Below are 57671 nucleotides of genomic sequence, written 5' to 3'. Positions count from 1 at the left end.
GGCGCGTCAGGGCCTGGAGAAGCGCGACAAAATCCTCGCGCACGGGAGCGGTCAGGACCGGAATCCGGCCCGCCGGGGTCGGCTGGAGCTCCAGGCGAAGGCGGTCCGGGGCGACCAGCTGGAGGCCGCCTTCGAACAGGCCGTCGGGCCCGAGGGCGGCCAGGTCTCCCCGACGGGTGGCCGCCCGGTACACCTCGGTGTCTCCGATCCCCGCGCGAACGGGAAACCGGAGCTGGACGATGGCCTGCTGGAGCACCGCGAACACATCGCCTGCCTCGGCCTCGGCGAGGTAGCCCTCCCAGGCCGACACGAACGGCTCGTCGTCGAGGGTCTGCGGGCCGGAGAAGGTGAAAGGGCTGTCGGTGTAGGCCAGGAGCGTATCGAGGTCGGCCTCCGCCGCGCCCAGGCGGCGGAGGCGGTCCGTCCGGTGCGCGAGGTCGGCAGGGGGGCTGGGGAGCATCATGGCGGGAGTGGAACGAAGCCGGCCCCCGAACAGGTCAGGGGCCGGCCAGGGTCGATGGGACGGCGGGGCAGGCGGCCTACCAGCCACCTCCGGCGCCGCCACCGCCGAAGTCGCCGCCGCCGCCGGACGCGCCGCCGCCGAGGTCGGGCTCCGTGCAGCCGCCGACGATGCCGGTGTCGCCACCGCCCGTGACGCCACCCGCGGCGGCCTCGAGGGCCTCGTCGGACAGTTCGGTCTCGGAGGCGGCGGTGTTCGTGGGGTCGTTGCTCATGATCGTGTAGGTATAAGGGAAGAAGCGGGGTGGGGGTCCTCTTCGTCGCCTCGCCGGAAGAGGTCGGCGGGGGCGAAGTCAGTCGCCCGCGGGAGTGCTGGTGGAGCGGATCGGAACCTCGGCGTGAGTCGCGGCCATGTCCCCCGTACTGTGGTACTGGAACTGGCCGCCCCGGATGACCGCCGTCACGAGGCGCTTGCCCACGACATCCCCCTTGTCGTCGAAGCCAAAGGGGCCGGTGATGCCGCTGAGCTGGCCGCCGTCGCGGAGCGCCGCCGCGACGGCGTCCGGCGCGGCCGAGCCCGCCGCCTCCATGGCCTGCGCGAGCACACGGACGGCCTCGTAGCCACGGGCAGCCCACGAGTCGGGCGCGGTCCCGTACCGGGCCTCGAAGGCCACGCGGAAGGCCTGCGACTCGGGGCGCGGGTCGTCCGGGTGGAACACGCTCGCCACGTAGACGCCCTCGGCCGCGCCCTCGGCCGACTCGACCAGTTCGACCGTGTCGAGCGCGTCGCCGCCGAAGATGGGCGCGCCCACGCCGCCGCGCCTCAGCGCCGCGATGACCGAACCCGCCTCGGGCGGCACGCCAGCCAGGAAGACCGCGTCCACGCCGCGCGCGCCGCGCGTCTGGCGGACATCGCCGACGAGCGCGTCGAGGCCGGAGCCGTCGGCACCGTAGGCCGCGCGGCCCACGACGGCGACGCGGCTGTCGGTGGCGGCCGCCTCGAACGCCGTCGCGAGCCCCTCGCCATAGGACGTCCGGACGTAGACCACGTAGACGCGGCGCCAGCCGTTCTCGGCCGCGAGGGCCACCATCTGGCGGCCCACGTCCTCGTCGTCGTGGACGCTGCGGAAGATGCGGCGGTGTCCGCGGCGCGTCAGCTCGGGCGCCGTGGACGCGGGCGTGAGCATCAGCAGGCCGCCGCGCTCGTAGATGTCAGCCGCCGGGATCGTGACGTGCGAGTTGAGGTGGCCGATGACGGCGACCACGTCCGGGTCATCGGCGAAGCGCTGGGCGACCAGCCGACCGCCGTCGACCGACTCGTCGTCGTCGCCGCGGACGAGCCGGAGCGGGCGCCCGAGCACGCCGCCGTTGGCGTTGACCTCCTCGACGGCCATGTCGAGGCCCTCGGCGTAGAGCCCGGCGGTCCGCGCCTCCCAGGGCCAGGCGACGCCGACCACGAGGTCGCCCTCGGCCTGGGCCGCCCGTTCGGCACGGAGCGTGGCGGGGTCGTCCGGCCCACAGGCCGAGGTAAAGAGCGCGAGGGCGAGGAGGGCCGCCGCGCTAGCGGGAAAAGAGAGTCGTGCGGGACGCATGGCTTCCTCTGAGGTGGATGGTGGAGAGAAATGAGTCGATGTCAGGCGAGCTGGCGGGCGGCGAGGTCGGCGAAGAGGCCGGGCACCGCGAGCAGCTCGTCGTATGTGCCTTCCTGGACCACGCGACCACGGTCGATCACGTAAATCCGGTCGGCGTTCTGGATCGTCGAGAGCCGGTGGGCGACGACGATGCGGGTGGCCTCCAGGGCCTCCAGGCTGCGGGAGACCGTCGCCTGGGTGTGGTTGTCGAGGGCGGAGGTCGCCTCGTCGAAGAAGAGGAGGCGGGGCTTGCCGACGATGGCGCGGGCGATCATGAGGCGCTGCCGCTGGCCGCCCGAGAGCGTGGTGCCGCCCTCGCTGACGACGGTGTGCATGCCCATCGGCATCTTCTGCACGTCGCGGTCGAAGCCCGCCATGCGGGCGGCCTCCCAGGCGTCGTCGTGGGTGGCGCCGCTAGAGCCGACGATGTTGGTGAACAGGTCGCCCTGCATGAGGCCGCCGCTCTGGAGCACCACGCCGAGCTGGCGGCGGACGGCCTGCACGTCGATCTCGGCCAAGTCGTGGTCGTCGTAGAGGACGGCGCCTGCCTCGGGCGTCTCGAAGCCCAGCAGCAGCCGCAGCACGGTGCTCTTGCCCGACCCCGACGGCCCGACCAGCGCCACGAACTCGCCTGGCTCAGCGCGGATGGTCACGTCCTGCAGGATCGGCGAGCCCTCGGGGTCGTAGCGGAACGTGGCGTGCTCGACGCCGAGGCGGCCGGTCAGCTCGCCGGGGTCGGCCTTGGTGGCGTCCACCTCAGGCAGCGCCGTCAGGATGGGCTCGGCCTGCTCGTAGAGCGGGATCGCCATCAGCACGGACGTAAAGGCGCCCGAGAGCGACAGCACGGCCGCCGTGAACGATGCGTAGGCGGCATGGAAGGCCACGAACGTGCCGATGGGCAGCAGCGGCCCTTCGTCGCCCGAGGCGACAACGGCGAACAGCACCAGCGACGACACGATGGGGAACGCCGCATTGAACGTGCCCAGCCCGTTGGCCGAGCGCTTGGCGCGGACCTGCAGCGCCCGCTGGCGGCCAAAGTCGCGCGCCCAGTGCGAGAACGCCTTCGCCTCGGCACCCGCCACGCGCAGCTTGGTGAGGCCGGTCAGGAACTGGAGCACGCGGCCCTGCAGGCGCGACTGTACTTCGGACACCTCGCGCTGGTGCCGCAACTGGACCCACGACGCGACGAGCGTACAGGTGAGGGCGATGCCCGTCAGGCCGATCGCCCACAGCGACAGCGTGACGCTGTACCACAGCATCAGCCCGACGTACGTCACCGAGAACACGGCGCTCAGCAGCGACGTGATGGTCGCGCCCGAGAGAAGTTGGCGGATGGAACTGATGGCGCCCGCGCGGCTGGCCAGTTCGCCCGCCGTGAACCGGCGGAAGAAGCCCGTCGGCAGCTTGAGCAGCCGGTCCCAGACGGCGGCCTGGACGGTCACGTCCATGCGGCTCTCCAGCCGCAGCAGCGCCAGCCCGCGCGTGGCGTGGAACGCCGCCGTGCCCAGGGCCGACGCCACCAGCGCGCCGATCAGCTGGAACAGGAGCCCGCGGTCGGCCTCGGGGATGGCCGTCTGGAACAGCTCGCCGGTGACGTACGGCGTCAGCAGGCCCAGCAGGCCGACGACCAGCCCCACGGCCAGGATGGCGCCGAGGTCGCGGGACCCGCCCGCCAGCCCGAACCGCGCCACGTCCAGCGCCGAGAGCGCGCGGTCCGGAAACGGCCGGTAGAACGTGAACGCGACCGGGTGCACGCGGTCGGCGACGGCCTCGGTCACGACGGTCTGGTCCGCGCCGTCGAGCAGGACCGTCTTGCCCTTCCGCCGGAGGAGCGCGACCGGGCGCGGCGCCTGACCGGCGCCCTCGGGCATCGCCATGCCCAGCACCGGGCCCACGTCGGCGCGCCACCAGTCACCCGAGAGAACCACCTTGCGGACGCGCAGCCGCGACGCCCGCGCGATCTCGCCGACGCGGTCGCGGCGGGCCGCCAGGTCGCGCGCCGGCGGCGCCTCGATCTCGACGCCGAGTGCGCGCCCGACGCGCATGGCGGCCGTCATCAGGGCGTCAGCCGCCTCGGCCTCCACGGCGTCGGCGTTGGGCAGGAGGATGGACGCGAGGTGGCTCGATCCCTCGGCGAGGGCCGCGCGGGCGCCCTCGGCGCGGCGTGCGGCACGGGCGCCCTCGGCCGCCAGGCCCCGGTCCTCGTCGGCCGCCAGCGCGTTGAGGACCAAGCCGTGGAAGGCGTCCAGGTCGGCGTCCAGGCCCGCCTCGGCGAGCCGCTCGGCGGTGCTGGCGACGTGCGCGACCGTGGGCGCCGTGGTCACGAGCCAGGGACGCGCGCCGACGGGCACGGCGCGGCCGTTCGTGGACAGCTCGGGCCGCCCGCCCAGCGTCGCCCCGCCCTCTTCGAACCGGACCCACACGAGCTGGTCGCGGCTCCGGAGCGCCGCCCCCGCCTCGACCTCCAGCACCTCACCCGGCACCGGCCGCACCGACTCCTTGGGTGGCGTCCCATCAAACACGCCCTCGCCGAGGGCCGTCACCCAGGACTCCACGAGCGCCGCCACGTCGACCACCATCCGATCGACGGGCACCATCTCGGCGCCGGACGACGGCACGGCCAGCAGCGCGATGCGCCCGCTCGGCACGGGAAAGAAGGCCTCGCCCGCGGCCCGTCGGCAGACATGACGGCGGCGGCCGACGGGCGTCCCAGCCGAGTCGGTCCGCACGGCGAACACGTCCACATGCCCCGACGCGACGCGGGTGGCGTCGGCGATGCCGGTGAGCGAGAAGGGGGCGGAGAGCGTCGGGGCAGTCATGGGGAGAGGAGTCGGGGCGCGTACGGCGTGGGGATCAGCGTCCGTTCATATGGAATGCGGAGGAGAAGAGAGTTGGGCCTCGGTCTAGTGCCCTCCTTCTCTTCTCGTGACGAGGCAGTTCACTGGGCGCGCATCAATAGGTCGAGATGAGATCGGCGTAGGGCCCATCCGAGGCGGCCATCTGGTCGTGGGTGCCGCGCTGGACCACCTTGCCACCGTCGAGGACCACGATCTCGTCGCAGTCGCGGATGGTGCTCAGGCGGTGAGCGACGATGAGGCAGGTGCAGCCGCGACGTCGGATGGCGTCGTCGATGACCGCCTCGGTGGCCGGGTCGAGGGCGCTGGTGGCTTCGTCGAGGACGAGCAGCGAGGGGTCGCCGACGAGCGCGCGGGCGATCTCGACGCGCTGGCGCTGGCCGCCCGAGAAGTTGCGCCCCCCCTCCTCGACGTGGCCGTGGTAGCCCCCCGGCCGCTCGGCGATGGCATCGTGGATGCAGGCGTCGCGGGCCGCGCGGACGACCGCCGCGTCCTCGACCGCCGTGTCCCACAGCGTCAGGTTGTCGTGGACGGTCCCCTCGAAGAGGAAGATGTCCTGGTCGACGAAGGCGAACGAGTTGACGAGCGCGCCGACGGGCACCTGGGCACGGGGCACGCCATCGAGGAGGATGTCGCCGGACCACGGCTGGTAGAGACCACAGACCAGCTTTGCGACGGTGCTCTTGCCGCTGCCCGAGCCGCCGACGAGCGCGACCCGCTGGCCGGGCTCGAGCGCCAGGTCGAGGCCCTCGATGAGCGGCGCCTCCAGCGGGCTGTAGCCGAACGTGATGCCACGCAGCTCCAGCCGCCCGTCCAGCTTCGGGCGGACGACCACGGGCGGGGCGGGCAAGCCCACGGCCGTGCCGTCACCGCTCCCGGCCACCTCGGTAGTGTGTCCGGCGGGGTCGGCCGGGCGTTCGGGCGCCGCGCGCAGGACGTCGTCGAGGCGGCCGAGGTCGCCTTCCACCTCCTGCAGCGTGCCGCCCAGCCCGACAAGCTGGTTGACGGGCGCGATGAACGAGGCCGTCAGCGCCTGAAAGGCGACCAGCATGCCCATCGTCATTTCGCCGTCCATGACCCGGAGGGCGCCGAGGCCGAGCACGATGGCCGTGTTGAGCGCCACCAGCACCGGCGGCACGATGGCGAGCACCTGGCTGTACAGCCCCAGTTCCTGCTGCGCGTTGGACGCCTTGGCGTGATAGCCCGCCCAGCGCGCGAAGAAGTCGCCCTCGGCCCCCGACGCCTTGAGCGTCTCGATGGTCTGGAGCCCGCCCATGGCTGCGCCGAGCACCTTGCCCCGCTCGGAGAGCATCCGCTGGTTGGCCTCCTTGCGCCGCCGCGAGACCACCTTGAGCGCGAACAGGTTGAGCGCAGAGACGGCCACGCCCGCCAGCGTCAGGACCAGGTCGTACTGGATCATGAGCGCGGCGTAGAAGATGGCCGTGACCACGCTCAGCGCCGTCGTCGCCAACTCGCCCGAGAGGATCCGCGCCACCTTGTCGTTGATCGCCACGCGTGAGCCGATCTCGCCGGCGAAGCGCTGGGTGAAGAACGAGAACGGCAGCCGCAGGATGTGCCAGAAGAACTGGCCCGAGGTGGAGGCGGCCAGCTTCGTCTCCAGCCGCAGCAGCGCCGAGCGCTGGAGCCACGTCAGGCCTGCCGCGACGGCCGCTGTCGTGCCCATGAACAGCAGGAGCGGCCGCAGCCAGTCCATGTTGCCACCGACCAGGACCGAGTCCACGAAGACCTTCGAGAAGATGGCCGCCACCAGGCCCGGCACCACGAGCAGCAGGCCCGCCACGATGACGTAGAGCAGCGACATCTCACTGCCGCGCAGGCGGGGCCCCAGCGACGCCGCGAGCGTCCGCTTCCGGCCGCCGGGCTCGAAGTCGGGGCCGGGCTCGAAGGTGAGCACGACGCCTGTGAACGCCTCGTCGAACTCCGCCTCGGTGACCACGCGCGGCCCCATGCCCGGGTCGTTGAGGTAGACGTTGCCGCCCTTGAATCCCTCCAGCACCAGGAAGTGGTTGAAGTTCCAGTGCAGGATGGCGGGCCCCTGGACCGTCTTCAGCGCCTCGGGCTCGCGCTTGTAGCCCTTCGCGACGAGGCCGTAGCCGCGGGCGGCCTTGAGCACGTTGCTGGCCTTGGAGCCGTCGCGCGAGACGCCGCACGCCTGGCGAACCTCTTCCAGCGGGACGATCTTGCCGAAGTAGGCCAGCACCTTGGCGAGGGCGGCGGCGCCACACTCGACGGCCTCCATCTGGAGCACGGTCGGCACGCGGACGCGCTTGGCGGGGCGCGGGCCCTCGGGCAGGCCGAGGGGTCCGGGCAGGCGGCGGCGGAGCCGGTCGATGGCCTCGCGCGCCGGGGCGGCGTCGCGGGAGCGCGGGCGGAGACGGACAGCGGCGGTGGCGCGCATGGGAGGCGAGTGCTAGGAGCGGTCGGAGGCGGTGACGGAGCGGATCAGCCGCCGACGCCGGTCCAGCGGCGGAGCGCAGGGATCACGAGGGCGAGCGGGCGCTGCTGCTCGACGGCGACGGTGGCCGCGGCGACGGTGCCGCTCTGGAGCGTCGCGTCGGGTCCGCCGGATGAGGACCAGGCGTAGCCGGTCGGCGTGTCGGGGTCGAGTTCGAGGCTGGCATAGACCTCGTAGGGGGCCGCGCCGCCGGAGAGCGCCTGGACGAGGTTGGCGTTGGCGAGCGTCCGCATCATGCCCTCCTGGGTGGCGGGGAAGTCCGAGACCGAGGTCACGCGGGCGCGGACGGTGCCGAACTCCTCGCGCTTGAAGGTGGTGGGGGCCAGCTGGACCGGCATGCCGGGGCGGAGGCGCTTGCCGTCCTGGGCGGGCACGTAGAGGACGGCCTCCAGCGACTGCACGTCGCGGCCCTCGCGGTCCAGCCGCGCCAGCGAGGCGCCCGGCCCGACGAGGTCGCCCGCGTTGACGACGACCTCCAGCACGCGGCCCGTGTAGGGCGCCGTGACCTCGATGGCGCGCTCGTACTGGGCCTCCAACCGCTCCACGTCGCGCTCGGCGGCGAGCACCTGGAGGCGGAGCTGGGTCGCCTCGCGGGCGCGCTGGCTCTGGTCGGTGAGCGCCTGCGCGCCGACGCCGTCGCGCTCGGTCTCGAGGCGCTCGATCTGCTCCAGCGTCACCTGGAGCTCGCGGCGGGTGGCCTGGACGGTCTGGTCGGTGACCAGGCCCTGGGCGAGGAGCTCCTGCTGGGACGCGATCCGCTCGCGGAGCCAGCCGCTCCGCTCGCGGGCGCTGCGCAGTTCGACGGCGGCGGCGGCGCGCTGCTGGCTGCGGAGCGCGTTCGAGGCCCCCGCCTCCTGGGAGGCGAGCGCCAGCGCCTGCGCCTCCTGGTGGCGGAGATCCGCGACGCGGTCGCGGGCCTGGGCGACGGCGTCGGCGAGGTCGGCCTGCTCGATGCGGGCGACGACCTGGCCCTCGCGGACGTGCGTGCCGGGGCGCACCGACACGTCGGTGACGCGGCCGCCAACGGTCGTGGACACGTCGAACACGCCCCCGGTGCGGATCAGGACGCCGGTGCCGTGGACGCGCGTCTGGAGCGTCCCGAAGGCGCCCCACACGAGGGCGACCGCGATGAGGGCGCCGAAGGCCGTCAGCCCGATCCATGCCCGCGCGGAGGTGAGGCGGAGGAGCTGGTCGAGCTGCTCGGGCGAGGAGAGCCGGTCGATCGAGACCTTGCGAAAGATGTTGGCGTTCATGGGGACGGAGGCGAGAAGCGAGAGGCGGGGGCCGTCAGGGGCGAGGCGTCAGGGGGCCGCAGGGAGGGTGCAGAGGTCGGCGGCGGGGCCGAGGGCGCCGACGGCGGCGTGGAGGCGGACGAGCGCCTGCGCGTAGCGCACCTCCGCCTGGACGGCCGACGTGCGGGCGTTGGCGAGGCGTTCCTCGACGATCTGCACGTCGAAGAGCGTCCCCATGCCGAGGCGGAGGCGGAGGCGCTCGTTCTCGACGGCCTCCTGGTAGAGGGCGACGGCCTCGCGGGTCTGGGACACCTCGGCGGCGCCGCTGCGGAGGCTGGCGATGGCCCCCGCCACGTCGGCGCGAATGCGGCGGGCGAGGTCGTCGCGGGCGATGCGGAGGCGCTCGCGGGTGGCGCGCTGGCGCTCGGTGGTGGCGCGGGTGATGCCGCTGCCGAGCCGGTTGACGCGAAGCGACACGCCGACGCGACCGCCACGCGAGGCGCCGCCGACAGGGAGGAACTGCGCCGCGGCGCCCTCGCTGAGCGTCGTGTAGCCGGCGTCGAGGACCACGTCGACGGAGGGACGGAGGTCGGCGGTGGCGGCGGCGGTCTCGCGGTCGAGGGCGCGGACGCGGAGGTCGGCGCCGAGGAGGTCGGCGCGGGCGTCGAGGGCGCGGGCGACGAGCGCGGCCTCGTCCACCTCGACGGTCGCAGGCACCTCGGGAAGGGCGTCGGCGGCCGGGCCGAGGGCGTCGGCGTCGGCGGCGGTGCCGCCCATAGCGAGGCCGAGGCGCTGGCGGGCGTCGTAGACGGACTGGTCGGCGGAGAGGCGGGCGGCGCGGCGGCGGGAGAGGTCGGCGCGGAGGGCGACGAGGTCGGCGGCGGGGCGCTCGTCGGCGGCGACCAGGGCCTCGGTGTCGGCGAGGAGGCGGGCGGCGCGGGCCTCGGCGACCTGGAGCGCCTCCTGGATGCGGACCGCGCCGACGTAGTCCCAGTAGGCGACGGCGGCGGCGGCGGCGGCGGTCTCGGCGGCGCGGTCGAGGTCGGCGCGGGCGGCGGAGATGCGTTGCCCGGCGGCGTCCTCGGCGGCGAGGGCCGTGTTGCGCTCCCGCCCGCCGAGGACCGGGTAGGCGAGCGAGACCCCGGCGGTGGTTTCGAGCAAGGCCGAGGTGCCGTCGGCGGCGGTGCGCGTCATCTGGACGAGCGGGGTCAGCGCGAGCCCGGAGCGGTACTGGCGCTGCACGCCGACCTCGACCTGCTGGTAGCCGCTCCCGGCGGTCGCGAGGACGGGCGTGGTGCCCTGGAAGGAGCGGTTCGGGGTGGCGGCCTGCCCGCCACCGACGCTGCCGTAGAGCTGGGGGTCGAAGGCGCTCGCGGCGGCGCGGAGGTTGGCGCGCTCCCCGGCGATGGCCTCGCCCGCCAGGGCGACCTCCGGGCTCTGCTGGCGGGCCGCGCCGAGGGCGTCGGCGAGGGACACGGGCGCCTGGGCGGACGCGCGGGCCGAGACGGCGAGGGCGAGCAGGACGAGGAGGCGGACGAACATCGCGGGGGAGGTCGGGGCGATGGTCCTCCTTCCAAGGCTCGTGCCTCGGGTGGGCGGGGGCCTCTGCGGGCCTGAGCGGGGTCTGGCGGGCGCGCCGGTAGCGCGTCGGCGCGAGTCGGTAGGGCTTGGGCTCTATCGGTCCCGTCTAGCGCGGCGGGGTCCCGGTGCCCAGGTCTCCTAGACGGAATGACCAGGGCCGGACGGATTCGCGCCTCTGGTCTCCCCCTGCGCGACGCGGCCGGAGGCTCGACACAGAACGGGCCCCTCCGCAGCTACGGCGCGCTGCAAAGGGGCCCTGGGGTCGCGTTCTTTCATCGGGGCCCGGCGTGACTACGGCGTCTCGGGGTCGTCGGGGCCGGGGTCACCGGGGCCGCGGCCCCGGTCGATGATGGTGCGGGCGTTGCGGTAGTCGGCGGCGAAGGCGGGTGCGTCTGGGGCGAGGAAGGCGACGGTGGGGTCCATCTCGCTCCGCAGGAGGGCCTGCGCCTGCCGGGTGGCGACGGCGATGGCGCGGGTGGCGCCGCTGCGCGCGACGATGGCTTCGCGCGGGTTGGAGAGTTCGGCGGCGAACTCGTCGTCGAGAGCGTCGAGGGCGTCTACGAAGGCGGCGGTGACACCGTAGGCGCCGAGGCCGGTGGTGGGGTCGGCCTCGGGAGTTGGGAGGTGGAGGCGTGCTTCGGCGACGACGACCTCGGAGTAGTCGGCGAGGGCCGCGTCGCGGAGGGCGGCAAACTCGCGGGCGGAGAGCGTGACGGCGGCGACCACGTCGGGACGGTCGTTGGCGCGGGCCCAGGCGGCGACGGCCTGGGCGAGGCGCCAGGAGCGGTCGGCGACGGCGTCGCGGAGGTCGGCCTTGACGGCTGTCGCGCCCTCGGAGGTGCGGGTCTGGGCCTGGGCGGCACTTCGGGTCTGAGCGATGAGGTCGGCGAGGCGGTCGCGGAGGTCCTGCATGGCCGGGACGGCGGTCCAGGCATCAGCGTGGGTGTCCAGGACGCCGAGGACGGCCCGGTGCATGTCGTATCGGTTGGTCTGGAGGTCGGTCATGGGACATGGGGGCTTGTGGGTCTTCTTAGACCCGCATTCCCCTGCGATCTAACCTCGGAATGAGGTTTTGAGCTGGTCGAGTCGGTCTCGGGTGCAGTGTCTCTGGGCCTGGTGGGCGTCGGGACGGCGCTCCAGGTGGTGGGAGACCCGCTCTCCCTCGCAAGAGTGGCGCTCGAGCGCGTGAGAACGAGGCTCCAGGCCGTGAGAACGGTGCTTCAGGACGTGAGAATGGTGCTCTAGGACGTGAGAACGGTGCTTCAGGACGTGAGAACGGTGCTTCAGGACGTGAGAACGCCTCTCTAGGCTGTGAGAACGAGGCTCCAGGCCGTGCACCCAAGGCTGCAGCGTGCGGGACGCAGGCTGGTGATCGTCGGGCGCGGCGAGGGCTGGGTCGCCGGGGTGCGGCTCGGTCCGCCTCGGGGTCGAGGTGAGGCTAGGTGCGGGGCAGACCCTTGAAGACCTGCTTCTGATGCCACACGGTTGCGGGCTCCGAGACGCGGTACTCGGTGCGGACAGGCTCTGAGAGGGGCTGGCCGTGGTAGGCAAGCATCCACTGCTGGAACCCTTCGTTACCGCGCGCCCGCTCAGACACCTCGACGACCCGCTCTCGGGAGCCCGATGCGGTGACAGTGAAGGCGCCGCGGTCGAGAAGGCGGTGGTGGAGGGCACAGAGCGCGAGTCCGTTGGGGACCTCATCTGGCCCGCCGTACTGGTGCCACTTCACATGGGCGGCGTCGAGGCCGATGTGAGCGTCGCCGACCATGGCGCTGAAGCCACAGACGGCGCAGCGGTGTTCGTAGGCATCGAGCACACGCTTGCGGAACGTGGGGTCACGTCGTCGCCGTCGTGTGAGGATCACATCGGAGGGCGGGTCGCGGTCGAAGCCGATGGCCGTCCGGACCTCGTCGTCGTAGGCCTCGCTGGGAAATTCGTCGGCGAGGATCCCATCCATCAGCTCACCGACGAGGCTGGGATCCGTACGGAGCGCGTCGGCGACCTCGTCCGTGAAGCGTCCGACGGGGTCGAGTTCACGGAGGGCGACGAGGCTCCTGGGGTCGCCGGAGGCGTTTTCCTCGACGGCGTCCGCATTCTCGACGACCCAGAGGCCGTCGTTCTGGAGGCGCCAGAAGGGATAAGAGACGTGGTACGGGCCGTCTGCCGGCCCGAAGTCGATGAGCAATCGCTTGACGGCGTCCTCGATCTCCGTAAAGCGCAGCCGTTCATCGCCATCGGCAAACCGGGCGAGGGCATGGAGAAGCAGGAGCGGCTTGTTCAGCGCTCGGCCTCCACCACGCGTCCGTCCGCGCTTGATGCTTTCAAAGAGGGCGAGGACTTGTTCGCGCGTCATGGTCTGCCTCGGTACCGAGGCGGGCGGGGTTGGAGCGCCGCGCCCGGTAGAGATCCTTCGACTCGCTGCGCTCGCTCAGGATGACAACAAGAGAGCATCGGGGACATTCGCTAGAGGAAGCAGATCAGGCAGCCTTCGCGCTCCTCCTCGGCCACGTCCATGCCGCCCAGGGTCTCGACGAGACGGGTGGCGCGACGGGGAGCGTTGGCCTTGGCCTCGGCCTTGGCCTTGATCTCGGCCATCCGCTCGGGCTTCTCCAGTTCCGAGAGCGGCTCGGTGCGGCACCAGTAGAAGGCCTCGCCGTTCTGAATACTCGACTCCTCGTAGCGCTTGGCTTTGTCGAACAGGTCGGGGTGGGCCTCTTTGAGGCGCACCCACTCGACCTTCTGCTGGTAGAAGCAGAAGTAGCAGCCGGACCGGGAGCGGCCCCAGTCGAGATAGGGCGGCATCCCGAGGCCGGACTCTTCGAGAAGCTGAACGATGTCTTCCTTGACGAGCCCGTCGTCCTGGAAGGGGTAGACGGCGGTGATGTTGGGCTTGGTGGAGATGTAGCCCTCGCGCAGCCGCTCGTCGGCGCGGAGGCCGACGTAGTTGACGACGGGGTCGTCGCCGACGTAGTCCTCGAACGGCTTGAGCTTCATCATCTTGGTACACCACCGGCGGTGGTTGGACGGCAGCATGCCGCCGTAGATGGTGAGCCAGTGCTCGAAGGGATCGGCGAGGTTGTCGGTCGTGCGGATGATGGGCTGGCCGAGCAACGCCTCCAAGCGGGCCAGGTAGTCGTACGTCTCGGGCAGTTCGTGGCCAGTGTCGTGGAAGACGTATTCCATCTCCGGGACGCGGTCGCGGAGGTACACGGCCAGCGCGGCGGAGTCCTTGCCGCCGGAGAGGGAGAGGATGTGGCGGGGCTCAGGCACGGGGCCACCTCGGGGGGAGGGAGTCGGGAGGGACACACCGGCGGTGTGTCCGTACGGGAAGGTCGACGGTGGACCGGCCAGAGGCTAGGTCTCGTCGGGGGCGTCGTCCGATAGAATGCGGCCGAGGGCGCGGACGGCGGCGAGCAGTTCGAGGCGGCTCTTGCCGCGGTAGTCGGCCTCGACCTGGTCCACGAGCGCGTCGAGGCGAGCGGCCTCGCCGTCGCGGACGACCAGCACGCGCATCGTCTCGCGCCCGTCGGCCTCGGTGACGCCGAAGCGGACGGCGGCGACGCCGGACGGGGCGCCGTCGCCGGAGCCGTCGAGGGTGGCGAAGACGGCGGCCTCGGTGCGCAGGAAGCGCGCGGCGCGGCGGGCGAGGTCGGCGCCGAAGCGGGCCTCGTCGTCGTCGGTCCAGCGCGCGAGCGGCTTGGCGGCGACGAGCGCCGCGACGGAGTCGATCCAGCGGTCGAGGCTCAGTCCGGCGTCCGCGAGGCGGCCGGCGAAGGCCTTGAGGTCGCGGTCCTGCACGGCCCCGAGGACGGCGGCGGCGCGGGCCCCGAGGGCGACGCGGGTGGCCTCGTCCATCGTGTCGCCGAGGTCGAACGCCTGGGCGACACGGGCGCCGACGCGGGCGCGGAGTTCGGGCGTCGCCGCGCGCAAGGCGTCGAGGGCGTCGCGCAGGACGGCGACGAACGCGGCCGGATCGTCGGGCGAAACCTCGCAGGCGGCGGGCAGGTCGGCGAAGAGCAGGGTCGCGGGCTCGCGCGCGTCCAGCAGCGTCTCGCGGACGGCGCGGGCGATGGGCGGGACGGTCGCCGTCTGGAGCGCGTACTCGGGAAGCTCGGCGGCGAACACGCACAACGGCGTCACCACGCCGAGCACGTCGAGGTCGCCGCCCGTCGGCCCGTCGGCACCGACGACGTCGAGCAGCGTCCCGAACACGTCGGCGCGGACGCCCTCGACGGCGCAGAACTGGAGCGCGAACCGCTCGGGCGCCTTATCGAGCCGCTGGAACTGCTCGGGCGTGGCGCGGCGCGAGAAAACCCCGTCCTCGTAGAGCGCCACGTCGCGCTCGTAGATGCGGACGAATACGGCCAGCAGCAGGTGCAGCAGGCCCTCGCGGACCCCGAACGGCGGCGCGGCGAGCGCGGCGAACAGGTCGAGGACGGGCACCTTGGCGAGGTCGTCGGCCAGGAGCCGGTCGCGAAGGTGGAGGAGCGCGGGGCGGAGGTGCGCGGGGTCGTCCGCCTCGGTGGGCAGGTGGAAGCCCCACGCCCCGTCGACTTCCCGGTGGAGGCGCCCGGCACGCAGAATGGAGAGGTACATCGCCTTCTCCGGGGGGAAGGCCGTCTCGGACAGGCCGAGCATCGGCCGGTGCGCGCGGTCGAGGACGCCCTCGACGAGTCGGATCCGCGCCGACTTGGCGGCCGAGCTAGGCGCGGCCCGGTTGATGAGTTCGTTGGCGACGCGCGGGGCGTCGGGGTAGACGGCCTCGCACACGTCGGACAGGAACGCGAGTGCGGCGCGGCTCCCGGCCACGTTCGCCGGCTCCCCGAGGTGGAGCCAGTCGGCGCCGACGGCGCCGCGGCCCGTCGTCACGCCGAGCACGTCGTCGAGGCGGCGGGCGAGCGCGGTCGCGGCGGCCTCGACCTGCCGGGAGGCCTCCTCGGCGGCGTAGGCGTCGGTGCCGAGGGCGGGCGTGTGGGTGGTCACCCAGCGCCACGCGGCCTCCTCCTCGATCACGTCGCGCAACCCGGCGAGCGGGCGCGGGACGAGCACGACGACGGCGGGGTCGGTGATCTCGCGCGCCGCAGCCAGCGCCTTCGTCCGCTCCTGCTCCGTGTCGCACAGGGCGACGAGCAGGACGGCGTCGGAGTCGCTCGGTCGGGCCGCGGCATCGGCCAATCCGGCGACGGTCGTCGGGCGGACCTCGACGTGACGCAGCGTGCCGGTCTCGATGTAGTGCCGCCGGGCGACGATGGGCGGCGGGCTCAGGGTCGCGGCGAGGTGGGCGGCGACCGAGCGGACCGGCCCGAGCGCCTCGCGCGCCGATCGGAACGCAGCCTCCAGGTCGACGCTGGAGTGCGGCCACAGGCTGAACCCGCCCCGCGCGCCTCGGTCGAACAGGACGCCCTGCGTCCGGAGCGCCGCGAGCGTCCCCGCAACGTCTACCTCGGTGCCGACGAAGGCCGCCTCCAGCGCCTCGGGCGTCGCGAGCAGGCGGTCGGTGTTGAGCAGGTTGAGCAACCCGACGGCCTTGAGCACGGCGAGGTCGTCGGCGCTCCCGGGGAACGACTCGACGAGCGCGGAGATGGCAGACCAGTGGCTCCGCGCGCTCCGGGCCGCGATGCGGTGGCCGTAGGCCGTCGCCACGTAGTCATAGAGCGCGTCCAGCCCGAAGAACGTGCCGAGGTCGGCCGCCTCGGCGGCTTCGCGGAGCCCGGCGGGCTCGGCGGAGAGCAGGAAGCTGAACAGCGACCGCTCGTTCTGGCCGTAGAGGCGCGTCGCGCGGGCCAGGACCGGGAGCGCGGTCGGGTGGAGCGGGTAGAGCGCGGGGGCCGTGTCCCGAAGCGCGTCGGCGGAGGCGCCGGGGCCGTACCAGCCGAGGGCGACGGCCGCGGTCATCGCCTGGCGCGCCGCGTCGGCCGTGGCGTCGGGGACGGCGGACGGGTCGGTGCCGAGGGCGCGGGCGGCGAGGTCGGCGACCTGTTCGAGGGGCTGGTCGAACAGGACCTCCGCGAACCGCCCGGCGACCTTTTCCCACTCCTGCTGCGCGCTCCGCGTCAGTGCCTCGGCGTAGGCGCCGAAGCCCTGGTGCAGCATCCCGACCACCACGAGCGGCGCGTCGCCGCTGCGGTCGGCCGCCTCGGCGAGTTGCTGGAGCAGGTGGACGTCGACGCGGTCGGGGTGGAGCGCGGCGTGTTCGAGGAACTTGCCCAGCTCGTCGATCACGAGCAGCACGCCGTCCCAGGCGTCGTGCGCGGCCGCCGCGTCGACGGTCTCCTGAAGCAGACCGAGCACGTCGGCGTCGGTCCCGTCGAACAGGTCGAGGGTGCCCGGTGCCACACCGAGGCGGCTGCGGGCGGCGGTCAGCGCACCGGCGAGGGCGGGGGCCATCCCCTCGCGCGAGCCGGTCAGCAGGACGGGCAACAGGCGGGGCGCGGGCGCTCCGTCGAGCGCGCCTCGAACTGCCTGGCGGAGGTCCGGCAGGTCGTCGCCGTCGGCCGACAGGACGTGGGCGAGCGCGAGCCCGAACGAGGACTTGCCGGTCCCGTAGTCGCCCGTCACGCGCCACGCGCGGCTTCCGTCGGCCCCGAGCCCGGCGCCGATCCGAGCGGCCACGTCGCGGACGTGCGGCGTGGGGACGTAGCCGTCGAGCGCGCCGGCGGTGCCGAAGTCGCGTTCGAGGTGGGCGGTCCGCAGGAAGCGGGCGGGCGGGGCGAGGAGGGCGGAGGCGCTCACGCGACGAGGGCGGGTGCGTAGACCCGCTGCAGCAGATCGAGGACGAGGGCGGGGTCAGTCACGTCGGTCGAGGCGGGCCGGGTGGCCTGCGCGAGCGCGGCCGACTCCTGGTAGCCGAAGACCCCGTCGGTGTCGGCGGCGACGGATTCGAGGCGGTCGCGAACGTCCGCCTCGGGGAGCTTGAGGATCTGGCCGGGGCTGCCCGGCGCGATGGCCACGTCGCGGAACGACAGCGTCCGGTCCGAGGGCGCGCGCGTCCGCCAGAAGTCGGCGAGGCATAGGGCGAACAGGGCGGGCGGGATCTCGGGCCGCGCCTCGCGACGGAAGGCGTAGACCGGCTCGCGCTTCGCGCCGACGGTCCGCTCGCCGACGGTCTCGATCAAGCCGAGCTCGACGAGCGGGCTGTCGAGGTGGTCCTCCCCCGCCCCGGCGCGCGTCCGGCCGACGGGCGTGTAGACCTGCATGAACACGTCGAAGTGCTGCCTTAGGGTCGTCTCGGAATACTGCCGCGCGCCGCTGTTGGCCTCCCGGATGAACTCGGGCAGGACGACGCTGCGCACGATCTCGGGCCGGTGCCAGCGGTTGAGCAGGAAGTCCCACGCGAACAGCGGGTCCTCGGTCGTGGCGACGCGCCAGTGCAACAGCCACAGCGTCCGGATGTCCTCCAGGAACGGGTCGAGGCCGCCGTCGCCAAAGACGGCCTCGCCGAACGGCGTCACCGCGTGGCCCTCGTCGGTCGCCTCGATGACGCCCATCGCGGTCGCCCAGAAGACGAGCGCGCGGACCATGTTCTTGCCGATGCCGAGCCGCTCGACGGCGCCCTCCGTGTCGCGCAGCGCGCCCGAATCGTCGGCCAGCGCGCGGACGGCCTTGGGCAGCCAGGCGTACCGGCAGGGGAACCACTCGTGACCACTGTATCGCATGCCCGAAGGTACCGGCGGCCGGACGCCAGGAGGCGTGTCCCCCCGCCTCGGCCGCGCTCCGGAACTCCCCGACGGCACCCCCGACGGCACCGAGGCGAACGTGCCCGACGCCGCGCGCTCAGCCCAGCCGCGCGAGCAGGGCGGAGCGCGCTGGGGCGTCGAGGCTGCGCCGGTACTGGATCACGATGCGCAGGCTGCGGCGTCCGTGGTCGTCGGCGTGGGGGAGCACGCGGTCGACGGCGGCGAGGGGCGCCATGCCGTGGGCCACGAGCGACTTCCAGATCGCGCCGACGCCGCCCGGGTAGAGGGCGAGGAGCCGGTCGGTGTGCGTCTCGAACCAGTCGGGCGCGAGGTCGACGAGGGCCAGGAGGACGTCTCGGTTCGCCCCGCTCAGGGCCTCGGCGCAGGCCGCCTCGACGACCGCCGGGGGCGTCTCGCCTCCGTAGCGCCAGACGCACGCGGCGTGCACGAGGGCGCCGTACAGGGTGCCGCCCCTCTCCGACCGTGGGTCGGGTGCCTCCCGGCCCGTACCGGCCAGGGCGAGGTCTGCGAACACGTCGCCCCCGGAGGCCGTCGGGCACGACGAGAAGAACCGCAGGGTCAGGGTGATCGCTCCGAGATCGCCGGACCTCGCGTGGTGCCCGATGGCGTCGGAGAGGCCGTCTCGGAGCTCCGGCGACGCGCCGAGTTGCTGCCACGCGCGGATGAGCCCGTCGACGGGGGAACGGTCGTCGCGCTGCAAGCGGGTGACCTCCAGCCCGCGAGCGGCCCGGGCGACGAGCGACGCGAAGCCGACCCGCGACCAGTCGACGCCCTCAATCAGCTGAGGCGGGGTCGGGCGTCGGCGTGGCGAGGGAGCGTCGGGGGCTTCGTCGGGTGCGAAGAGGGTCACGCCCTCGGTCGACAGGTCGGTGACGAACCAGGCCCTCCCGCCGACCTCGACGCGCGAGCGCAGCCAGACGGTCACCTCGTCGCCATCGGGCAGGATGAGGCGAGCGCTGAGGCCACCCTGCCGAGCGCCGGAGTCGTCCGGCGTCCGCTCCCGGATGTCGCCGCAGCGAACGCGGGCGGTCCCCACCCTCGCCGCGGCGTCGTTCTGGAGTCGGATCTCGGGCACGCCGGAGACTACGCACCGGCCCGCCTCGGTGCCGAGGCGGAGCGGGTCAGAGGCCGAACCAGTAGGTCGCCTTGAGGAGGAACACGTTCTCGACTGGCGCGCGGAAGACCTCGCCGATCTCCTCGCCGATCCCGAAGCCGTCGTAGCGCGCCTCCTGGGTGCGCTGCTGCTGCCAGACGGCGAACAGCGTCGAGCCCGGGCGCCACTCCCAGCGCAGGACGGCGTTGCCGCGCAGCGAGCGGAAGTTGAAGTCGCGGTTGTCGAGCCGGAACGCCGCGCCACCGTCGCCGGGGTCCACGTCGAAGGCCACCACGGCGCCGTCCTCGATCACCTCGTCCACGGTGCCGCGCGCGACGCCGTACACGTCGAAGTCGAACGAGCCGGGCGTGCGGAACTCCTTGAGGTTGGCGAACTGGCCCGTGGTCACGAACGGCTGGGCGAAGAGCTGGAGCGTCAGGTCGGGCGTGAACGTCCAGTCGGCGCGGAGGCCGAGGTTGAACGACAGCTGGCGGATGTCGGCGAAGACGTAGCGCGTGCCGAAGGTGGACGCGGCGGCGGGGTCTGCGATGCGGTCGACGAACTGGTCGTTGTCGAGCTCCCAGCCCATCTCCGGCTCCAGCGAGATCGAGAGCGCGTTGCTGGGGCGGACCGTCACCTCGGCGCCGACGTAGCGGTCGTACTCGGCCGGGGCGCCGTCGTAGTCGTTGGCGAACTCGGAGCGGAGGCTCCCGAAGACCCCGCCGGAGACGACCCGGCTCTGGTCCGTCGACAGGCTCACGTTGATGCCGGCGTCGGTCGGTCGGGCGGCGATCGGGCCGCCGCGCGTGAGGCGGTCGTTCTTCTGCGGCCCCGTCGCGTTCACGTTCAGGTTCAGCGACCACTGGTTCTGGAACTGCGCGTAGGCGCCGCCGCCGTAGTAGTGGCCGATCAGGTCGCCGTCGAAGTTGCTGACGTAGCCGCCGTAGTGGAATACGCTGTAGCGGCGGAGCGGGGCGGCCTCGGACTGGCGACGCCCCACGAAGTAGTTGACCGACGCCACGTCGGCGCGGTTCTGGAAGCCCAGGTCGTTGACGTCGAAGCCGGGCGTGGTGGCCGCGGCCGTCAGCGAGGCGTCCCAGCTGTTCTCAACGCTGCGCTGGACGGACAGCTCGGTGTGGCCGCCTGCGAGGCTCGTCCGGGTCGGGTCGACGGAGAGGTGGTCGGCGTCGGCGCGCTGGAAGTAGCGCTGGGGGGCCTGCTGGAGGCGCGTGATGAAGGCCTCGCTGCCGTTGACCACGCTCGTCGCGGCGACGCCGCTGACGGACCACGTCCGGTCGGCGAAGCGGTGCTCGAAGTCGAGCCCGGCGAGCGTGGCGCTGGACGCCGTGATGGCGTCGAAGAAGCCGTCCGCCCCCATCCGCCGGGAGGCGTTCGTGACGATGCCGCCGACGACCGTGTTGCCGCCCCGGAAGTCGCGGCGGACGCGGCCGACGAGGTAGTTCGAGAGCGGCTCGACGGGCGTCCGGAGGGTCTCGCCGCCGACGGTGATGTAGCGGGCCTCCTCCTCCAGCGTGACCGCGTTCAGGAGGCCGACCGACCACGGGCCGATCTTGCCGCTGACCTTGGCCGCCGTCGCGATGGGCGTCTGGTCCGGCGTGTCGACGTAGGCGATGTCGCCGCCGCCGAGGCGCCGCGTAGGCGCGCGGCCGATGCGGCGCGAGTAGAAGAAGGTCGGCCGGAAGGAGACGTTGTTGGTGCGTGTGCCGCCGTACTCGAAGATGTCGACGCCCTCGACGAAGAACGGCCGCCGCTCCTCGAAGAAGTTCTCGAACTGGCTCAGGTTGACGACGGCGGGGTCGGCCTCGATCTGCCCGAAGTCGGGGTTGACGGTGGCCGTGAGCGTCAGGTTGGAGGACAGGCCCACGCGCGCGTCGAAGCCGACATTGGGGCCGAAGGAGTTCTCCTCGTAGAAGGGGTTCGCGGCGTCGCCCGGAGCCTGGGTGAGCTGGGCGAGGGCGTAGGGGACGATCTCGATCTGGCGCGGCGCGCGCTGCACGTCGAGGCCGTCGAGGCGACCGAACTGGGAGACGAAGCCGTTGGCGTCGGGCAGGATGGGCGCCCAGAAGACGTCCTCGCCGGTCGTCGGCATGCGGCGCTGGAACTGGATGCCCCAGACCTCGGGTCCGTCGCCGGTGCGGTAGCGGAGCTGGGAGAACGGGATCCGCATCTCGACGGTGTAGCCGGCGCCGTCGGGCCCGTCGAACCGCGCCGCGGCGCCCTCCCAGACGGCGTCCCAGCTGGAGTCCTCGTCGCCGTCGTTGAACATCAGAATGTCCTGCTCGACGTTGCCCGCCGTGACGCCGAAGTAGAAGGCCGTCCGGTCGTCGTCGTACGAGTCGAAGGCGACGGCGACGCGGTCGGAGCCCACGAACTCGTCGCGGCGGGCCAGCCGGGCGACCAGCGTGCCGGGGTCGCGGACGTAGCACCAGAAGGCGACGTAGAGCGCGTCGTCGCCGTAGAGGACGGCCGCCTCGGTGCGCTCGGTGGCCGGGTCGCCGGGCGCCGGGATGCGCTGCACGAAGTCGCCCGCGCGGGGCGCCGTGGCCCAGACGGGCTCGTCGGGGACGCCGTCGATGCGGGGCGCGGGCGCGTCGGCGAGGGGGAGGGTCCGGAGGGTCGGCAGGACGCGGAGCGCGGGCGCGGCGGCGGACTGGGCGAGGGCAGCGGGGGCGAGACAGGCCAGGAGCAGGCCGAGGCGGAGCGAACGGAGCACAGAGGCGACGGGGGTGGCGTTGTGCAAAGGACGGACGCCGCGGCCGGGGGTTACGCGAGATGCGAAATTTTTCGCACCCCGTCGGGAGGTCGGCAGCCCGAGCGCTCGCTACACGAGTGCGAGCCCGTCATCGAGGCGGGCCTGGTTCAGGTCGTCGAGCGCGGCGGCGTACACCCGGTAGTCGAACCGCAGCGTCACGTCTGCCGCCTGGGCCTCGCCGTCGAGGACGGGCCTCATCACATGGTAGTTGGTGAGCGCGAGATCCGGCCCGACGAGGAAGGCGGTCCCGCGGACGCGGCGACCGTCGGTGAAGGGCACCTCCACGCGGCAGACGCGCCCCTCGATGGCTATCAGCTTCTGGCGCCACACGGTCACGTCGATGAGGCTGTTGGTGGAATCGACGATCCGCTGGAGGCCCGTCGCGGGCGTCTCGGTGGCCGCGGGGGCCGGGAGCGCCGTCAGGCCGAGCGACTGGGCGAGCGCGTGGAAGGCGTCGCGGTCGGGCCGCTCGTTGAGCGCTTCGAGGATGAGTTCGTCGGCCCAGCACTCGGCGAGCGCATGCTTGACCAGTTCGAAGTACATCAGCCGGGTGCCCCCACTGCCGACGTACGTGTAGAGGCTCTTCCCGACCGCGTCTGGAGGAACACGTCCATGGTCCCCGGCATCGGGAACGAGGCCACGAGCGCATCGAGCAGCGCGTTGTATCGGGAGTTGGCGAGGTCGATGCAGGCCATCGGAGGGCGGGAGGTCAGTCGGCGGTGAGGAGAGCCCGGAGGCGAGGCGAGCGGGCTGGAGAGCGGAGGTCGGCGCGGACCTGCGCCACGCGGGGGTCTGCCCCCTGGTCAGACTCGAACGGCGACGCCGGGGCGGGCGCCACGAGGGCTGCCTTGAGGCGGTCGTAGTCGCGGGGCCGCGTGATGAGGTGGAAGAGGAGTTCGTCCCCGACGTCCTCCAGCGCGACCGGGACCGCCTCGGGCGCGACGCCGAGGAGGGCGGCGAGCGTGGGCGCGAGGCGGTCGGAGGCCTGAGCCTCGAACGGCCCGGCGGGCGCCGAAGGCGCGAGGTCGAACAAGCCCGCGGCCTCGGCCATCGGGTCGGCCTCGGGGGGGACCTCGTCGAGCGACTCGGCGGCCTCGAACGGGCTCGCAGGGGCCGGAAGGGGCTGCGTGAGAAGCCGCTCGGCATTCGCGATCCCGGCGCCGAACAACGAGCTGAGGTCGGCGGCCGGGTCGGCGGTCGCCGTGAGGAGGTGGCGGAAGACGCCCGGCAGGCGGCCCGGCCCGTAGCGGTCCAGGAGCGCCGCGCGCCCGTGGTACGAGAGCCACAGCGAGGCGAGCCCCGCCACGTGCGCCACCGCATACGAGGTGCCCGATCCCCGGCCGACGACGTGGGTCACTCCGTCGGGGGCAGGCTCGGTGCGGGCCCGCCACACCGACTCGCCGGGCGCCGACACTGTGACCGTCTGCCCGCGTGACGACCCCACCCAGGGGCCTCGCTCGACGTTGCACGCCGCGCACGCCACGACCTCCTCGTAGCGAGCCGGCCAGACCACCATCCGGACCTGATTGCCCGCCGCGGCGCACACGATCACTCCCTGCGTCTCGGCGTAGCGGACCGCCTCGCGAAGCCGCCGGGACCGCACACCGCCCATGCTGATCGAGATCACGTGGGCGCCGCGGTCCACGGCGTACTCGATGGCACGGGCGAGGCGGCGGGTACTCAGCAGGGCGACCGTCCGCGCGGTGCGGATGGGGATGAGCCGGGCGCCCGGGGCGACGCCGGAGACGGCGCGCTTACGCGGGTCGTCGGCGCCGAAGTCGGCCTGGGGGCCGTCTTTGCTGATGATGACGCTCGACGTCGAGACCCCGTGGCTGGGGTTCGTACCGACCCCGTCGTCGAGTTCGTCCTCGGCGTCGCGGTCGCCCCGGACGAAGTCGTACCCGAGGTCGACGAGGAGGTTGGCGTCGATCTCCGGATGGCGACGGTAGCCGGTGTCCGGGTGCCCCACCACGATGCCCGCCCCCGGCGGGGTCCCGTCGTCGAAGAGGGCCCACGCCTGACGCACGCGGAGCTGGTCGAGGGCCCAGTCAGGGTCGTCGCTGCCCGGGAGGTGAGGCCGCTCGCCCTCGGCCGCCTCGAAGGGGCTCGAAGGCTGGAGGGCCTCAGGGTCCTCGTACACCGAGACCACGAAGAGCGGCTCCGCGTAGGCGACGCCGGGCGTCGCGCGGAGGGCGTAGGTGCGCTCCCAGGCCTCGGCCTCGGCGAGCGGCGTGGCCGGACGCGTCAGCTCGAAGTGGCGGCCGTCGTCGCGGTAGGGCTCGGCGACCCAGTCGGGGCCGAGCGCGGGCGCCACGAGGGCAGCGACGGCGGCGGGGTCGGTCGGGGCGGCGGTCTCGATGGCAAAGGCCTCGAAGAGGGGCGCGAGCCCGGCCGGGGGCTCGGCACCGTCGGCCGGAGGAAGGCGGCCAGGGTCGACGGGCCCGAGGGCGCGGGCGGTCGCGAGCGGAAGCACGTGGTCGTCGCGGAGGGCGTCGAGCGAGCGCTCTTCAGAGGCGAGGTCGGCCTCGAACGCGTGCGAGGTCCGCTTCAGGGCCTCTCCGCCGAGGGCGCCGACCAGAGACTCGAAGTAGGCCAGTTCCTCCTGGAGCCGGGTCGCGACGCGGCGGCGGTCGGGCCAGGTCAGGTCGGGGGAGCCCGCAGCGGCGAAGATGGCCTGCTTCATGCGGGTGCGCCCGAGCGCGGGATCGCCCGCCTGGAACGCCTCCGCGGCCTCCCGGAACGGCTTGTCGATGGCCGCGAGCCCACTCCACGAACTCCGCTCCTCGCGCCGCTCGATCCGAAAGAGCATGTAGGTGAAGCCGTCGAGCGGGCGGCTCTGAGCGGCCGACGGCCCGCGGCGGAGCCGATCCTCGGCGACCCAGAGTTCGCTCGGGTCGAGCGTGCCCTCGTCGGCGAGCACGACCGCGACGTAACCCGCGCGGAGCCCATTGGCGCCGCCCCCACCGTCCGCGACGAACGTCTGGTGGAGGCCGAGGTGGAGGGCGCCGTCGGTGGCACCGAGGAGGTCCTCGACGGCGCTGGCGAGCGGGGCTGCCACGTCGAGGGCGGTCGACAGCTGGGGCACCTGCAGGAGATCGGCGAAGCGTCCCAGCGCGCCGATCAGCACGGCGATGTCGTTTCGGCCCTTCATGGCCAGCAGGCCCGCGGCGACTTCTAGTGAGCCGCCGTTGAACGGCACCAGCGGCGTCAGCGCGTGGTTGAGGTGGAGCACCCGGCCGACGTTGGCCTCGGCCATGTCGGGCAGCTTCAGGGGGCCTGCGATGTAGGGCAGCTCGACCTCGCCATCGCCGTACTGGAACCGCGTCAGGGCGTGAACGGCCGGGTGCCACTCGCTGAACCACGCCCGGTCCTTCTTCAGGAACATCTCGGTCAGCCACAGACGCACGTAGTCCTCGCGCGGCCGGATGGGGAGGTCCGGGTCGGGCGCGGCGAGCGTTCTCGCTGCGGGGATGGGCGCATAGACGAGGTGGCGCGCATCGCGATCGACGCGTCCTTTGAGCCAGTTCAGGAGACCCATGGTCGGAGGGAGAGAACGAGAACACAGAGCAGGTCCGATCGAGAGAGCGGGGTCCGCCCCACGTCCCGACTGTCGCAGAGGCGAACCTCTCCGATCATCGGTATGGTAGTGAAAGAGGAGCACATGTCCTTCCACCCTCTCGCACCCGGCGCCCTGTGAGCCTTGGTTTCTCACCGACGAGGACGGACCGGGGACCTCGGGGACCCGATGGCCGAGGACGGGCTCCAGCCTGCCCAGAGAACTGTCTGCGCCGGGGCCCGTTGCCTGCGCCCCTCTCCCCGTCCCGATGAGCGCGTTCGTCCGCCTCCAGAAGATTCTCCCTCAGCACCTGCTCTCCCGGGCGGCCGGGCGGCTGGCCGCCAGCGAGGGCTGGGTCCGCGGGCCCCTCATCCGCGCGTTCGCGCGGGCGTACGACGTGGACATGGCGGAGGCCGAACGGCCCGACCTGGCGGACTACCGGTCGTTCAACGACTTCTTTACCCGGTCGCTCGGCCCCGACGCGCGCCCCATCGACCCGGCGCCGGGCGCCGTCGTCAGCCCGGCGGACGGGGTGGTCAGCCAGACCGGCGTCGTCCAGGACGGGCAGGTGCTGCAGGCGAAGGGCATCCGCTACTCGTTCGAGGCGCTCGCGGGCGCCTGCGCCGACCCGGCGTTCGAGGGCGGGCCGTTCGCGACCGTCTACCTCTCCCCCAGCGACTACCACCGCGTCCACCTCCCACTGGCGGGGCGGCTGGTGCGGACGGTGGCCATTCCCGGCAAGCTCTTCTCGGTCAACGCGACGACTGAGGCGGGCGTGGAGGGGCTGTTCGCGGTCAACGAGCGGCTGGTCTGCGCCTTCGAGACGGACGCCGGGCGGATGCTGCTCGTGATGGTGGGCGCGATGATCGTGGCGAGCATCGAGACCGTCTGGGACGGCCCGGCGTCGCCGTACCGCGAGACGGTGGTGACCGAGCACGACCAGTCGTTCGAGGCCGGGGCGGAGATCGGGCGCTTCCTGCTGGGCAGCAGCGTCGTGCTGGCCTTCGAGCCGGGGCGCGTGCGCCTCGACGACACGCTCGCAGCGGGATCGGTGCTGCGGATGGGACAGCGCATCGGGCATGCGGAAACACCCGGTTCGGGCGACGCGCGGGTGTAGGCCGGAGCACGGGCCGACCTCTCGCGTTCCCGGGCTTTAGCACTCGCCCGCTGTCTGCTGGCCGACGCCCGAGACCCGTTCCGTGTCCTCTCGCTCCCGTACGACGCGGGTCCGGAGGACGTGCGCCGGGCTTTCCGACGGCTCGCGCGCCAGACGCACCCCGACCGCGGGGGCTCGGCGGAGGCGTTCCACCCGGTCCGCGTGGCCTACGGCGCGCTGGCCGCCGACCTCGACGGGGAGCGCCGCCGGTGGCAGGCAGCCCCGGTGGCTTCGAGCCGGGCGCCACGCTCTGCGGGAGGCCTGGACCCGCGGACGTTCCCGACGTGCACGGTCCGCTTCACGCGCTCGCGAGATGGCGTCCGGCGCTCGACGTATGCCACGGAGCGCCGACCCGAGGGCTGGCGACCGGGGGCGGCCCCGCCACCGGGCGGGACGTGCGTCGCACAGGTCGAGGCGTCGGGATCGGCGCCCGCCTTCGGCGTGTGGCGGGTGCCGCTGGACGAGCGGCGCTTCCGGTGCGTATTCGGTCCGCTGCCCGCGGGCGGGTGAGGCGGGACTACGCCGCCATCGCCACCCACGACTTGCACCAGCCACCCGGCGCGACCGGGCCAGGAAAGAGCTGGCAGCCGCCGCAGTCGGCCCCGGCGGCGGGCGCGTTGTAGAAGCGGCAGTTGGAGCACAGCTGCCCCGGCGTGGCCGACTTGTCGACGTACTCCAGGCTCGCCCGCTGCTGGAGCGCCGCGGCGTCGAGCGCGGCGTAGCCCTCACAGGAGGCCGCCGTCACGTCTCCGCCCCCTCCACACGCGGCGAGCATGGGCCCGACGCCCAGGACGGCACCGGCAGAGACGAGAAAACGACGACGGGAGACAGAGTCGGACATGACGACGGAGGAGAGTGACAGGAGCGAAGTCTACGGACGAGCGCGCGAGGCCGTGGTCAGGGCGCCCCTAAAAACCGGCCCCTGCAGACTCCCACAACTCGACACGGCTACCCGCGTCGGGTCGGCTGGGGAGCACGGCGCCGAGGGCGATGCGTGCTCCAGCGCGGCGGGAATGCGGGTTGGCAGGGAGGCCCGGCCCCGTCCGGCCTCCCCCCTTCCCCATCACTCGGAGGCCTTCGAGAACTGCTGGTCGAAGACGATGTCCGACGGCGGGAAGTCGACGCGCTTGACGAAGGCGGCCGCCTCGGCAGCGCCGTGCTCGCGGTCCATCTTCATGTCCTCCCACTCGACCGACAACGGGCCGGTGTAGCCGATGTCGTTGAGCGCGCGGATGATGTCCTCGAAGTCGATCTTGCCGCGCCCCAGGCTGCGGAAGTCCCACGAGCGGCGCGGGTCGCCGAACTCGGTGTGGCCGCCGAGCGTGCCCGCCTCGGTGCGCACGTCGGACCACCAGACGTCCTTCATGTGGACGTGGAAGATGCGCTCGCCGTGGTCGCGGATGAACCGCACGTAGTCGGCGTTCTGGTAGCCGAAGTGGCTCGGGTCGAAGTTGATGCCGAACATCGGGTGGTGGCCCATCGCGTCCAGCGCGCGCGCCCAGCTCGGCCCGTCGAAGGCGATCTCGGAGGGGTGGACTTCGAGGGCGAACCGCACGCCCAGCTCCTGCATCCGGTCGAGGATGGGCGTCCAGCGCCGCGCGGTCTCCTGGAAGCCTGCCTCGATGTCCTCGGGCAGGTTCGGCGGCCACGAGTAGAAGAGGTGCCAGATGGGCGAGCCGGTGAAGCCCGTGATCACGTCGAGGCCGAGCTTCGCGGCGGCCTCGGCCGTCTTGATGACCTCCTCGGCCGCGCGCTGGCGGACGCCCTCGGGCTCGCCGTCGCCCCAGACGTGGGGAGGCACGATGGCCTTGTGGCGGCCGTCGATCATCGCGTCCGCCACGGCCTGCCCGACGAGGTGGCACGAGATGGCGTAGAGGCTCAGCCCGTTGTCGGCGAGGAGCTGCGTCTGGGACTCCGCGTAGCCGTCCTCGTCGAGCACGCGGTGGATGTCCATGTGGTCGCCCCAGGTGGCGAGTTCGAGGCCGTCGTAGCCCCAGGACGCGGCCTTGGGCGCCAGTTCGGCGATGGGCATGTCGGCCCACTGGCCGGTGAAGAGGGTGACGGGGCGGGACATGGCGAGGAGAGAAATAGAGGGAGGAGGAATACGGGGTCTCGGCCTGTCAGCCCGCAGGGGCGCCCGCTCGGTCGGCCTCGGTGCCGAGACCGGCGGGGTCAGCCGGGCAGAAGACCGAGGCGGATGAGGTCGGCGCGAAGCGCCTCGGGGCCGGTGAAGTGGAGGCCGGTGAAGCCGAGCGCCTCCGCCCCGGCGACGTTGGCGGGCTTGTCGTCGATGAACACCGCCGTGGCCGGGTCCACGCCGAAGTCGGCGGTGAGGTGCCGGTAGATGGCCGGATCAGGCTTGGTGACGCCCTTCTGGCCCGACACCACGATGCCCTCGAACCAGTTCAGGAAGTCGAACCGCTCGCGGGCGATGGGGAACGTCTCGGCGGACCAGTCGGTGATCGCGTAGAGCGGCGTCCCGGCGTCCCGCAGCTCGCGGAGACTGTCGACGGTCCCGTGGATGGGGCCGCCCAGCATGTCGGGCCAATGGCTCCACCACGCATCGAGCCAGTCGGCGTGCTCGGGGAAGCGCGCCTTGCGCTCGGCGATGCCGTCGGCGAACGGCCGCCCGGCGTCGAACTGGCGGTTCCAGTCCGACGTGGCGACGTGGGCCAGGAAGTGCTCGATCTCGGCCTCGGTGCCACCGAGGTCGCGGTACGCGTAGCGCGGGTCCCAGTCGATCAGGACCGCGCCGAGGTCGAAGACGACGGTCGTAGGGTGCGGCATCGTGGCGCGGGCGGCTCGCCGCCTCGGTGGAGCCGTGAGGCGACCGAGGCAGGCGGGGTCAGGCAGTGGGCGGCGTGTAGCTCGCGTCCACCCAGGCCTCCTGGCGGCCGCTCTCCAGCGCCGTCAGGATGAAGTGAACGCCCCGGGCGCCGTCCTCGACGGTCGGGAAGTCGAGGTCGAGCGGGTCGGGCTCCTCCCCCGCCTTCCGGGCGGCGATGGTGCGGAGCGCGTTCGAGTAGACGTTGGCGAACGCCTCGTTGAACGCCTCGGGGTGGCCGGGCGGGAGCCGACTGGCGTGCGTGGCGGCCGGGTAGAGGTCGTCGTGCCCGCGACGGAAGACGCGCTCCTGCCCCTCCAGTGGATTGAAGACGAGCGCGTTGGGCTCCTCCTGGTTCCACGTCAGCGAGCCCTTGGTGCCGGAGACGCGCAGGCTGAGGTCGTTCTCGCGCCCGGCGGCGATCTGGGAGCAGTGGACGATGCCGCCCGCGCCGCCGTCGTAGCGGACCAGGATGTTGGCGTCGTCGTCGACGGCGCGGCCCTCCACGAAGGTGCGCACGTCGGCGCACATGCGGTCGAGGTGGAGTCCGGTCACGTAGGCGGCGAGGTTCTCGGCATGGCTGCCGATGTCGCCGAGGGCGCCCGCGCCCGCCTTCTTGGGATCGGTGCGCCAGGCGGCCTGCTTGCTGCCCTCGCGCTCGACGGGCGTCGCGAGCCAGCCCTGGCTGTACTCCGCGACCACCTTGCGGACGTCGCCGAGGTCGCCCGCTTCGATCATCGCGCGGGCCTGCTTGACCATCGGATAGCCTGTGTAGTTGTGCGTCAGCGCGAACGTGACACCGTGCGCGTGGACGGCGCGGACGAGCGCCTCGGCGTCCTCCAGCGTCGTCGTCATCGGCTTGTCACACACCACGTGGATGCCACGCTCGATGAAGGCCATCGCCGCCGGGAAGTGGAGCCAGTTGGGCGTCACGATCGACACCACGTCGATGCCGTCCTCGCGCTGGGCCTCCGCCTCGGCCATCTCCTCGAAGGAGCCGTAGGCGCGCTCGACGCCCAGCGTGGCCGCGTGCGCGCGGCTCTTGGCGGGGTCAGAGGAGAAGACGCCCGCGACGAGCGTCGCGAGGCCGTCCATGCGCATCGCGCGGCGGTGGACGTCGCCGATGAAGGCGCCGGGGCCGCCGCCGACCATGCCGGCGCGGAGGGGTCGAGAGAGAGACACGAGATCCGGGAAAGAGGGAACCCAGAGGGTACGGACGCCGACCCGCGCCCGTCCAGACTCAGGCCGCGTGGCGCGCGAGTTGGTCCTGCTTCGGTGTCGTGCCGACGTGCTCGCGGTAGACACGGATGAAGTGACTCACCGACCCGAAACCCACCGAGGCGGCCACATCCGTCACGCTCCGCTCGGGGTCGGCGAGGAGTTGCTTCGCGCGGTCGATGCGGAGGCGGGTCAGGTAGGCCACCGGCGTGATGCCGAACTCGTTGCGCCACGCCCGATAGAAGGTCGGCTCGGACATGCAGGCCGCCTCGGCGAGGTCGGCCACGCGGAGGGGCTCGTGCATCCGCCGTTTCGCGACCTCGGCCGCCGCCGCCAGGCCGTGCCGCGCCGCCTGCCGCTCGCTCTCCTCCAGCAGCAGCCGCCGCGCCTCTACGCGCAGCATCCGCACCACCAGCTCCTGCACCCCGAGGTCGATCAGCAGGTCCTTGTCGGGCGCGTCCTCCACGAACAGCCCGACGAGCTGGCGGACGGTGTGCTCGATGCCGGGCGTGTTCATGAAGTGGCACACCGCGTCGTCGTCGTAGCGCCAGTCGCCGGATTCTTTGGTTCGCGGCGCGGACTCGTTGAGGCGGGCGGCGACGGCGCGCACGCGGGCGCGGTCGATCTCGATGGTGAGGCACTTCGTCGGCGCGTCGTCGCTGGCGCCGGGGAAGTCGATCTCGATGGTCTGGCCGGTCGGCACGACGAGCGACTCCAGGGGCAGGAATGGGATCGCGAGTCCGGCGGCCGTGTGGACCACCTTCTTGCCCGTCACCATGCCGCAGTAGAGCGGGTTGTCGGCCGCGAGCGGCACGCGCTCGGCGGGGCGGACGGTGTCGTAGACGGAGAACGCGGCGTGCTCGGCGCCGAACGTGACGCGGTTCTCGACGAGGTCGGTCGGGGCGTGCTCGCGGCCGATGCGGTCCAGACGAGCGAAAAACGTCGATTCCATGGGCACGGTCTCCAGGCTTGACAGGATACCGGCACTTTACGAGAGGAGAGCCCGAGAAGTCCCCGGAAGCGCTCCCGAAATTCGAAGGCGACGCAAAGGGCTGTGCCCGACCGGCGGGCCGCCCCTCTCTCTGTTCCTCTCCTCCTCCCTCCCTCGCCATGGTTTACGACCGTCCGCAATTCAAAGAGCGCTACCTCAACTTCATCGGCGGCGAGTACGTCGAGCCGGTCGAGGGGCGCTACTTCGACAACCCCTCCCCCATCGACGGTCAGACCTTCTGCCAGGTCGCCCGCTCGTCCGACGCCGACGTGGACAACGCCGTCGCGGCGGCGCAGAAGGCGTTCGACGAGACGTGGAAGCACACCTCGGTCACCGACCGGGCCAACATGCTCCTCAAGATCGCGCAGATCACCGAGGACAACCTGGAGCACCTCGCGCTGGTCGACACCGTCGACAACGGCAAGCCGATCCGCGAGACGCTCGCGGCCGACATGCCGCTCGTGGTGGACCACTACCGCTACTTCGCGTCGGTCATCCGCGCCCAGGAGGGTGGCATCTCGGAACTCGACGAGACGACCGTCAGCATCCAGCTCCACGAGCCGCTGGGCGTCGTCGGGCAGATCATCCCGTGGAACTTCCCGCTGCTGATGGCGGCCTGGAAGCTGGCCCCCGCGCTGGCGGCGGGCAACTGCGTGGTCATCAAGCCCGCCGAGCAGACGCCGGTGAGCATCATGGAGTGGATGGACCTGATCAAGGACGTGGTCCCGGCCGGCGTGATCAACATCGTCCACGGCTTCGGGCCCGAGGCGGGCAAGCCGCTCGCCCAGCACGACGGCATCAAGAAGATCGCCTTCACCGGCGAGACGACGACCGGGCGCCTGATCATGCAGTACGCCTCGGAGAACCTCATCCCGATGACGCTGGAACTCGGCGGCAAGTCGCCGAACGTGTTCTTCGAGTCGGTGATGGACGAGGACGACGCCTTCTTCGACAAGTGCCTGGAGGGCGCGGCGATGTTCGCGCTCAACCAGGGCGAGGTCTGCACGTGCCCCTCCCGCATCCTGGTGCAGGAGTCCATCGCGGACAAGTTCATCGAGCGCCTCGTCGAGCGCGTCAACGCGATCACCGTCGGCAACCCGCTCGACTCGGACACGATGGTCGGCGCGCAGGCGTCGAACGACCAGTACGAGAAGATCCAGAGCTACTTCCGGATCGGCAAGGAGGAGGGCGCGCAGGTGCTGGCCGGCGGGGACGTCGCCCGGGCCGGCGAACCGACCCTGAGCGTCGCGGAGGGCGGCGGCACGGCCACGGCCACGGGCACCGCCGTCGGTGGCGACGGCGCCTCGGGCGACGGCATGGCGGGCGTCCCGGAGGGCGGCTACTACATCCAGCCGACCGTCTTCCGCGGCGACAACTCGATGCGCGTCTTCCAGGAGGAGATCTTCGGGCCGGTCGTCTCGGTGACCACGTTCAAGGACGAGGCAGAGGCCATCGAGATCGCCAACGACACGCTCTACGGCCTCGGAGCCGGGGTCTGGACGCGCGACGCGCACCAGCTCTTCCAGGTGCCGCGCGCCATCGAGTCCGGCCGCGTGTGGGTGAACTGCTACCACCTCTACCCGGCCCACGCTGCGTTCGGCGGCTACAAGAAGTCCGGCATCGGGCGCGAGAACCACAAGATGATGCTCGCGCACTACCAGCAGACCAAGAACATGCTGGTGTCGTACTCGAAGGACGCCCTCGGCTTCTTCTAGGACGGAGCGCGTGGAACGTGGGGACCACCCGACGCTCCACGCACGACGCCCCATCGCACCCTCGCCGGGGCCGCGCTCAGCGTAGCGCGGCCCCGGTCCATTTCCTCTTGCTCTATATGTCCACCCCCCGTGTCCTGATCACCGACGAGGCCGCCGCGGTCATCGACCAGCTCCGCGAGACCCACGGCCCGCTCATGTTCCACCAGTCGGGCGGCTGCTGCGACGGGTCCAGCCCGATGTGCTACGCCGAGGGCGACTTCCGCCTCGGGCGCTCGGACGTCAAGCTGGGCGAGGTCCACGGCGTGCCGTTCTACATGGAGAAGAGCCAGTTCGAGTACTGGAAGCACACCCAGTTGACGGTCGGCGTGAAGCCGGGGCGCGGGTCGAGCTTCTCGATCGAGATCCCGCTGGGCCTGCGCTTCCTGATCGACAGCCGCCTCTACACCGAGGAGGAGGCCGAGGCGCTGGCGCCGGTCGAGCGCGTGGACGCCTGAGGGCGCTACAGGAAGAAGTCGGCGAGGGCCGCCGCGACGGCACCGAAGAAGAGCGCGTAGCCCAGCGTCCGGCTCCAGGCAGGGCCGCCCCGGAAGACCCAGAACAGGAGCGCATTCGCAGCGGCGAACATCAGCTCCCAGGTCGCGGCCGCCGAGTCAGGCGGCTCGCCCGTCAGGTCCCGCACCCCGACGACGAGGAAGAACAGGGCGAGGACGGCGTACGTGCCGCCACCGAAGGAGGGACGAGGGGTGGCGTCGGGCATCGGAGAGGGAATGGCGACGGGTCAGCGCCCGCAGGACAGGGCCGCGGCCCAGCAGACGGCCCCGGCGAGGTGCGTGCGGAAGGCCGCCTCGGCGTAGCTCTCGGCCGTGTGGCCGAGCGCCGTGTAGACCGCCCGCCCGTCGCCAACGGCGTGAGCCCACGCGATCGGGTGGTCGTCGCCCATCGTGCCGCCCTCGTAGGTGGACTCGTCGAGGCGGAGGAGCACGTCGACGCCGATGGGCGCGGCGCGGAAGCTGTACCACTCGTCGGTGCGCGTCCAGCGAGCCGGGAGCCCGCGCGTGGCCGGATGGTCGGGGTCGACCACGTCGAGGGTCGCCTCCTGGATGGCCGGGTGGTTGTCGAAGTAGGCGCCCACGATCCGCCCGTAGCCCGGCCACTCGTACTCGGTGTCGCTCGCCGCGTGGACGCCCACGTAGCCGCCGCCGCCCTCGACGTAGGCCTCGAAGGCCGCCTCCTGGGCCGGACCGAGCACGTCGCCGGAGGTGCTCAGAAACACCACGGCCGCGTAGGTCGCCAGTCGCTCGGGCGTGAAGGCCAGGCTGTCGTCGGTGGCCTCGACGGTAAACCCGTGGGACGCGCCCAACTCGGTGAGCGCGGCCACACCATCGGGAATGGAGGCGTGGACGTAGCCGTTCGCGTTCGTGTAGACGAGCACGCGAGGGGCGTTGGTCGGGGGCGTCGCCGCGCAGCCACCGAGGGCCAGGGCGAGAGCGAGCAGGCGGAGCATAGGTACGGGACGGGACGAGTCCAGACTACCACCGACCGCGGCTCATCCGCGTCGAACCGCCAGCGCCAGCGGAACGGGTCGGTTTGTACTGCCACACAACACCGAGGGTGCTGTAGCCTGTTGCACGCGCCCCCGACCTCTCGATGCTCTTTCAGAACTCGTTCCGTGCCTGCGTGCTCGGTCTCGCTGTCCTCCTCCTCGCCGTCGCCCCGGTCACGGCCCAGCCGGATGGCTCGGTCGTCGCGTGGGGCAACAACGTCTACGGGCAGACGGATATCCCGACGGGTCTATCCGGCGTCACCGCCATCGCGGCCGGGCGCTTCCACACGGTGGCGCTCAAGGACAACGGCACCGTCGTCGCGTGGGGCCTGAATTCGCAGGGCCAGCTCAACATCCCAGCAGGACTCTCCGGCGTGACGGCCATCGCCGCCGGCCGGTACCAGACGATCGCTCTCAAGGACGACGGCACGATCGTCGCGTGGGGGAGCACCTCTCCCTCCCCGCCAGGCCTGTCCGGCGTCACCGCCATCGCGGCCGGCCGCTCCCACACGGTCGCCCTGAAGGACGACGGCACCGTCGTCGCCTGGGGAGGCAACGACTACGGGCAAGCGACGGTCCCGGCCGGCCTGTCCGGCGTCGTCGCCATCGCGGCCGACTGGCAGCACACGGTGGCGCTCAAAGCCGACGGCACCGTCGTCGCCTGGGGAGACGACACCTTTGGACAGGCCACGGTCCCGGCCGGCCTCTCCGGCGTCAGGGCCATCGCCGCGGGCAGCGCCCACACGGCCGCCCTCAAAGCAGACGGCACCGTCGTCGCCTGGGGTGGGACGTACGCCGGGCAGACCTCTGTCCCGTCAGACCTCTCTGATGTCGTCGGCATCGCAGCGGGCTCGGGCTTCACAGTCGCGCTGAAGAGCGACGGCTCCGTGGTCGCGTGGGGGGCCGACAACGAGGGGCAGGCGACACCTCCCAGCGGACTCCCGAGCGTCGCCGCCATCGCGGCTGGCTTCGAGCACACCGTCGTGATCCTGGGCTCCGCCACCGTCCCACCGCTGGCGGACGCTGGGCCCGACCAGACCGTCGTCGTGGGCCAGACGGTCGCGCTCGACGGCTCCGCCTCGACCGGCAGCGGCCCGCTCACGTTCGCATGGACGCTCTCGGGCGCGACGCTCGCCGACGCCGACACCGCGACGCCGTCCTTCTGTGCCGCCGCGCCGGGTACCTACACGGCCGTGCTGACCGTCGACGACGGCGCCGCAGTAGGTGGCCCGGACGACGCCGTCGTCACCGCCCTCTCCGCCGCCGACGCCCTCGACGCGCTCCGGACCAACCTCACGGCGCTGTTCTCCGACGGCACGCTCACCCGATCCCAGGCCCGCAACCTGATCCGCGCGCTCACACGGGCCCGCGCCATCCTCGTCCGCAACCAGACCGATCAGGTGCTCACCGCCCTCGGGTTCGTCGCCGACGAGGTGACCGCGCTCCGAGACCAGGGCGTGCTGACGGAGACGCAGGCGACGGCGCTGCTGGCACAGTCCGACGGGCTCACCGACGCGCTCATGGCTCCCTGTACCATTCCCGGGCCGACCGTCGGCCGCCGCGTGCTGGTCACCTCGTCTGAGGGTCTCCTCCAGGCCCCCCAGCCCAACCCGATGCGGGACCGGGCGACGGTGACCTTCACCCTGGCCGACGCTGGCGAGGTCCGGCTGGCCGTCTACGACGCGCTCGGCCGCGCGGTCGCCGTCCTGGCCGACGGGCCTGCCGATGCGGGCACGCACCGCGTGACGCTCGACGGCACGGCGCTCCCGACCGGCGTCTACCTCCTCCGCCTGACCACGGCGGACGGGCAGGCGGCCACGCAGCGGCTCACGCTCATCCGCTAGACACCGACGGGCCGGGGCGCACGGACGCCTCGGTCACACCGAGCAGCGCGCGATGGCGTCGGCGAGGGCCTCCCGCGGATCGCCGGTGGGGATGAACTCCTGGGCGACGAAGCCGGAGAAGCCCGCCGCGTCGAGCGCCCGCAGGATGGCCGGGTAGAACAGCTCCTGGCTCTCGTCGATCTCGTGACGCCCCGGCACGCCTGCCGTGTGGAAGTGGGCGAACGCGTCGAGGTGGTCGCTCACCGTGCGGATCACGTCGCCCTCCATGATCTGCATGTGGTAGATGTCGTAGAGGATCTTAAACCGCTCCGACCCGAGGCGCTCGACCAGTTCGAGACCCCACGCGGTCGAGTCGCCCATGTAGTCCGGGTGGTCCACCTTCGAGTTGAACAGCTCGATGCACAACGTCACGCCCAGCCGCTCGGCGTCGGGCAGGATCTGCTCGATGCCCCGCGCCATCGTCTCCAGGCCGGTGGCGTCGTCGAGGCCGTCGCGGTTGCCGGAGAAGCAGATCAGGTGGGCCCAGCCCGCCTCGGCGGTCGCGGCGAGCTGGCGGCGGTAGGCGGGCACGAGGGTCGCGTGATGGGCCTCGCGGTTCCAGCCTTTGCGGAGCGCGTCCTCAGCCTCCTCGGGGTGCGCCGTCATGGCGCACGTCAGGCCGTAGCGGTCCAGCGTCGGCGCGTCGGTGGGCTGGACGAGTTCGACGGACTCGATGCCGAGGTCGACGGCCACCTCGCACAGCTGCTCCAGCGGCCACTCGCCGAACGGCCACCGCGTGACCGAGTGACGGAACGACCGCGCCCCCGACCGACTGGCCGTGGGAGGCACCAGCGGGCCGGATGCGGCGACCGCCGCGGGCGCGCACCCGGCCAGCGGCAGCGCGGCGCCGGCGGTGCGAACGAAGTCTCGTCGGTTCATGGGACGGGTACGAGGTGCGGGGTACACGGTACGGCCTGACGCCAGACCCAGCGTTTCAGACGCGAGCCTACCCGGCCCCTCCTACCCGGCCCCCTCATCGCAGCGACTCGACATAGGCGACGCTCTCGCGGGCGAAAGCGAGCCCGTCGCCGTCCGGCGGGAAGTCGGCCTCCAGGAAGGCGTGCTTCAGGCCTGCGGTCTCGCTGGCGGCGAAAACGCGCGGCCAGTCGACGATGCCGTCGCCGACGACGCTCTGCGTCATCTCCTCGCCCGTGCCAGTGCCGTCCTTGACGTGCCACAGCGGGAATCGGCCGGGGTACATCTCGAACAGGTCGACGGCGTCGTGGCCCGCCACCGTGGACCAGAAGATGTCCAGTTCCAGCGTGACCAGCTCCGGGTCGAGGCGCTCGACGAAGTCGAAATAGGCCGGCCGGTCGGTGCCGAACGTGTCGAACTCGAAGTCGTGGTTGTGGTAGGCCAGTTGGACGCCCGCCGCTTTCGCGCGCTCCCCGAAGCCATTCAGCAGGTCCGCGAGGCGGAGGTAGCCGTCGCGGTCGGGCCGCGCGTCCGGCGGGAGCCACGGGATCACGAAGTAGTCGTGGCCGACCGTCGCGATGGTCTCCAGGGCCGTCTCGAAGTCGGGCAGCCCCGCGTTCGCCATCGACTCGGACGACGCGACCACCTCCGACACCAGTTGGTGGGCCGAGGGTGTGGTCAGGCCGAGCGTGTCGAGGACAGCGGCGAAGTCGGCCGGGTCACGGTCAGCGTAGCCTGCCGTCTCCACCTCGCCGATGCCGACGCGCGCGAGCGTCTCCAGGACGCCGTTGACGTCACCAGGAAGGATGTCGCGGAGGGTGTAGAGTTGGATCCCCAGTTCGGCTGGGATGGGCGCGGTCCGGGCAGCGGCGAAAGCACGGGCGGCACCGGGGCCGAGCAGCGCGCTCACCGCGGCGACGGCGCCCGACTGGCGCAGGAAGTGGCGACGATTCATCGGTGATGGGTGGTGGAGAAGGAGGGGCGAAGAGGCGTCGTCGGCGAGGGTGTCCATCGGCAGAACCCTTCGCGCGTCCCCCCTCGCTCGTCATGCAGGGAGCGCCCACCCCTCGCGGTATGCCCGCGTCAGGATGGAGGCATCGTGGTTGGTGACGGTACCGTCGGGCGCGACTGAGATCGGATGGCCCGCGCTCATCGCGGCGACGCCGAGGAGCATGATCTCGTTGAGGTGCGCCGCGTAGTCGAAGGGACAGGAGATGGCCTCCGTGCCCTGGATGGCGCGGATCCAGTTGCCCTCGTGACCGCGGATGCCGTCCTGGATGCGCGGAAGTGACACCGGGACTGCCGCGGCCTCGGCCTCCAGGTCGAGGTCCGGCGCGGCCGGGAGAAAACGCGGGTTGGTGCCGTACGTCTCGTGGATCAGCAAGCCGCGCTCGCCGATGAAGATGACGCCCCCGTTGGGGTCGAGCGTGAAGCCCTCGGGCGCGTTGGCGGGCGTCGGCGGGAGGAGGCCGCCGTCGTACCACGTCATCTCGACCGGCTGCCCCGCGTCCGCCATGCCCGCCTCGGGCCCGCAGCCGTCGAAGTGGTAGCTGGTGACGGTCGCGAGCGGATAGGTCGCCGGGGCGTCGCGGTCGCCGCCCCACGGCGTGTGGCGCGTCTCGACGCGGCTCGGGCGCGGCAGGTCGAGCGCCCACACGGGGAAGTCGACGAGGTGCGCGCCCATGTCGCCGAGCGAGCCGACGCCGAAGCCGACCCACCCACGCCACCCGAACGGGTGGATGCCGGGGCGGTACGGCTGCTCGGGGTTGGGCCCGAGGTACACGTCCCACGGGAGGTCGGCTGGGACGGGCGCCGGGTCGGTCGCGGGGACGCCCTGCGGCCACCAGCCGTTGGGCCGGTTCGTCCAGGACTGGACGGCGCGGACGGGCCCGAGCACGCCCGCGCGGACCATCTCGACCACGCGGCGGCCGTCGTCGCCCGAGTGGCCCTGGTTGCCCATCTGCGTCACGACGCCCGTCTGGGCCGCCTTCGCGGCCAGACGCCGGCTCTCGTCGACGGTGAACGTCAGCGGCTTCTGACAGTAGACGGCGAGCCCGCGGTCCATCGCCAGCAGCGCCGCGAGCGCGTGGTGGTGGTCGGGCGTCGCGATCACGACGCCGTCGAGGTCGTCCACCCCGGCGAGCATCTCGCGGTAGTCGGCAAAGCGGGCGGCGCCGTCGTAGGCATCGCGGAGGGCGGCCCCGGCGGCGCGGCTCCCGGGGTTGTCGGACCCGAGGCGGCCCGAGACGGCCTCGGCCACCCGGCCCATGTCCACGTCTGCGATCGCCGCGATGCGGACGTCGTCCATCATAGCCAGCGGCGCCGCGTTGGAGGCGCCCATGCCCCCGGCGCCGATGATGCCGACGGCGACCGTGTCGCTCGGGGCCACGAAACCGACCCCACCGAGCACGTGCCGCGGCACGATGAGGGGGGCGACGGAGGCCGCGGCGGCGGTGCGGACGAAGGAGCGGCGGTGCATGGAGGTACGGGGTATGAGGTACGGGGCACGGTCACGCGGGTACCCGGTACCCTCTAGACGCGCAGGTCGCCGCTGTTGACCGCTTGGACGGCGTGATCCACGGCACGGGCCGTGAAGGCCATGTAGGTCAGCGACGGGTTCTGGCAGCCGGCGGACGTCATGAAGGCGCCGTCGGTGACGTAGAGGTTGGGGATCTCGTGGACGCGGTTGTTCGCGTCCACGCAGCCCGTCTCCGGCGTCGCGCTCATCCGGGCGGTGCCCATCTCGTGGATGCCCTCGCCGAGGCGGTAGTTCGCCTCCCAGGTGCTCACGTTGACGGCCCCGGCCGCTTCGAGCATCTCGGCGCCGTCGTTCTTCATGCCCTCGCGCATCCGGCGCTCGTTCTCGCGGATGGAACCGATGATGCGCGGGATCGGGACGCCCCACTGGTCCACCTCGTCGGTCAGCTCGACGCGGTTGTCGTCGTAGGCGAGCGTCTCGCCGAAGGGGAACATCGAGAAGTTCCACTGGCCGGGCTCGTGCAGGCTCTCCTTGAGCGCCACGCCGACGCCCGGCATCCCGGCGCCGCGGCCCCAGCCGCCCCGGCTTGACCCACCCTGGTAGCCGTAGCCGCGGATGAAGTCGCGGTTGGAGGACGGGTCCCAGGGGAGGTTCTGGAAGCGCGGGATGTAGATGCCGTTCGGGCGGTTGCCGAACGTGTAGCGGTCCTCGAAGCCCGGCATCTCGCCGTTGGCGCCCACCATGAAGTGGTGGTCCATGATGCCCTTGCCGAGCAGGCCCGACTGGTTGCCGAGGCCGTCGGGGAAGCGCGGCGTCTTGGAGTTCATCAGGATCATCGCTGACCCGATCGCGCTCGCGTTCAGGAACACGACCCGGGCATTGAACACGAGCTCCTCCTTCGTCTCGCGGTCCACCACGCGGACCCCCGTCACGCGGTCGCTGTCCTCGTCGTACACCAGCGAGTGGACGATCGAGTTGGGGCGGACGGTCAGGTTGCCGGTCGCCTGGGCGGCCGGGAGCGTGCTCGAGAGCGAACTGAAGTAGGCGCCGGCGGTGCAGCCCCGGTCGCACGGCCCACAGTAGTGGCACCCCGCACGGCCCTCGTGCGGCTGCGTCAGAATGGCGCACCGCCCGACGGTCATCGCGCGCCCGTTGAAGTCGCGCGCGATCGACTCGCGGACGCGCTGCTCGACGGCCGTCAGCGGCATCGCCGGGAGGAACTGCGAGTCCGGGAGTTGCTGGAGCCCGAGCGCCTCGCCCGAGATGCCCGCGAACCGCTCCACGTAGTCGTACCACGGCTCGATGTCGGCGTAGCCGACCGGCCAGCGGGTGCCGCGGCCGTCGCGCTCGTTGGCCGTGAAGTCCATCTCCGAGAGGCGATACGTCTGGCGCCCCCACATCAGCGAGCGCCCGCCGAGGTGATAGCCGCGGACCCACAGGAACTCGTCGGCGGCGCCGTCCTCGCCCGTCTCGTAGGGGTGGTCTACGTCGTCGACGTACCAGTGGGCTGTGTTCTCGTTGTACGGCCCGGCCTTGGACTGGCGGAACTGGCGCTCCTCGGCGTGGCGGCGGTCGCCGCGCCCACGGAAGGGCGTCTCCCAAGGAGCCCGGTGCTCGGTGATGTAGTCGGCCCCGTGCTCGACGTTGCGCCCGCGCTCCAGCACGAGCGTCTTGAGGCCCTTCTCGGTGAGTTCCTTGGCCGCCCAGCCGCCGGACATGCCCGAGCCGATCACGATAGCGTCGTAGGGCTCGGACCCGGCCTGGACCTGGACGGTCCGGATTTTTTCGATGAGCGACGGGGCGCCGTGAGAGTGCTGAGGCATCAGGAGTCAGGAAAGAGGAATCAGGTCGTTGACGGCGGGCTGACAGGCGAGGCACCCATCACGCAGTGCTCGTCGCCCATCACTCGGATCAGGCCCAGGCGCTGCCGACCTCGGAGAGGGGAACGTCGGCGTCGTAGCGGCCGGGGGAGGCGAGCCACTGAAGCTCCTGCGTGGCGCCGGCTTCCGACGTGTAGTAGCCCGCGAGCGTGAGCTCCTTGAGCTGGCGGAAGAACGGCGGCGCCTCCGGGGCGCCGCCGACGGATGCCGTCCCCTCGCCGGTGACGACCTCCTGGGCCGCCTCGGTGGAATCTTCCATCGCCTCGCCGAGGTCTCCCTGCATGCCCGCGACCTCGTTCTCCTGCTCCTCGCTGGCCTGGTAGGTGCCCTCCTGGGCCGCCCCGGCGACATCGCCGTCGGGCGCGTCCTCGTCGGCTGTCGCTTCGCTGCCGACGGCGCCCGGCTGCTCGCCGTAGGTCTCGGCATCCATCGCCTCGACGAGCGTGGCGCGGGCCGCGTCGTCGAGGCCCACGAAGGAGCCCTCGGCGCGGCGGTCGACGGCGTCGAGGCCGGCGAGGAAGGCGTCGCGCTCCTCGGGCGCGTACCAGTCGGCCAGCATGTGGTCCACGAACTGCGGCACGCCCGCCTCGGCTGCGCCGGGCGTGTCGGTGGCCGGGATGATCTGGTCCACGAGGGCCGCCAACAGGTTCTGCTGCGGCTCGGAGAGCGTCTGGAACTGGTACGCCGCGAGGTCGGACCCACCGGGCGTGGAGCACCCGGCGAGGAGGCCCGACATGAGCGGCGCCGTGGCGACGCCGCCGAGCACGGCCGAGAGCCGACGGAGCGCGGAGCGGCGGTCGATGGTGGGGTTGAACATGGGATCGGAGTGCAAAGAGCGGAGAGCGCGGGGTGCCGGACGAGGCGTCGAGGCGGGCAGGCCCACGCTCCACGCCCCCAGGCCTAGGTCACCGCCGGGACGCCCGCCTCGGATGCCGGGGTGAGCGAGGCGTCCGGTGCGTCGCCCGACGGGTCCACCGAGGCGGTGGTGCGGTCCACGCGGTCGTTGAAGAGGAGCACGAACAGAACGAGCACCGCGCCCGCGAAGGCCGCCGGGATCCACCAGAACTGGGTCCACTCGGCCAGCGGCAGCGCGTCGCGCCCGGCCAGGAACGAGTTGTAAACAGCGCCCGCCACCTGCGCCCCGATCAGCATGCCGACGCCGTACGTCACCAGCACCAGCAGGCCCTGCGCCTGCCCGCGCACGGCGGGCGTGCTCTTCTTTTCGACGTAGATCTGGCCGGTCACGAAGAAGAAGTCGTAGCAGATGCCGTGGATCAGCACGCCGCCCACGATCATCCAGGTCACGGCCTCGGGCGCGGCGAGGGCGAAGAGCGCGTAGCGAACCACCCACGCGAACATGCCCGCCGCCAGCATCCACTTGACGCCCCACCGCACGAACAGCAGCGGCATCACCAGCATGAACACGACCTCCGAGACCTGCCCCAGCGACTGCGTCGCGGCGATGTTCTCGAAGCCCGTCGCCCCGAGGAAGAGCTGGGTGAAGTTGTAGTAGGCCGCCAGCGGGATGCAGATCAGGAAGCTGGCCGCCAGGAAGATGTAGAACGGGCGGCTGCCGAGCTGCTTGAACGCGTCGACGCCCGCGATCGAGGAGATCGAGACCGGCTGGCCCTTCGCCACCGGCGGCGTGTTGGGCAGCGTGAACGAGAACACCCCCAGGATGAGCGAGCCGATGCCGGTCAGGTAGAGCGGCCACGCCGTCGCCTCGGCCGACTCGACACCCAGTACGGGCGACAGCACGAACGAGATCGCCAGCCCGGCCACGATCCAGCCCAGCGTCCCGAACACGCGGATGATGGGAAACTCCTTCTCCTGGTCGTCCAGCTGCTCGAACGCGATCGTGTTCGAGAGGCCCAGCGTGGGCATGTAGGCCAGGTTGTAGGCCAGCAGCGCCAGGATGAACAGCGTCGGGTTGCCGATCAGGCTCGGAGCCACCAGCATGAACACGCCGCCGATCAGGTGCAGCACGCCGAACACCTTCTGGGCCGCGAAGTAGCGGTCGGCGACGAGCCCCAGGAAGAACGGCGCGATGATGGCCGCGAGCGGGTTGACCGTGTACGGCCAGTGCGTGAGGTCGCCGAGGCCCTCGGCCGCCATGTAGACGGCGACCGTCGTGTACCAGGCGCCCCAGACGAAGAACTCCAGGAACATCATCGTGCTCAGCCTGGCCTTGATCCCGCTCATGTGGTCGGTGGGTTAGAGGGTGCGAATGCGAACGGTGCGGACCTGCAGCGTGTCGCCGTGATCCTGGAGCCCGACGATCCCCGCGCGCCGGGTGCCGTAGCCGGGGAAGGCCTCGGCGTCGCGGAACTTGCTGACCGCCATCCGGGCGTTCCAGTCGGCCGAGCCCTGCTCGGCGTCTACGATGCGGGTGCCGTTCAGGACATGCTCGATGCGCGCTCCGTCGGCGACGATGCGCAGCGTGTTCCAGTCGCCGGGCCGTGAGACCTGGGCGGTGGGCGCGTAGAGGTCGTAGAGGCCGCCCGCGCGGTGGCTCGGGAAGCGCGCGTCCGGGTGGCAGGTGTCGTCGAGGATCTGGGCTTCCAGCGAGGTCCGGTAGATGGGCGCCAGGTCGGCGCTCTCCTCGCCGCGGTAGAAGAGGCCGGAGTTGCCGCAGGCGGCCACCTTCCACTCGACCTCCAGTTCGAAGTCGCCGTAGGTGCCGGGGGCCACGAGGTCGCCGCCATCGTCGGTGCCGGGCGTGAACGTCAGCAGGCCATCCTGGACGGACCACGCAGCGGGCGCGTCGGCTCGGGCATAGCCGTGCCAGCCGTCGAGCGTGGCGCCGTCGAAGAGGTCCACCCACCCGGCCTCGGCGCGGTCGCGGGCGGGCGAGGCGCCATCTGCCCCATCGGCGCCGCCGGCGAGGCCGCCGCACGCCGACAACGCGACACAGAGGAGGAGCGACAGGAAGACGCGCACGATGATCAATGGACCGTGAAGGTCCGCCAATGTAGGGCCACTCCCTTCCCGAGTGGAAGCCCTTTCACGTCCAGATGGCGAGGTCCGGGGCCGACACCTCTCCGGCCTCCCCCATCACTAGCGTGATGTCAGTTCGATGATGAAGCTTCCCCGCGCGTCCCCCGCGCCATCGAAGGTGCCCCTGAACTCACCGGGATCCTCGTTGGTGAGCACGCCCGCGACGGTCCCGAGGAACGGCACCCGGTCGTACTGGATGTCCAGCGTCAGATTGCCGTCGAGGAAGGAGCCGTCGTAGATGACGAAGTCGAAGCGACCGTCGGGCAGGTCCTCGACGAACCCCTGGCCGGTGATCTGCACGCCGGTGTCCCGCATCCGGATCGTGATCGGGTAGCGGGGGGCATCGGGGATCTCGGCGCGGTAGACCACGCCCTCCCAAGTGCCCGTCACCCCCACGGCGTCGGAGCCGCTGTCGCAGCCGGGCAGGGCGAGGATCGTGGCGAGGAGCAGGGGGAGAACGGCGAGGCGACGCATCGAACGCGGTGGGATCGGAGACTCGAATCTAGACCTTCCGCAGAGCCGAGACGGGGGCCTTCGGTCCCTCCGGAGACTGACGAGCAGGGCGCGCGCTCCGCGGAACGACCGAGGCGGCCAGGGCGCCCCGCATCCCGTCGGAAGACGACCGTCCCGCTACCGCCCGGCCACGCTGGGTGTCCGCGTGTCGAGGCGCTCGACGTGGAACGCGCCGATGCCACGCCCCTGGTCGAGGCCGCGCTCGGCGGCCATCCGGTAGTGGATGCCGCCATAGAGCCGACTGATGGCCGCCTCCTCAGCCGCCTCACGGAACGACCCGAACGAGCGGACGGGGAGCCCGTAGGGCACCTCGGTGTCGTCGTCGAAGGCGACATCGTCGCCGTAGAGCGCCGTGAGGGCCTCGGCGGCGGCGCCCGAGATGACGCTGTGACCGGAGGAGTACTCGGGGAAGGGCGGCGTCTGCAGAAGCGGGGCCCAGTCCTCGTCAATGTGCTCGTTGATCACGGTCTCGGGGCGAACGAGGCGGCTGCGGTACTTCTCGTCCCACACCGAGAGGAAGCCGTCGGCTAGGGCGAGGGCGGTGCGGACGTAGGCCTCGGCTGCGCCTGCCGTGTCGTCGCCCGCGAGGCGGCTGGCGATGGCGGCGATCCCCATCCAGTGGCCCCCCGGCGTGATCTTCTTGGTGGCGAACATGGCGTGGCCGCGCGTGTGCATGACGTACGGGTTGCAGTCCCAGAAGCTGGCGATGGCACGCTGCTCCTCGGTCATGGCGTTCGTCACCGCGACCACGTCGTCGACCTGCTGACGGAAGGGGGAGCCGGGCGCGAGCGAGTACGGCGGCGGCGGCTCGGGCTTGAACTGCGCGGCCGAGTCGAGCACGAACGGGCGCAGCGTGGCCCAGTTGGGCTCGATGGCGTCCATGTAGGCGGGCGGCGTCGGGCGCCACGTGCCGGGCTCGTCGGAGATGGTGTAGGCCGGGCCGCTGCGCGTCTGGGCATAGCCGTCGGCGGCGGCCCAGGCGAGCACGTGCCGGGCGACGGCCTCCCCGTGCGCCGTGGAGGCGGCGAGGCGGGCGCGGCCGAGCCCAGCGTCGCGGAGCGCCTGCTCGGCCTCGGCACGGTACTCGGCCACCCGGTCGTCGGAGAACGTCAGCGCCTCGCCGACGGTGAGGGCGGCCCAGAGCGCAGCCGTCGGGCCATGCACGTCGTCGCCGGGCGGGGGGGGCGCGTCGAAGTCGCGGAGCTGGCCTGTGAGCGAGACCCGGTCGGGGCGGGTCGGGGCGAGGGCCTCGTAGGCGGCGACCGACACGTAGGCGTAGACGCGGGCAGCCTGCGGGGGGCTCGTGATGTCGTACGTCATCACGTCGGTGATCCGCTGGAACGCGCCGTGCAGCAGTTCGGGGTCCTCCGCCTCGGGCGGCGGCGGGCCGTCGGGGGCCTGGCACCCGGCGAGCAGGCCGAGGGCGAGGAGGAGAGCGAGGGGGCGCACAGTCATCGGGTCGTCGGGGGTCTTCTGTATCCAGTCGCGAGCGGAGACGGCTTTACCGCCATCCGCTCCCACGCCTCGCCGTCCCGAACTCGCGAGGCCTGACCGCCAGCACGGGCGGCCTCGGTGCATCGGCTCGGAGATCCCTCCCATCCGTTCGGGATACCGCCACTGGGCTTCTGTGCCGTACCTGCAAGGTCGCGGAGACAGCCTGCATCTCGCAAGGCATCGCGTCGGTTTTCATCGGGATGCGAGGGCCTGGGGGCCGACGCGGAACGCCTGGAGCGGGCCGTCGGAGGAGGCGCTCAGCAGCAGCGAGCCGTCCACGAAGCGGAGCGCGCGGACCTCGCCGTCGAGCACGAGCCCCGCGCCGAGGTCGGTGGGCACGAAGCCGCCTGCGCCATCGCCGAGCAGCGCCAGCCCGTGGCCTGCATCGTACCGGCCCCGGTTGGGGCGAACGCCCAGCAGCCCGCCGCCGAGCACGAGGTCCAGCACGCCGTCGCCGTCCACGTCGCCGGAGGCGATGGCGTAGACGGGCTCGATCTGGGCGAGGTCGGGGAGCGGACGGAGGGCGAAGCGGCCGGTGCCGTCGTTCCAGGCGACGGCGCTGGCGAACGTGGTGGCGCGTCGCTGCTCGGCGTCGCGGGCGCGGCTGCCGAACAGCTCCGGCACCGTCCGCGCGCCGAACTCGGTGTAGGTCGGGTAGGTCCGTCGCAGCTCCGGGAACTGCTGCTGGAGCACGCCGACGGTCGCGAGCGGGTAGTCGTCGCCGTCGCGGAACGAGGTCAGGATGCCGTCGAGCGCGTCGTTGCCGTCGAAGTCGGCGAGCCAGAGGCGGGCGGGGTGCTCGGGCGTGGCGCGGAGGCGCGAGTTGAGACCGAGGTTGCCGAGCGCGAGGTCGAGGTCGCCGTCGCCGTCGTAGTCGGCCGCGTCGAGGGCGGTCCACCAGCCGGTGTCGTCGGCCAGCCCGGTGTCGAGCGCCTCGAAGCCGGTACCGGTGGCGCGGTAGACGGTCGGCGCCATCCACTCGCCCGCCAGGATCAGGTCGTCACGGCCGTCACCGTCCACGTCGCCGAAGGCGGCGCGGCTGACCATGCCCACCTCGGCGAGGCCAGGGGCGAGATCGGCCGTGGCCTCCGAGAAGCGGCCGGTGCCGTCGTTGACGAGGAGCGCGCTCGGCGCGGGCATGCCATACGCCCGCGGCACCACGCGCCCGCCGACGAAGAGGTCCGTGTCGCCGTCGCCGTCCCAGTCGCTCGCCGCCACGGCGCCGACGTGGACGAAGCGATCCGGTAGCGCCCCCGCCGGCGCGGACGTAAACCCACCCGCGCCATCGCCGAGGTAGAGACGATCGCGGATCTCGTCGCGCGCGCCGCGGAACTCGTTGCCCGCCGTCGCCACGTAGAGGTCGAGCGCGCCATCGCCGTTCGCGTCGAAGAACACCGCATCGACGGCCTCGCCCTCGGCGTGGTCGGCCCAGGCGGTGGCCGGCGCCTCGGCGAAGCCGCCGCCCGAGGTCTGGAGGAAAAGCGCATTGGCCTGCCCCCGTGCCCCGCCGACGAACACATCCTCCCGGCCGTCGCCGTTCACGTCGGCCACCGCCAGCGCGGGGCCGAGGCGGGAGACCATGTGGGGCATCAGCCGCTCGCGGTTGAAGTCGATGAACACGTTCTCGACGTGCCGCCACACGGGTGCGCCGGCCCCAGGGACCTCCGCGAACAGGCGCGGCGTGGCCGTCGGCGCGGGCGCCTCGCTGGGCGGACCGGCGTCGGACTGGCGGAGGAGGAGCGGGCCGGCGGGTACGTCGGTGAGCGTCTGCACGCGCCCGTCGGGCCAGGTCACGCGAACGCGCGCCGCCTGAGCCACGCCGTCCAGACCGACAACGAGGCGGGGGTCCACCGACGACAGGTAGCCGCGCGTCGGCTGCGCCTCGGCGGTCTGGCGGAGGCTGTCGGTCCACACCTCGACCCGCGCGCCGATGCCGCTCGTGTTGCCACCCTCGCCCTCCAGCGACACGCTCAGGCTCGTCGCCCCGGCGTCGGCGGCGCCGTTGCGGTAGATCGACGCGGGCGCGTTGACGTTGTTGACGATCAGGTCGAGGTCGCCGTCGTTGTCCAGATCGGCGGTCGCCGCGCCGTTCGAGAAGCCCTCATCGGCGAGTCCCCAGTCGGCCTCCTCGAACCGGAACCCGCCGACGCCGCGGAAGACCTCGTTGGGGATCGCCACCTGGGGCATCTTCTCCAGCAGCGCCAGGTTCTCCTCCCCCATTCCCTGCGCCAGGTTTTGCTGGATGGCCGGGTCGGCGATGTAGTTGATGTAGTCGAGGTCGTTGGGCCGCCGCCAGATGCCGTTGGTCACGAAGAGGTCGCGACGGCCGTCGAGGTCGAGGTCGGCGAGGAGGGCGGCCCAGCTCCAGTCGGTCGCTTCGAGGCCGGAGAACGTCGCCACGTCCGAGAACCGCGGGACGCCGTCGGGGCCGGGGCCGCGGTTGAGTTGGAGCGAGTTGCGGGCGACCTGCGGGCCGTAGCCCAGTTCGCGCTTGAACGAGTCGATGTCGTAGGTGTCGTCGCCGCCGGAGCGCTGGCGGATGTCCTCGCGGCGCGGCATCATGTCGAGGACCACGAGATCCGCCCGGCCGTCGCCGTCCACGTCGCCTGCGTCGGCGCCCATCGAGAAGCGCGACGAGTGGGCGAGTGCGGTCCGGGAGACCTCGCGGAACGTGCCGTCGGTGTTGTTGAGGTAGACGAAGTCGTTCTCGTGAAAGTCGTTGCCGACGTAGAGGTCGGTCCACCCGTCGCCGTCGAGGTCGGCCGGGACGACCGAGAGCCCGTAGCCCGAGATGCCGCTGACGATGCCCGCCGCCTCGGTCACCTCCACGAAGCGCGGCGTCTCGCCCGGCGCGGCGTCGTTGCGGTAGAGGCGGTCGCCGGAGCGCTCATCGCGCTGGCGCGTCTTCTCGGGCGCCGCATACGTCCGGTCGGTGTGGACGGCGTGATTGAGCAGAAACGCGTCCAGGTCGCCGTCGTGGTCCATGTCGAAGAACGCCGCCTGCGTGCCGAAGCCCTCGAAGTCGAGCCCCACCTCGGCGGCGGCCTCGCGGAAACGGGGGACGCCGTCCGCGCCGGGGCCTTCGTTGAGGAAGAGCTCGTTGCGGCCCCGTTGCGTCTTGTAGGCGCCGAGCGCCGAGACGTAGAGATCGAGGTCGCCGTCGCCGTCCACGTCGGCGAGCGTGGCGCCGGTGGTCCAGTCGCTGGAGCCCGCGACCCCGGCCGCCTCGGTGGCCTCCTCGAATCGGATGGGCCCGCCGTCCTCCGTCCGGTTGAGGTAGAGCGCGTTCGGCCCCTCGTTGGCGGTGAAGTAGAGATCCGGCCGACCGTCGCCGTCCACGTCGCCCGCAGCCACGCCGCCGCCGTTGTAGTAGTAGAGGTAGCTGAGGATGTTGAACTCGGCGCTCTCGGCGAGGTCGTTCGAGAACGTGACGCCGGTCGCGGCCGGGTCGAGGCGCTCGAACAGCGCGTTCGGGTCGCTGCCGCCACACCCGACCAGCGCGAGGAGGAGCACCGCGAACGCCCACGGCGGTGCCATCCCACGGCGCCCCTCCGACCTCGTCCCGCGGACGAGACGAGGCGTGTCGACGAGTACAGAACGCATCATGGGGAAGCGAGAAGCGAGTCGGGTCATCGAGAACGTGAGCACAGCGTCACAACGAGCGTCCCCTCTCCCTGGGGAGAGGGACAGTGTAAGGGGCGGCCTAGGGCGCGGCCCCGTCCAGCGCGAACACGACCGGTGCAGCGCCGTGGCGGACGGCCACCACGAGATCGCCCCCGGCCCCCCCGAGGTGGACCAGCTGGCGGGTCTCGCCGCGCACCACGAACCCGCTCACGCCACCGGCAACGGTCGCGAAGCCGCCCCGCCCATCGCCCCGCAGGTACGCCCCGGCCGACGCCGCCAACCGCCCGAGGTCGGGCTTGAGGGCGTCGCGGTTGCCCGCCATCAGCAGGTCGAGCGCGCCGTCGCCGTCGGCGTCGAGCGCGAGCAGGGCGACCATCGGGGAGAGCTGGGCCTCGAACGGGAGCCGCCGGACGCGCCACGCGTCCCCCTCGTTGAGCACCACCACGGACGCCAGCTCGGAGGCCTCGAACACCGTCGCGCGCTCCAACTGCGCAGGCGTCAGCAGGTCCTCGACGCGCTTGCCGACATAGGTCGACGGCGTGAGGTACTCGCGCTTGAGGCTCGGCAACTGGCCTGTCAGTTCGTTGCGGAGCGCGAACGGCAGGCTCCGGCCCCCATTCATGACCGACAGCAGCGGGTCGATGCGGCCGTTCCCATCGAAGTCGCCGACGTGGAGGCGCAACGGACCGCCTTCGGTACGGAGGCGGCTGTTGAGCCCCCAGTTGGCACCGACGAGGTCCGGGTCGCCGTCCCCGTCGAGGTCGGCCGCGGTCAGGCCCTGCCACAGGCCCGTAGTGCCGGCGATGGGCGCGGGCGCGAATCGGCCGCCGTCGTTGGTCCAGACGGTGATCGGCTGCCACTCGCCCGCCGTCACGAGGTCCGGGTCGCCGTCGGCGTCGATGTCGGCGAAGAGGCCGCTGGCGAGCATCCCGGCCTCGTCGAGGCCCGGCGCGGTGGCGCGCGTCACGTCCACGAAGCGGGCCGCGCCGGGACGGCCGTCGTTGCGGAGGAGCGCGCTGCGCGGGCTCGTGCCGTAGGCGCCCGCCTCGACGCGGGCGCCGACGAACAGGTCGATGTCGCCATCGCCATCCCAATCGGCCGCGGCGACGGTGCCGGTGCTGGCGGTCGTCGTGGGGATGGCGCCCTCGCCCGCCTCGGTGAAGCCGCCCGCGCCGTCGCCGAGGTAGAGGCGGTCGCGGAGCGCGGGGCTGGCCGGGTCCGTGTAGCCACCCGACCCGACGTACAGGTCGAGGTCACCGTCGCCATCGGCATCGAGGAAGATCGCGGCCACGTCGTCGGCGGCGGCGTGGGCTGCGAAGGAGTCGGGGGTCCGCAGGTCGAACCGGTCGCCGCGCCGCAGCCACAGCACGCCCGGCTGGCCCGCGCCTCCCCCCACGAACAGGTCGTCGGCGCCGTCGCCGTCCACGTCGCCCACGGCCGCCGCCGGGCCGTCGGCCGAGTAGGCGCGCGGCATGAGCAGTTCGCGGTCGAAGTCGACGCCCGTGCTCGCAGCGTGCGTCCACCCCGGCGCCGCCACCGCAGTCACGTCGCGGAAGGGGCCGGCCGGTGTGGCCGGTGGCACCAGCAGACGAAAGGCACCGGATGCGTCAGCCTCGCGGAGCGTGATGCGGCCCGCGGGCACGTCCGCCAGCACCTGAACGGCGCCGCTCGGCCAGCGGACCACGACGGAGTCGGCCGCGGTCGCCTCCCCCAGCCCGACGTGCAGCACGGGGCCCACGCTCGACTGGAAGCCGCGCGTGGGGACGGCCTCGCGGACCTGCACCGCGCCGCCGTTCCACACGGCCACCTTCGCGCCAATGCCGCCCGTGTTGCCGCCCTCGCCCTCCAGCGCCATCGCCAGCGCCCGCCGCCCCAGCCGGTCGGCGGCGTGGTTTTCGTACAGCGACACCGGCGCGTTGACGTTGTTGACGATCAGGTCGAGGTCGCCGTCGCCGTCGAAGTCCACGGTCGCGGCGCCGTTCGAGTAGCCCGCCTCGTTGAGCCCCCACTCGGGCGCCCGTCGGAACGCCACCGAGTCGCCGCCGGAGACGTTCGCGAAGGCGAGGTTCTCCAGCGGCGTCGACGGCATCGCCTGGATCAGCTGGAGGAAGTCGACCCCGTCCCCGGTCAGCATCGCCTCCTGCGTCTCGACATCGGCCATGAAGGCGATGTAGTCCTGATCGGTGACGTCGCGGAGGATGCCGTTGGTGATGTAGAGGTCGGCGCGGGCGTCCAGGTCGAGGTCTGCGAAGAGGGGCGCCCAGCTCCAGTCGGTCGCGTCGACACCCGCGATGGACGCGATCTCGGAGTACGTCCCGTCGGCGTTGTTGCGCTGGAGGGCGTTGCGCATGATCTGGTGGTGGTACCCGCTGGCCACCTTGGCGCGGTACAGGTTGTGGCCCTCGAAGCTGGACGATCCCTTGAGCCGGTCATCGTCCCACGGCAGCATGTCGACGGTGAACACCTCGGGGCGACCGTCGCCGGTGAGGTCGGCCATGTCGGCGCCCATCGACGAGAGGCTCGTGACCGGCATCGCTCCCTCGAGCACCTCCTCGAAGGTGCCGTCGCCGCGGTTGAGGTAGAAGTAGTCCCGCTCGAAGAAGTCGTTCGAGATGTAGACGTCGAGGTCCCCGTCGTCGTCCACGTCGCCCAGCATGACGCCGAGGCCGAGCGCGATCTCAGGTCCGTAGATCCCCGCCTCGGCACTCACGTCGGCGAACCGCGGCGCCTCGCCCGGCGCGGCGTCGTTGCGGTAGAGGCGGTCGCCGCCGCGCTCGTCGCGCAGGTCACGTGCGTCGCGGAGGCCCATCCGGAACGACGACGACGCCTCGAACGAGTTGTTGAGCACGTACAGGTCGAGGTCCCCATCGCTGTCGTAGTCGAAGAAGGCGCCGTGGATCGAAACGCCCTCGTCGGCGACGCCCCAGGCCTCGGCGACCTCCTCGAAGCGGGGGACCCCGTCGGCCCCCGGCCCCAGGTTGCGGTAGAGTTCGTTGGCACTCTCGCCGCCGTCGACGGCGCCCGCGTTGGCGACGTAGAGATCGAGCCGCCCGTCGCCGTCCACGTCGGCCACCGAGACGCCGGTGCTCCAGGCCCGTGTCCCCGCGACCCCGGCGGCCTCGGTCACGTCCTCGAACTGGATGGGACCGCCGGACTCGGTCCGGTTCAGGAAGAGCCGGTTCGGGCCCTGGTTGGCGGTCAGGAACACGTCCGGCCGGCCGTCCCCGTCCACGTCGCCGACCCCCACCCCGGCCCCATTGAAGAAGTGCCGGAAGGTGAACACGTTCACCTCCTGGCTCTCCTCGAGCCGGTTCTCGAAGTCGAGACCGGCACCGGCCGCGTCGAGCGACGAGAAGAGGGTGCGGTCGGCCTCGCCGCTGCAGCCGCCGAGGCCGAGCAGAGCGAGCAACGAAAAGGCAGTCAGGCGCATAGGGAGAACGAGTCGGCATCCGCCTCGCCGAACGGGTCGGTGGCGGTCGGGCGTGCCAGAGGCACGGCCGGCATCCACAGACGAGCGCCCCGCCCGGGAGGGGGCGAGGCGCTCGGAGAAGACCACATCGAGGCGTTAGTAGCCCGGGTTCTGCATCAGCAGCCCGTCCGAGGCGTCGATCTGGGTCTGCGGGATCGGGAAGACCACGCGGAACGGCTGGCTGCCGTTCTTGAACGACCAGTCGCGCTGGGTGAACTGGTCGAACCGGATCAGGTCCTGCCGGCGACGCGCCTCGTAGGTCAGCTCGAAGAGCCGCTCGTTGAGGATGTCGGCGAGCGTGACCGACGTCAGCGGGGCCGGCGTGTCGTCGGTGCCGTCGCCGTCGACGTCGCCCGAGAGGCGCGCACGCAGCATGTTGATGTCGGCGAGCGCCGGGCCGGGGTTCCCCAGCCGGAGGTTGGCCTCGGCCCGGATCAGGTACATCTCCGCGAGGCGGAAGTAGGGGTAGTCGTTGCTGTTGTTGCCGTTGGTCTCGCGGTTGACGTCGACCGGGAACTTGACGATGCGGACGCCATCGCCCTCACTGGCACCGCCACCCGCCGGAGTCACGCCGTTCTCGAAGTCGAGATCGAAGATCAGCGGATCGCCCGCCCGGTTGTTGATCGGCTCGCCGGTGTCGTAGTTGATCGCCTGACCGATGGCGAAGATGCCGACGCGCGGGTCGTCGGCGTCGAAGGTGCCGTAGGTCTCCGCGATCGTCGAGAAGCCGTTCCAGCCCCCACCCGCGAACGAGTTGTAGTGGAGGCCGCGGTTCGGGAAGTTCAGCCCGTACCCGTCGGCCCCGAGGTGCTGCACCACGAAGATGTGCTCCTCGTCGGCCTGGTTGGTCGGCGAGAACTGGTCGAACCACGCGGCGGAGCCCTGGTTGAGCGCGTACGGGCCGTTGATCACGCGGGTCGCCGCGTCGATGGCCTTCTGGTACTGCTGCGGGCCACGCTGGATGCCGCCGGCTGTCGTGGTGCCGCTGAAGACCTCTGCGTTGAGGTAGATGTTGGCCAGCATGGCGTCGACGGCGCCCTGCGAGAAGCGACCGCCGTTGCCCGCGCCTGCGACCGGCAGGTCGGCACGGATCTCCTCGAGCTCGTCGACGACGAACTGGTACACCGTCGCGCGCGTCTCCGTCGGCGGCAGGTTGTCCGGGTCGACGCGGAACTCGCCCTCCTCGTCGCCGATGAGCGGGACGTTTCCGAAGAGGTCGAGCAGCGTGTAGTAGTAGAACGCGCGGAGGCCGCGGATCTCAGCGATGAGGCCGTCCTTGTTGGGGACCTCGATCGTCTGGAGGTCGCTCAGCAGGCTGTTCGCCCGGGCGATGCCTGCGTAGGACGTGTTCCAGGCGCCGTTGATGAAGCCGAGCTGCGGCGTCCAGGAGTGCTGGTGGAGCGACAGCCAGTCGCCACCGTCGAACCAGTCGCCACCGCGCGTCGGGACGATGGTCTCGTCGGACGTGACCTGGCTCATGTTGTGGTAGTCCCAGAGCGTCGCGCGCAGCTGGGAGTAGACCGGGGACAGGGCCGCGACGACCTCGATGTCGGTCTGGTAGAAGTTCTCCGGCGTGACGGAGCTGTACGGGTCCACCGAGAGGTCGGTGCACGCCGCCAGCCCGAGGGCCGGGGCGAGGAGACCAGCCAGCACGGCCAGGCGGGCGCGTGTAGAGAGTCGGTTCATGGGATCGTGGGGGCGGGGCCGGTCCGAAGACCGGCCCCAGGTAAAAAGACCAGGGACGACTTAGAGGCTCAGGTTGACACCGACGGTGAACGTACGCGCCCGGGGGTACGGCAGGTAGTCCACCCCGATCGACGTGATGCCGTCCGTCGAGGCATTCGAGTTCACCTCGGGGTCCACACCCGAGTAGGGCGTGACCACGAACAGGTTGTTGCCCGTCACGAAGACGCGCGCGTTGCGGACCTCCGGAATGATCGAGCCGAGCGCGTAGTCCAACGTGAGCTGGTCGAGGCGCAGGAACGAGGCGTCCTCGACGTAGCGCGACGAGTAGACGGCCGCCGCGCCGATGTCCTCGGTGGCGTAGAAGTCGCTGCCAAGGTCGAGCACGTTGCGGTTGCCGGCCACCGCGCGCGTCCCGTAGACGAGCGCCGTGTTGTTGAGCAGCTCCCGGCCCTGCTCGCCGCGGAAGAACGCGCGGACGCCGAGATCGCCGAACGCCGCGTTGAGGCGGATGCCGTACGTGAAGTCCGGGCGCGGGCTGCCGATCTTGACGCGGTCATCGTCGCCCGGCGCCGTCGTCGTGCCGACGAGCGTGCGCTCGAGCGGGCCGACGATGCCGTCGCCGTCGAGGTCGCTGGCTTCGTAGTCGTTGAAGACGGCCGCACCGTTGTCGAAGTCGCCCGTGAACTCGAAGCCGTAGAACACCGGGAACTCCTCGCCCGGCGTCAGCAGGAGCGCGTTCACGTTCGACTGGCCCTCGCCCGAGACGAGGCCGGTGAACAGCTGGTTGGCACCGCCGAGGTCGAGCACCTCGTTCTGGTTCGTGTTGAACGTGAGCCCGAGCGTGAACGACGCGTTGTCGTTCTCGAAGAGCAGCGCGTCCAGCGAGAGGTCGACGCCCGTGTTGCGCAGCGAGCCGACGTTCTGGACCTGGCTGGCCACGACCGACGCGAGCACCGGCACGTTCAGGAGCAGGTCGTTGGTCGTGTTGCGGTAGAACTCGACCGAGCCGTAGAGGCGGTCGCTCAGGAGTCGGTAGTCGAGGCCGACCGTGAACTCCTCCTTCTGCTCCCACTTCAGATCCGGGTTCTCGAGCTGCGTGGGGGCGTAGCCCGGCACGATGATCCCGTTGAGGACCGCCGAGTTGGCCGGGTTGGCACCGAGCAGCGGGAGGTACAGGTAGTCGCCGATGCCCTGGTTGCCCACGACGCCGTAGCCCGCGCGGAGACGGAGGTCGGTGACCGCCGTGCCGCCGTCGAAGAACGGCTCCGCCGAGATGCGCCAGGCGCCCGAGATGGCCGGGAAGAGCGCGTACCGGTTGTCGGCCGAGAAGCGCGACGAGCCGTCGTAGCGGAGCGAGCCGGTCAGGTAGTAGCGCTCGTCGTAGTTGTAGTTGGTGCGCGTGAAGAACGACGCCAGCAGGTTCTCGGCGCGCGCCGAGAAGGAGCCCGGCCCGGCGTTGTTGGCGTTGACCACGACCGAGCCCGACTGGAGCTGGTTGTCCTCCGTGAAGTCGGTCACGAACGAGACCGCCTGGAGCGAGGTCTCGCTGTAGTTGAACCGCTGGTACTCGTAGCCGCCGAGCAGGTCGAAGTTGCTGTTGCCGACGTTGGTGCCGTAGGTGAGGTACGTCGAGAGCGTCGCCGAGGACCGCTCCAGCGTCCGCCGGTAGCCGGAGCCGCCGTTGGTGGTCGCCGTCGTGAACTCCGCGCCGATCGGGCTGGCACCGGGGATGTAGGAGCGCCGCGCGCCGACCGAGCGGTCACCGCCCACGTTGAGCGAGGCCGTCAGGCCCTCCATCAGGTCCAGCTCCGCCGAGATGTTGCCCAGCGTACGGACGGTGCGGGCCGTCTCATCGACCTGCTCGGCGAGCGCCACCGGGTTGCGGAACGACCGCTGGCCGGGGACCTCGTAGAAGCCGTCGTTGGCGTTCG

Annotated in this window: 42 protein-coding genes (2 of these 42 running past the window's edge); 5 read left to right on the top strand and 37 right to left on the bottom strand. The window is 72.0% G+C overall.

The genetic code is table 11. The features are described from left to right. From B1759_RS10125 to B1759_RS10050, 17 genes are all read right to left on the bottom strand, one after another. Positions 1-463: the start of a hypothetical protein gene (locus B1759_RS10125; protein ID WP_095514886.1), read on the bottom strand. It extends 647 nt beyond the left edge of the window; the window shows 463 of its 1110 coding nt (coding positions 1-463); its start codon is at positions 461-463; its stop codon lies off the left edge, out of view. 76 nt (positions 464-539) lie between these two features. After that, positions 540-734, bottom strand: coding sequence for a hypothetical protein (locus tag B1759_RS10120; protein WP_095514885.1), 195 nt, complete (start codon positions 732-734; stop codon positions 540-542). A 78-nt stretch (positions 735-812) separates the two neighbouring features. After that, complete coding sequence (locus B1759_RS10115; RefSeq protein WP_095514884.1) at positions 813-2051, bottom strand: ABC transporter substrate-binding protein; 1239 nt, start codon at positions 2049-2051, stop codon at positions 813-815. 41 nt (positions 2052-2092) lie between these two features. Beyond that, positions 2093-4909 carry an NHLP bacteriocin export ABC transporter permease/ATPase subunit gene (locus tag B1759_RS10110; RefSeq protein WP_095514883.1) on the bottom strand — a complete coding sequence of 939 codons (2817 nt, stop codon included), beginning with the start codon at positions 4907-4909 and terminating at the stop codon, positions 2093-2095. A gap of 133 nt (positions 4910-5042) precedes the next feature. Further along, complete coding sequence (locus tag B1759_RS10105; RefSeq protein WP_095514882.1) at positions 5043-7364, bottom strand: NHLP family bacteriocin export ABC transporter peptidase/permease/ATPase subunit; 2322 nt, start codon at positions 7362-7364, stop codon at positions 5043-5045. Between the two features lie 44 nt (positions 7365-7408). Further along, entirely contained in the window at positions 7409-8674 is a 1266-nt protein-coding gene (locus tag B1759_RS10100; RefSeq protein WP_095514881.1) for an NHLP bacteriocin system secretion protein, read from the bottom strand. A 48-nt stretch (positions 8675-8722) separates the two neighbouring features. Further along, entirely contained in the window at positions 8723-10195 is a 1473-nt protein-coding gene (locus B1759_RS10095; RefSeq protein ID WP_095514880.1) for a TolC family protein, read from the bottom strand. Between the two features lie 330 nt (positions 10196-10525). Continuing rightward, positions 10526-11239: a hypothetical protein gene (locus B1759_RS10090; protein WP_095514879.1), complete on the bottom strand. Its 714-nt coding sequence runs from the start codon at positions 11237-11239 to the stop codon at positions 10526-10528. 433 nt (positions 11240-11672) lie between these two features. Then, positions 11673-12587 (bottom strand): phosphorothioated DNA-binding restriction endonuclease, encoded by a 915-nt coding sequence (locus tag B1759_RS10085; protein ID WP_095514878.1) that lies wholly within the window; start codon positions 12585-12587, stop codon positions 11673-11675. A 110-nt stretch (positions 12588-12697) separates the two neighbouring features. Then, positions 12698-13504: a phosphoadenosine phosphosulfate reductase family protein gene (locus B1759_RS10080; RefSeq protein WP_095514877.1), complete on the bottom strand. Its 807-nt coding sequence runs from the start codon at positions 13502-13504 to the stop codon at positions 12698-12700. Positions 13505-13588: 84 nt separating this feature from the next. Then, the gene (locus tag B1759_RS10075; RefSeq protein ID WP_095514876.1) at positions 13589-16966 is read right to left on the bottom strand and encodes a hypothetical protein; all 3378 of its coding nucleotides are present in this window, start codon (positions 16964-16966) and stop codon (positions 13589-13591) included. Beyond that, entirely contained in the window at positions 16963-17889 is a 927-nt protein-coding gene (locus tag B1759_RS10070) for a DUF4007 family protein (RefSeq protein ID WP_095514875.1), read from the bottom strand. The genes B1759_RS10075 and B1759_RS10070 overlap by 4 nt, the downstream gene beginning before the upstream one ends. A gap of 118 nt (positions 17890-18007) precedes the next feature. After that, entirely contained in the window at positions 18008-19006 is a 999-nt protein-coding gene (locus B1759_RS10065) for a hypothetical protein (protein WP_095514874.1), read from the bottom strand. 46 nt (positions 19007-19052) lie between these two features. Continuing rightward, the gene (locus B1759_RS10060) at positions 19053-21758 is read right to left on the bottom strand and encodes a DUF5916 domain-containing protein (protein ID WP_095514873.1); all 2706 of its coding nucleotides are present in this window, start codon (positions 21756-21758) and stop codon (positions 19053-19055) included. A 108-nt stretch (positions 21759-21866) separates the two neighbouring features. Beyond that, positions 21867-22340, bottom strand: a complete 474-nt coding sequence (locus B1759_RS10055; RefSeq protein ID WP_095514872.1) for a hypothetical protein — start codon at positions 22338-22340, stop codon at positions 21867-21869. After that, positions 22340-22492: a hypothetical protein gene (locus B1759_RS19680; RefSeq protein WP_158225203.1), complete on the bottom strand. Its 153-nt coding sequence runs from the start codon at positions 22490-22492 to the stop codon at positions 22340-22342. The genes B1759_RS10055 and B1759_RS19680 overlap by 1 nt, the downstream gene beginning before the upstream one ends. Before the next feature lie 14 nt (positions 22493-22506). Next, positions 22507-25335, bottom strand: coding sequence for a S8 family serine peptidase (locus B1759_RS10050; protein WP_095514871.1), 2829 nt, complete (start codon positions 25333-25335; stop codon positions 22507-22509). Between the two features lie 286 nt (positions 25336-25621). Here B1759_RS10050 and asd point away from each other — a divergent pair, with 286 nt between their 5' ends. Both asd and B1759_RS10040 read left to right on the top strand, forming a co-directional pair. After that, positions 25622-26470 (top strand): archaetidylserine decarboxylase, encoded by an 849-nt coding sequence (gene asd / locus B1759_RS10045; protein ID WP_095514870.1) that lies wholly within the window; start codon positions 25622-25624, stop codon positions 26468-26470. Positions 26471-26524: 54 nt separating this feature from the next. Beyond that, the gene (locus B1759_RS10040; protein ID WP_095514869.1) at positions 26525-27019 is read left to right on the top strand and encodes a DnaJ domain-containing protein; all 495 of its coding nucleotides are present in this window, start codon (positions 26525-26527) and stop codon (positions 27017-27019) included. Between the two features lie 7 nt (positions 27020-27026). Here B1759_RS10040 and B1759_RS10035 read toward each other — a convergent pair whose 3' ends face one another. From B1759_RS10035 to B1759_RS10015, 5 genes are all read right to left on the bottom strand, one after another. After that, entirely contained in the window at positions 27027-27350 is a 324-nt protein-coding gene (locus B1759_RS10035) for a high-potential iron-sulfur protein (protein WP_095514868.1), read from the bottom strand. A 222-nt stretch (positions 27351-27572) separates the two neighbouring features. Beyond that, positions 27573-28583, bottom strand: coding sequence for a sugar phosphate isomerase/epimerase (locus B1759_RS10030; protein ID WP_095514867.1), 1011 nt, complete (start codon positions 28581-28583; stop codon positions 27573-27575). 98 nt (positions 28584-28681) lie between these two features. Next, on the bottom strand, positions 28682-29296 hold the full coding sequence (locus B1759_RS10025; RefSeq protein ID WP_095514866.1) for an HAD family phosphatase: 615 nt from the start codon (positions 29294-29296) through the stop codon (positions 28682-28684). 58 nt (positions 29297-29354) lie between these two features. Further along, positions 29355-30515 (bottom strand): Gfo/Idh/MocA family protein, encoded by a 1161-nt coding sequence (locus B1759_RS10020; protein ID WP_095514865.1) that lies wholly within the window; start codon positions 30513-30515, stop codon positions 29355-29357. Positions 30516-30573: 58 nt separating this feature from the next. Then, the gene (locus tag B1759_RS10015; protein ID WP_095514864.1) at positions 30574-31503 is read right to left on the bottom strand and encodes a helix-turn-helix domain-containing protein; all 930 of its coding nucleotides are present in this window, start codon (positions 31501-31503) and stop codon (positions 30574-30576) included. Positions 31504-31661: 158 nt separating this feature from the next. Between B1759_RS10015 and B1759_RS10010 the strand changes: the two genes are divergently transcribed. Together B1759_RS10010 and B1759_RS10005 are read left to right on the top strand one after the other, a co-directional pair. Beyond that, positions 31662-33257 carry an aldehyde dehydrogenase family protein gene (locus B1759_RS10010; RefSeq protein ID WP_095514863.1) on the top strand — a complete coding sequence of 532 codons (1596 nt, stop codon included), beginning with the start codon at positions 31662-31664 and terminating at the stop codon, positions 33255-33257. 116 nt (positions 33258-33373) lie between these two features. Beyond that, positions 33374-33751, top strand: a complete 378-nt coding sequence (locus B1759_RS10005; protein WP_095514862.1) for a DUF779 domain-containing protein — start codon at positions 33374-33376, stop codon at positions 33749-33751. 5 nt (positions 33752-33756) lie between these two features. Here B1759_RS10005 and B1759_RS10000 read toward each other — a convergent pair whose 3' ends face one another. Next, on the bottom strand, positions 33757-34014 hold the full coding sequence (locus B1759_RS10000; protein ID WP_095514861.1) for a hypothetical protein: 258 nt from the start codon (positions 34012-34014) through the stop codon (positions 33757-33759). A gap of 21 nt (positions 34015-34035) precedes the next feature. Beyond that, positions 34036-34761 carry a ThuA domain-containing protein gene (locus B1759_RS09995; protein ID WP_095514860.1) on the bottom strand — a complete coding sequence of 242 codons (726 nt, stop codon included), beginning with the start codon at positions 34759-34761 and terminating at the stop codon, positions 34036-34038. Between the two features lie 143 nt (positions 34762-34904). Between B1759_RS09995 and B1759_RS09990 the strand changes: the two genes are divergently transcribed. Next, positions 34905-36644: a PKD domain-containing protein gene (locus B1759_RS09990; RefSeq protein WP_095514859.1), complete on the top strand. Its 1740-nt coding sequence runs from the start codon at positions 34905-34907 to the stop codon at positions 36642-36644. Between the two features lie 33 nt (positions 36645-36677). Here the strand turns inward: B1759_RS09990 and B1759_RS09985 are convergent, their stop codons facing one another. From B1759_RS09985 to B1759_RS09925, 13 genes are all read right to left on the bottom strand, one after another. Then, on the bottom strand, positions 36678-37562 hold the full coding sequence (locus B1759_RS09985) for a hydroxypyruvate isomerase family protein (protein WP_095514858.1): 885 nt from the start codon (positions 37560-37562) through the stop codon (positions 36678-36680). Between the two features lie 94 nt (positions 37563-37656). Continuing rightward, positions 37657-38553 carry a sugar phosphate isomerase/epimerase gene (locus B1759_RS09980; RefSeq protein ID WP_158225202.1) on the bottom strand — a complete coding sequence of 299 codons (897 nt, stop codon included), beginning with the start codon at positions 38551-38553 and terminating at the stop codon, positions 37657-37659. Positions 38554-38643: 90 nt separating this feature from the next. Beyond that, positions 38644-40077: a Gfo/Idh/MocA family protein gene (locus tag B1759_RS09975; protein WP_095514856.1), complete on the bottom strand. Its 1434-nt coding sequence runs from the start codon at positions 40075-40077 to the stop codon at positions 38644-38646. A 53-nt stretch (positions 40078-40130) separates the two neighbouring features. Continuing rightward, the gene (locus B1759_RS09970) at positions 40131-41900 is read right to left on the bottom strand and encodes a GMC oxidoreductase (RefSeq protein WP_095514855.1); all 1770 of its coding nucleotides are present in this window, start codon (positions 41898-41900) and stop codon (positions 40131-40133) included. Between the two features lie 88 nt (positions 41901-41988). Further along, on the bottom strand, positions 41989-42774 hold the full coding sequence (locus B1759_RS09965) for a gluconate 2-dehydrogenase subunit 3 family protein (RefSeq protein ID WP_095514854.1): 786 nt from the start codon (positions 42772-42774) through the stop codon (positions 41989-41991). Between the two features lie 83 nt (positions 42775-42857). After that, positions 42858-44159 carry an MFS transporter gene (locus B1759_RS09960; RefSeq protein ID WP_095514853.1) on the bottom strand — a complete coding sequence of 434 codons (1302 nt, stop codon included), beginning with the start codon at positions 44157-44159 and terminating at the stop codon, positions 42858-42860. A gap of 12 nt (positions 44160-44171) precedes the next feature. Further along, complete coding sequence (locus tag B1759_RS09955; RefSeq protein WP_158225201.1) at positions 44172-44897, bottom strand: DUF1080 domain-containing protein; 726 nt, start codon at positions 44895-44897, stop codon at positions 44172-44174. A gap of 117 nt (positions 44898-45014) precedes the next feature. Further along, positions 45015-45428: a hypothetical protein gene (locus B1759_RS09950; RefSeq protein ID WP_095514851.1), complete on the bottom strand. Its 414-nt coding sequence runs from the start codon at positions 45426-45428 to the stop codon at positions 45015-45017. A gap of 156 nt (positions 45429-45584) precedes the next feature. Further along, positions 45585-46922, bottom strand: coding sequence for a vanadium-dependent haloperoxidase (locus B1759_RS09945; protein WP_095514850.1), 1338 nt, complete (start codon positions 46920-46922; stop codon positions 45585-45587). Positions 46923-47153: 231 nt separating this feature from the next. Continuing rightward, complete coding sequence (locus tag B1759_RS09940; RefSeq protein ID WP_143537334.1) at positions 47154-50594, bottom strand: VCBS repeat-containing protein; 3441 nt, start codon at positions 50592-50594, stop codon at positions 47154-47156. Positions 50595-50664: 70 nt separating this feature from the next. Further along, entirely contained in the window at positions 50665-54015 is a 3351-nt protein-coding gene (locus B1759_RS09935) for a VCBS repeat-containing protein (protein WP_095514848.1), read from the bottom strand. Positions 54016-54150: 135 nt separating this feature from the next. Then, complete coding sequence (locus tag B1759_RS09930; protein ID WP_095514847.1) at positions 54151-55740, bottom strand: RagB/SusD family nutrient uptake outer membrane protein; 1590 nt, start codon at positions 55738-55740, stop codon at positions 54151-54153. Between the two features lie 60 nt (positions 55741-55800). Continuing rightward, positions 55801-57671: the 3' portion of a TonB-dependent receptor gene (locus tag B1759_RS09925; RefSeq protein ID WP_095514846.1), read on the bottom strand. It continues 1246 nt past the right edge of the window; only the last 1871 of its 3117 coding nucleotides appear in the window; the start codon falls outside the window, past its right edge; its stop codon occupies positions 55801-55803.

This window comes from Rubrivirga sp. SAORIC476 (genome assembly GCF_002283555.1).
GTDB lineage: Bacteria > Bacteroidota > Rhodothermia > Rhodothermales > Rubricoccaceae > Rubrivirga.
Note: the sequence above shows the minus strand (reverse complement) of the source record. Positions and strands in the feature narration are given on the sequence as shown.

Excerpts from the sequence above, each read along its gene's own strand:
- B1759_RS10055 (WP_095514872.1), bottom strand. The coding sequence starts at position 22,340 with ATGTACTTCGAACTGGTCAAGCATGCGCTCGCCGAGTGCTGGGCCGAC.
- B1759_RS10085 (WP_095514878.1), bottom strand. The coding sequence starts at position 12,587 with ATGACGCGCGAACAAGTCCTCGCCCTCTTTGAAAGCATCAAGCGCGGA.
- B1759_RS10115 (WP_095514884.1), bottom strand. The coding sequence starts at position 2,051 with ATGCGTCCCGCACGACTCTCTTTTCCCGCTAGCGCGGCGGCCCTCCTC.
- B1759_RS10000 (WP_095514861.1), bottom strand. The coding sequence starts at position 34,014 with ATGCCCGACGCCACCCCTCGTCCCTCCTTCGGTGGCGGCACGTACGCC.
- B1759_RS09945 (WP_095514850.1), bottom strand. The coding sequence starts at position 46,922 with ATGACTGTGCGCCCCCTCGCTCTCCTCCTCGCCCTCGGCCTGCTCGCC.
- B1759_RS09980 (WP_158225202.1), bottom strand. The coding sequence starts at position 38,553 with ATGAATCGTCGCCACTTCCTGCGCCAGTCGGGCGCCGTCGCCGCGGTG.
- B1759_RS10090 (WP_095514879.1), bottom strand. The coding sequence starts at position 11,239 with ATGACCGACCTCCAGACCAACCGATACGACATGCACCGGGCCGTCCTC.
- B1759_RS09970 (WP_095514855.1), bottom strand. The coding sequence starts at position 41,900 with ATGCCTCAGCACTCTCACGGCGCCCCGTCGCTCATCGAAAAAATCCGG.
- B1759_RS19680 (WP_158225203.1), bottom strand. The coding sequence starts at position 22,492 with ATGGCCTGCATCGACCTCGCCAACTCCCGATACAACGCGCTGCTCGAT.
- B1759_RS10105 (WP_095514882.1), bottom strand. The coding sequence starts at position 7,364 with ATGCGCGCCACCGCCGCTGTCCGTCTCCGCCCGCGCTCCCGCGACGCC.
- B1759_RS09975 (WP_095514856.1), bottom strand. The coding sequence starts at position 40,077 with ATGCACCGCCGCTCCTTCGTCCGCACCGCCGCCGCGGCCTCCGTCGCC.
- B1759_RS10010 (WP_095514863.1), top strand. The coding sequence starts at position 31,662 with ATGGTTTACGACCGTCCGCAATTCAAAGAGCGCTACCTCAACTTCATC.
- B1759_RS10030 (WP_095514867.1), bottom strand. The coding sequence starts at position 28,583 with ATGTCCCGCCCCGTCACCCTCTTCACCGGCCAGTGGGCCGACATGCCC.
- B1759_RS10005 (WP_095514862.1), top strand. The coding sequence starts at position 33,374 with ATGTCCACCCCCCGTGTCCTGATCACCGACGAGGCCGCCGCGGTCATC.
- B1759_RS09950 (WP_095514851.1), bottom strand. The coding sequence starts at position 45,428 with ATGCGTCGCCTCGCCGTTCTCCCCCTGCTCCTCGCCACGATCCTCGCC.
- B1759_RS10100 (WP_095514881.1), bottom strand. The coding sequence starts at position 8,674 with ATGAACGCCAACATCTTTCGCAAGGTCTCGATCGACCGGCTCTCCTCG.
- B1759_RS09930 (WP_095514847.1), bottom strand. The coding sequence starts at position 55,740 with ATGAACCGACTCTCTACACGCGCCCGCCTGGCCGTGCTGGCTGGTCTC.
- B1759_RS10110 (WP_095514883.1), bottom strand. The coding sequence starts at position 4,909 with ATGACTGCCCCGACGCTCTCCGCCCCCTTCTCGCTCACCGGCATCGCC.
- B1759_RS09960 (WP_095514853.1), bottom strand. The coding sequence starts at position 44,159 with ATGAGCGGGATCAAGGCCAGGCTGAGCACGATGATGTTCCTGGAGTTC.
- B1759_RS10095 (WP_095514880.1), bottom strand. The coding sequence starts at position 10,195 with ATGTTCGTCCGCCTCCTCGTCCTGCTCGCCCTCGCCGTCTCGGCCCGC.
- asd (WP_095514870.1), top strand. The coding sequence starts at position 25,622 with ATGAGCGCGTTCGTCCGCCTCCAGAAGATTCTCCCTCAGCACCTGCTC.
- B1759_RS10050 (WP_095514871.1), bottom strand. The coding sequence starts at position 25,335 with ATGGGTCTCCTGAACTGGCTCAAAGGACGCGTCGATCGCGATGCGCGC.
- B1759_RS09990 (WP_095514859.1), top strand. The coding sequence starts at position 34,905 with ATGCTCTTTCAGAACTCGTTCCGTGCCTGCGTGCTCGGTCTCGCTGTC.
- B1759_RS10070 (WP_095514875.1), bottom strand. The coding sequence starts at position 17,889 with ATGCGATACAGTGGTCACGAGTGGTTCCCCTGCCGGTACGCCTGGCTG.
- B1759_RS10120 (WP_095514885.1), bottom strand. The coding sequence starts at position 734 with ATGAGCAACGACCCCACGAACACCGCCGCCTCCGAGACCGAACTGTCC.
- B1759_RS09985 (WP_095514858.1), bottom strand. The coding sequence starts at position 37,562 with ATGAACCGACGAGACTTCGTTCGCACCGCCGGCGCCGCGCTGCCGCTG.
- B1759_RS09940 (WP_143537334.1), bottom strand. The coding sequence starts at position 50,594 with ATGACCCGACTCGCTTCTCGCTTCCCCATGATGCGTTCTGTACTCGTC.
- B1759_RS09965 (WP_095514854.1), bottom strand. The coding sequence starts at position 42,774 with ATGTTCAACCCCACCATCGACCGCCGCTCCGCGCTCCGTCGGCTCTCG.
- B1759_RS10015 (WP_095514864.1), bottom strand. The coding sequence starts at position 31,503 with ATGGAATCGACGTTTTTCGCTCGTCTGGACCGCATCGGCCGCGAGCAC.
- B1759_RS09995 (WP_095514860.1), bottom strand. The coding sequence starts at position 34,761 with ATGCTCCGCCTGCTCGCTCTCGCCCTGGCCCTCGGTGGCTGCGCGGCG.
- B1759_RS10025 (WP_095514866.1), bottom strand. The coding sequence starts at position 29,296 with ATGCCGCACCCTACGACCGTCGTCTTCGACCTCGGCGCGGTCCTGATC.
- B1759_RS09935 (WP_095514848.1), bottom strand. The coding sequence starts at position 54,015 with ATGCGCCTGACTGCCTTTTCGTTGCTCGCTCTGCTCGGCCTCGGCGGC.
- B1759_RS10035 (WP_095514868.1), bottom strand. The coding sequence starts at position 27,350 with ATGTCCGACTCTGTCTCCCGTCGTCGTTTTCTCGTCTCTGCCGGTGCC.